Source organism: Sphingobacterium daejeonense, from assembly GCF_901472535.1.
Classification (GTDB): Bacteria; Bacteroidota; Bacteroidia; order Sphingobacteriales; family Sphingobacteriaceae; genus Sphingobacterium; species Sphingobacterium daejeonense.
On record NZ_LR590470.1, the window covers coordinates 1,151,489 to 1,209,159 of the forward strand.

The following is a 57,671-nucleotide window of genomic DNA, read 5'->3' on the forward strand; positions in this document are numbered from 1 at the left end:
AGCCCAACATATGTTGAGCTTAAATAATGAAACCGAAAGTCTCGACAAGATATTCTTCCGGAGCAGTAAAAACCTCAAATTCCAACCAGCAGATTATCAGGTGGAAATACAGCATTTCACCAACGATGAAGACCAGGCATTGTCAGACCACCTGGCTGTATCAATGAAGCTTGACTGGACTTGGGAAGATTAAATTAATTCCTCGATTAACCACAACATGTATATAATAGTAATAAGCTGAGAATTAAACACTCAGCTTTTTTTATCGGAAATTTTACTAAAAATTTTAGTAAAATATTCTAAAAATTCCTAATCTTGCAAATATGTTTTTGAATTGCAAGACCTGGTTCAGTTTCCATTATGGAACATTTCCTACTAAGGAATTGGTGGAACGTGCTCAATTATTAGGACTGAAATCCATGGCTTTGACCAATATCAACAGCACAGCTGATTGCTGGGATTTTGTGCTGAAGTGCCAGGAAGCAAACATAAAACCCATTTTAGGCGTCGAAATACGCAATGAAAATGAACTTTGCTATATCCTTCTCGCAAAAAACAACGCCGGTCTATTGGCAATACAAAGCTTCCTGTCTTTTTATAAACAGCGAAAATTAAACTTCCCCAAAAAACCGCCATTTGAATCAGAGGATATATGGGTGATCTATACCTATGAAAATCATCCCGAAATTCAGCAGTTGGGAAATCAAGAACTCATTGGATTGAGAAGGGAAGACCTCACCAAACTCAGTTGGCAAGAACATATCCATGCAGACTGTTGGGTAATATTGCACCCTGTCACTTATCAGGACAAAACAGCCTACGATCTACACCGTATTTTGCGCGCAATTGCAAAAAATACCCTCTTGTCAAAACTGACCAAGCAAGATTTTGCAAAACCGAATGAAACATTGGTAGATGAAGAAACATTAGTATCTGCATTTGCCAGATTTCCAGGAGTCATCAGTAAAACTATGCAGGTCGTGAAAAGTTGTTCCATTGAAATGGAATTCCACGTCGATAAGAATAAGAAATATTTCACAGCTTCCATGGAAGGAGACCATGAGCTCCTGAGGAAACTTGCAATAGAAGGCTGTAAAATCCGGTACGGAGCCAAAAATAAAAAAGCCATGGAACGCGTGGAGAAAGAACTGACAATTATCAAGCAGTCCGAATTCAATTCTTATTTCTTGATCGTCTGGGATATGCTTCGATATGCCAATGAGCAGGGCTTTTATCATGTGGGGCGAGGGAGTGGAGCAAACTCCGTAGTGGCTTATTGCCTCCGGATCACCGATGTGGACCCCATGAAACTCGACCTTTATTTTGAAAGGTTTCTAAACCCTAATCGAACATCTCCACCCGATTTTGATATCGACTTCAGTTGGAAAGACCGTGATTCTATTTTTGAATATCTATTCATGAGGTATGGTCGACAGAATGTCTCGCTTTTAGGGATGTATACCACCTTTCAGCGCCGGGCGATCGTGAGGGAATTGGGAAAGGTATTTGGTCTGCCAAAAGAGGAAATTGACGAGCTTGTGCACAAAAGAGAATGGTCCGCAGAAGATAAAATCCAACGCTGGATTCAAAAATACGGAGCGATGCTGGTTGATTTCCCCAGCAATGTCAGTGTTCATGCCGCAGGGGTGCTCATCAGTGAAAAACCATTGAATCAATACGGTGTGCTGGAACTGCCACCAAAAGGATTCTTGACCCTGCACATGGATATGTTTGAAGCCGATCGAATCGGGCTCTTCAAATTCGATATCCTCAGCCAACGGGGTCTGGGACATATCAAAGATGCCCTAGAGCTAGTTCTCAAGAATAAAGGCAAGCATATCGATATCCATCAAGTCGATCGTTTCCTGGAAGATCCAAAATTGGCTCAAATGATCCAAAAAGCCGATACTATCGGTTGCTTTTATATTGAGAGTCCTGCAATGCGACAGCTTTTGGGAAAACTAAAATGTTCCGATTATATCACTTTGGTAGCCGCAAGTTCAATTATTAGACCTGGTGTAGCTCAATCAGGAATGATGAAGCAATATATCGAACGATACCATGACCGCGACAAGATCGAATATCTCCACCCAAAGATGAAGGAACTCTTGGAAGAAACATTCGGAGTAATGGTCTATCAGGAAGATGTAATCAAAGTCGCACACCATTTTGGCGGTATTTCTCTAGAGGAAGCAGACATCCTGAGAAGAGCAATGAGTGGTAAATACCGATCAGAGAATAAATTTGAACTGATGCGGGAAAAATTCTTTGCAAACTGTAAGTTAAAAGGATATGAAGATTCTGTAACAGCAGAAGTCTGGAGACAAATGGAAAGCTTTGGAGGGTATTCTTTTGCAAAAGGTCACTCCGCTTCATTTGCCGTAGAAAGTTATCAAAGTCTCTATCTAAAAACGTATTTCCCCTGTGAATTCTACGTCGCAGTAATCAATAATTTTGGAGGCTTCTATCGGACCGAGTTTTATTTTCATGAACTAAGAAGAAATGGAGGTATAATCGAGCTACCCTGCATGAACAACAGTGATTATTTGACCAATATAAATGGTTTACAAGTTTATGTCGGCTTGATTCACCTGCAAGGATTGGAACAGGAATTTGCCCATCAAATCGTGGAGGAAAGACAAAAAAATGGACCCTATAAAAATCTGAACGATATCTTGCAACGCCTCCATCCAGCTCCTGAACAATTGAATATTCTCATCCGTATCGGTGCATTGAGGTTTACAGGGCTCGACAAAAAGACACTGCTCTGGGAAGCAAACTTCAGAAACAAACGAACAGAAAAAGACGATCCTATAACACTCTTTGAAACCGAAGAAGTGAAGTTCTCATTGCCAGAGTTCGAGAAGAATAGGATGGAAGACCTGAGGGATGAACTTGATCTCCTAGGGTTTGTGGTCGGCGACTTCTATGAACTCCTCAACAAAGAACATCTCAACGGAAGTATCTTGGTGAAACAGTTGCCCAATCTTTTAGGCCAACAGATTAAGGTAATCGGCAGAATGGTAACCCTCAAAGAAACACGAACCATAAAAAATGAACGCATGTGCTTCGGAACATTTCTGGATGTCGAAGGGGAATGGCTCGATACCGTGCATTTCCCGCCAGTACTCAGACAGTACCCTTTCCAAGGAAGTGGATTCTATGAACTCCACGGAAGGGTAATGGAAGAATTCGGAGTGTACAGTGTAGAAGTAACAGCAATGAGAAAATTGGGATATAATTTATAAAAGGTTGTCCTTAGACAACCTTATCAATTACTTTTCATCTTCATCTTTCTTCTTGAATTCATCCTGTGGTAAATCCTCATAAGGCAACTCTTCAGACTCATTGATTTCCTTATAAGTCACATCTGTTTTGGGCTCTTCACCAGGATTATCAACATGAACGTTCACATCAACCTCAACTTTTTTCTTGTTCTTAGGAGTCCTTACAATACCCCATTTCATCAATAGTTCCTGTGTGGAATTCCGTTTGAGATGGAGCTTCTCAGGTTCGCCAATCAGAAACCCGAAGGCTTCCATATTTGGATTTGAATCAAAAATAACTTTTAAGGTAGCGATAAATGGAAGTGCAATAATCAAACCGGCAAGACCAAACAACATACCGCCCAATAAGATGCCGATAATAGCCATCAAGGGGTTGATGCTGACTTTCGAACCAACAATATTTGGCGTAATAATATTTCCTTCCAAAAATTGAACCACCTGAAACCAAGCCACAACTCCCAAAGCATATAGCGCGCTGTCTTTTGTAGCAAGTGCAAATAAAGCTGGCAAAATAGAACCAATCGCAATACCGATATAAGGCAACAACATTAATAATGAAGCCAGCGATCCAAAGAAACCAGGCGTAGTCAATTCCCATCGCCATCAGACCTACAGTATTTAATACGGCCACGATACCCATAACGGTAATCAAACCAACCAAATAACTCTGTACAACATCGTATATCTTGTTCAATACCTCATTAACTTTGCTCTGTGGTGAGGATTTAAACGCTTTAAAGAAAAATTCACGGAAAAAATCACGGTAATACAGTAAAAAGAAACTTAGCAAAGGAACTAAAATGGCACTCGCCAAAATATTTCCGATAGAAGCCAAATGTTGAAGAAAGCATTCCGCCGGCATTGCCCATTGCTTTTTCTCCTTGCTCTCGCAATTTCTCCATAACCTCGGTCCGCTCAATACCAAACTGGGTTTCCAACCATTTCTGTCCACCCTCAAAAACCGATAATACCTTATCCGTAATGGCTGAAGCATCTTTCCCGATCAAGATACTTTCATAAACTATAAACCACGACAAACCTGCAATGACAGCAATAGCAACGATTACCGCTAGAATCGCCGAAAATGCCTTCCCCAAACGTAAACCGTTCAAATAATCTAGCTAATGGATATAATGAAATCGAAATTAATATCGAGAAAATTAAAGGCAACAATACACCTTGAGTGACATACATAAGTCCAAGGATTAGGACCGTAGCCAATAGTGTAGAGGCTAACTCAAAGGAGTAGGGTCTTTTGGTCTGATTTTTTTCCATATGATTGCTATAACAGGTTTTTATTTTTTTTGTTTTTAGAATTCCAATATATCACATAAATAAATGCCAAAAATATCACTAAGGCATTTCCATAAAAGATATAAGGAATTCTCAATATTTCGTCGTGATAAATATACCCCGCAAATAATGCGCCACCACCGATACCAGCTTCAAGAGCAATATACATGGTTGCCATCGCTTTGCCTCGATATTGTGGCAAAGAAAGGTCAATGGTCCATGCGTTCACGGCAGGAGAAAAGATACCTGTACCTATCCCGTACAAACATGCTCCAATAACTAACTGAGCGATATTGTCCCCAAATCCAAGGTACATAATAGAGATCGCAATAACGACCAAGCCAACTTTCATCACTGAAATTCGACCATAACGATCCGCAACTTTCCCTGAAACAAACCGAATTCCTATCGAAGCAAGGGTATATGCCGTGAAAAATAAACCCTTATTGGCAATTCCCAAATGCTCACTCCAATCCGGAATCAACGTAAGAATAACACCATAAGCCGTATAAGACAATAAAGTCACGATAGCCGCGGGAATAACTCTGACCTCAATTATATCACGACGTGAAATCTTCAACATTTTTGGAGAAAAACGAGTCTTGTCTTTCAACGTTTCTTTCATGTTCATAACGATGATGATGGAAAGAAAAGCAAATGCTGATGAACTATAGAACATAGTGTTCAGATCATAAGCCTGCGCTATGTAGCTGCCAATCGCAGGACCAACAGCACCTCCAATGCTAAAACATAAGCCGTGCATACCCAATGCTTCACCCCAACGATTTGAAGGAATAATGTCTGCAATATAGGCCGAGGTGGCAGTAGGTTTAAATCCAGTCGAAAATCCATGGATCAACCTCAAAAGAAAGAATCCAGAAACACTGCTTAGAATAGGATATAGAAATCCACATAATACACAGACCGTGGAACCAATCGCCATAACTGGAACACGACCCCACTTATCTGTCAATCGACCACTAAATGGACGCGAAATACCGGCAGTCAGAGTAAACAATGCAATGATCAATCCCTTATGGGCTGCCCCGCCCAAGGAAGAAAGGTAATTCGGCAATTCTGGAATTATCATATTGAAACTCGCAGAAAACAAAAGTGAGCTCAAACAGAGCAATCCAAACTGAAGGGTATATAATGGTTGTTCTTCGTTCTCTATGTTATCCATTTTTCTTCTCCATATTTTGTCTAGTTAATTCTGAACAAAATATTGTTGTTGCAACAGCAACGTTCAGAGACTCGGCTTGACCAACCCTGGGTATGGTAACAGCCTTGTCAACTTGCGATATTAAACTCTTACGAATCCCATTCCCTTCATTGCCCATCATTATAAAACCTTCCTTGCCAAAATCAGTTTCATAAATCGACGAACCATCTAATAATGCACCATAAACAGGAAGCTGTTTCTTCTCGATAAATTCTTCTAGTTCGACATAATGTAACTTAATTCTCGATAACGAACCCATAGTCGCTTGTACAACTTTGGGATTGTAAGCATCAACAGTACCTATCGAGCAAATAATATTTTCTATCCCAAACCATTCTGCTGTTCTAATAATCGTACCCAAATTACCTGGGTCCTGAATATCATCTAAAATCAAACTATGCTTACCCTGAAAATCGTCAAAGTTAAGCTGCAGGCCTTGGGGAATTTCAACCAATGCCAACGCTCCCTGTGGAGTCTTTAAGCTACTTATTTTACTAAACTCATGCTCTGATACCTCCTCAAGTTTTATTATTTGAGGTATTTTGCCCAATTTTGCAATGCCTTCTACCGTCGCAAATATTTTATTTATCTTGTAGGCCGAATTGACAAATTCAAGGACTGATTTTATGCCCTCAACTACAAATAAACTGTGCTGCGTGCGAAACTTTTTATGCTGCAATGACGTAATTAAACTGATTTGAGCTTTTGACAACATGGTATTAATGACTATAAAAAGAAGTTTTTTATTTTTTGCAAGTATAACGTTTTTGTTGCTAATTGTTGCGTCTTGCCGTTCAGCGAAATATCTAGACGATCACCAATATCTAGTAACCGATGTAGATGTAAATGGTGTCGATCCTGAACTAAAAGAAGCAGCAGGATTATATATTGCCAATGAAATCCGCCCTAATTCACCATTATATCTAACTATTTACAACATCTTCAATACCAGAGACGGTAGATATAAAACCGAAAAAATTAAAAATGTTGGCGAAGCCCCTAGAATACTCGACTCAGCAGTTGTAGAACTATCTGCAAACCAAATAGAAAGATTTCTGCAAACAAAAGGATTCTTCAATGCAAAAGTCCAACCACAGATAGAGTTCAACAAGAAAAAAGCAAAAATCGACTTCAACGCCAATATGGGAAATCCATATATGGTGAGAAATATTGACAGAAGGGTAGAAGATCCTCAGGTAGATTCCATTTACCATGAAAAAGTAGTGCCAATCAGTGCTTTAAAATCCGGAAAAAGATACGATGCAGCTGATCTTTATTTAGAACGTGAAAGGCTATACACACAAATGCGAGAATCAGGTTATTATGATTATCTGAGACAGTATATGAGGACCGGAGTGGATACCATAGGATTGCAAAATCAAGCCGATTTACTTGTTCAGGTGTCAAATAGAGAGGATTCTACTAAACATAAGATTTATTATATTGACAGTGTGTATTTTACGGTAGAAGCCGCAGAACCAGAACTCAAAAAGAATTCACAAGGCCGTTATGATACCTTGACAAAAATCCATTACACTGATCAAACCGATAAATTTAAGTTGAGACCTTTGGCTAGATATGCATTTCTAAGGTCTGGACATAAATTTAACAGTAGAAACGAAGAACTAGCCTATGACAGGCTTTATGAAATGAACGGCTTTCGTTCAGTTAAAATAAATTACCAGACAAAGGACTCGAACAAATTAGATGTATTTTATAACGTAGTCCCCCGTTCGGCAATGAGTAACCAGATCGAAGGTGAATTTACTTTTAGTTCGGGAATGAGCGGTTTCAATGTCGGTAATACATTCTCTCATCGAAACGTATTTGGTGGGTCGGAGACTATTGAGGTAAAAATGAGGTATGGAGTGTTGTTTGACTCTAGGCTCCCAGGAAATTTAACTGATAAAATATTCAACAACGACTTTCAAGTCGGAGTAAATCTGTCATTCCCCCGTTTGTTAACACCATTTCGTGTTCGCAGTGTCGGGATATATGGACTCCCAAGGACAACATTCTCATCCAGCCTACAACTCTTTTTCCAAGATCAAACATACGCTAATAGATATTGGATAAATAGCTTAAATTATACCTGGTACGAAGCGGTTAATAAAATACATAGCTTAACTCCCGTTGTGATCGAATATAGACATGGACAGTTGAATGAACAATTCAAGCAGAGCCTGATAGACCAAGGATATGGTCTATACGTTCGAAGTAATGACAGAAAATATTTTGGACTTGGTGCCCAATATGCATATACGTATAATTCAACAAAGCTGACTAGCAAAGAAAATTTCAGTTATTTCAGAGGTGCGCTGGATGTCAGTGGGAATTTGTTGGGATTGTTGGGGAATGTGATGAAGTTCAAAACAAAATGCAGATGGAGAAAAGCTGATTTTCGGAGTACCGTACCTTCAATATGTCAAAGGTGAAATAGATTATAGATGGTATAGGCACTTAGGTGGAAATAAGCAATTTGTATTCCGTATCAATTCTGGTGTTGCGGTCCCTTATGGAAACAATTCATCCCTGAATATGATCTTTGAAAAAAGTTTCTTTGCCGGAGGTATGAATGGTATCCGTGCTTGGCAAGCACGCACACTCGGACCCGGAGGGTACAACAGGTCATCAATGAACCCTGACTTCCGTGTTAACCTCAGAAATTTAGATCAATTGGGTGAGATTAAACTAGAATCAAATGCTGAATTCAGGTTTAGAATGTTGAATAATTTCTTCGGAGCAAAACTGAACGGGGCAACTTTCTTGGATGCAGGAAACATCTGGAGAATCAGACAGGATATTATAAATCCAGACGGGGAATTCAAAGGAGATAAGTTCCTCTCGCAAATTGCATTGGGAACAGGCTTCGGACTAAGAGTAGATTTAGATTATTTTATTATACGCCTGGATGCAGGATTAAAACTAAAAGATCCTCAATTCAGCGGTTCGAAACAATGGTAATCAAAGAGTTCTTCAATTCTAAACAGTTCAAACAAGAATATTCCGAAACCAATTGGCCAGACAGATATAGTTTTATTCAATATAATTTTGGAGTAGGGATGCTTTCTAGAAGAGATCTTTTAAGCTCATAATCGAACTCTCAATCAATTGACGGACATCCAACCCTTTACTGTGATTTAAATAGAAATAAACTGCTGCAAGGACTAATAACGTAATTAAGAAACGCTTGAATTTATAGGCAATATAAAGATCAAGAGCGGGATTATGATCAACAGAAAACCGCTGATCTTTATAGGGAGTAATTCCTTTGTCCGTAACTCTCAAAAAAAAGAGCTTCCCAATATCTGAACCAGCAAACTTATGTTTGAAGAATACAAAGGTTGATGACTCGATGGGGTTGCTTGTAACAGCCACACCGTCGCTGAATCTTAGATCTTGTTGAAAACCATTAATGGTAAAACTATAATTCCCGTTCACGGTATTGTCAGTTTTTTTCAGCAGTGTCAATCGCAATTATTGCTAATTTTCCGTTCTGAGAAAGATTTTCTTTGACCGTAAAGTCCTTTGATCGTTGCACTTTGTGCTACCGATAAACTCGGCCATAAAGTACATGATACTAAGGAATAAGAAAAGAATCCAGCTGTTTTTCATGATGCAATGATACAAAATTGCAAGGATTCTAAAAATGCTTCTCCTTAAATTCGAGTTTATTAATTGCAGAGGTCTTCTTATCTTTGCTCACATTACAAATAAAAAGCATAATTATATGTTGCAATTAAATTACATCCGTGAAAATCGGGACCATGTAGTTGAAAGACTTGGAATCAAGAACTTCAACGAAGTAGAATTGGTCGATCAGATCATTGCTTTAGACGAACAACGTCGCAAAACACAAAATCAATCTGACTCTATTGCAGCTGAGGCTAATTCGTCCGCTAAGCAAATTGGAGAATTGATGCGTCAAGGAAAAAAAGAGGAAGCTGAAGCAATCAAATCGCGATCCGCATCATATAAAGAGCAAATCAAAGAACTTACTGAAGCATTGGATAAAATTGAAAAAGAATTGCATGACAAATTAATTCAATTACCCAATCTTCCAAATAAATTGGTACCAAAAGGTATTGCCGCTGAAGACAATGAGGTATGCTAGAAAAATGGTACTGTACCGCAATTGCCAGCTGGAGCATTGCCCCACTGGGAATTAGCAGCAAAATATGACATTATTGATTTTGAATTAGGAACAAAGATCACTGGTGCAGGATTCCCTGTGTACAAAGGAAAGGGTGCCAGACTTCAACGTGGACTAATCAATTTCTTCTTGGACGAAGCCGCTAAGATGGGATACAAAGAAGTTCAGGTCCCAATCGTAGTAAATGAGGATTCTGCATATGCAACTGGTCAATTGCCCGATAAGAAGGACAGATGTACCATGTAGTCAATGATGATTTCTACTTGATCCCTACAGCTGAGGTGCCAATCACGAATATTTATCGAGACACAATCGTCAAAAGTGAAGATTTCCCAATCAAACACTGTGGATATACTCCTTGTTTCAGAAGAGAAGCTGGATCTTATGGCGCACATGTTCCGTGGATTAAATAGATTGCATCAGTTTTGATAAAGTTGAGCTGGTACAGATTGTAAATCCTGAAAAATCATATAAAACACTGGAAGAAATGAGCTCCTATGTGCAATCATTATTGCAAAAACTGGGACTGCCTTATCGTGTTCTTAGATTATGCGGTGGAGACATGAGCTTTACTTCAGCAATGACCTATGATATGGAAACTTATTCCGCAGCTCAGGAAAGATGGCTAGAAGTATCTTCAGTATCTAACTTCGAAACTTACCAAGCAAACAGACTAAAAGTTCGTTTCAAAGGCGAAGATGGAAAAACACAATTGGCTCATACCTTAAATGGTTCGGCACTTGCATTACCGAGGATAGTAGCTACATTATTAGAAAACAATCAAACTGAAAACGGAATCAAGATCCCTGAATTCCTTGTTCCATATGTAGGATTTGAATATATCGACTAATAATCGAAAACCCCATAAAACAAAATCCCCGGAAGCCAAAACTTCCGGGGATTTTCTATATCCTAATATCCCACATCCCACATCCCACATCTCACATCACACATCTCACATCTCACATCCCACATCCCACATCTCACATCTCCCTCGGCTCCATCCGTACCAAATATTGGTCATTATCATCTTCAAAAAGCACCTGTACCACCCAATTCTCTTCGTGAGCTATTTTGATTAAGGTTTGTTGATCGATATATAGCCATTGGAAGGGCTGACCCATATTGCCTTTATATTCATATTGAAAATTGATCTCTCCAAAATAATGGTCTGGCCTTTGGATGCGATATTCATCATATAAATAAGAAATATTTGAACTGTCGAATAAAAGCTGGCCTCTTTCCGTAAGTAATTCTTTGGAATGAATAAGGAGTTTTCGGAATCCTTCTATTGTGCCAGAGATCCCAATCCCATTCATCAGGAATAGGAGCGTGTCATATTTCTTTTCTTTGAATTTAAAGAAATCAGCATGGATAACATTTTTGACACCTCTTTTTTCCATGATTTTACAGGCTGTCTCGGAGATTTCCATGGCATCCACGTCAAATCCTTTCGCTTGTAAATATAATGCGTGCACACCAGCACCTGCTCCAACATCTAATACTTTGCCATCACAGAGTGAAAGAGCAATGTATTCCAATTCTGGAATATCATCTTCTTCCCTAAAAAAAACCTCAACAGGCATTTCCTCAATGTCACCATAGCTGCTATGAAGTAGGAGAGGTTCTTTTAGTTCTCCTAATTCTTGGAAATCATAGAGAGCTTCTCCGTAAACATCTCTATTCATGCTCAGGAATATTTAAGAATCGTTTTGCCATTTTTATTTCTTCAGGATCTCCTGTATGTTTTTTTAGGTTCATCCGATAATTTAATAACTGGAGTCCATTCCCCTTCATCAGGATAGGCTTCTGTCATCTTGAGAACGATATTCATACGGTCTAGTCCAACATCATTCGTGAAATCGGTGCCGATACCGAAAGAATGGCCGATCTTGTCTTTGCTGAAGTTGACAATCTTCACAACCTTCTCATAATCCAATCCATCTGAAAAAATAATCGTTTTGTTCATTGGATTGATACCTTTACTCTGATAGTGGTCAATAGTCATTTGAGCGAATTCAATAGGATCACCACTATCATGTCGTACACCGTCGAATAATTTGCTCAACTTTTTGTCAAATTGCTTAAAGAATACTTTGGTGGTATAGGTGTCGGATAGGGCAATTCCTAAATCACCACGGTATACGTCAGACCAGTTTTCCAAACCAAGTAAATTCGCCATTTTGTACCCATATTTTGCAGCATGGAACATGAACCATTCATGCGCATGTGTGCCAATAGGTTTAGTATGATATTTCATCGCAAAATGAACATTGCTAGTGCCGATGAATGTCTTTGATGGATGTTCTTTCAAGGCTTTGATAACCAAATCATGAACCGCATACGAATGTCTACGCCTAGTGCCAAAATCAGCAATGGTGATATTAAGTTTATCATATTTGTCCATTTTGTCATTGACAATCTTCATGACCTCAACATCGTCTACACGCTTTTGTCCAGTCATTTCATAATAGGTCTCGCAGATTAAAGCCATCAATGGAACTTCCCACAAAATAGTCCTGTACCAATAGCCTTCAACTTTTACTGTAAGGTCCGAACCATTTTGAGTAATCTTTACCTCTTCTGGATCATAGTGGTAGCCTTGAAGAAAATCAAAATAAGTAGGATCGATATATGGGCAGGTTTTTGCAAAGAATGTTTTTTCAGCGGACGTCAGCTTGAGGTTAGCCATTTGGTTGACGGCCTCTTTCAGCTGTGCTGCAAATCCTTCTGGAAATTGATGTTGCCCTCGGTTGATAAATTGATACCGTGCTTTAGCCTTTGGAAAAAGTTTTACAACAGCATACTGCATTGTAAACTTATAAAAATCATTATCTAAAATGGAGGTAAGTTTTGCCATTCTTTATTATTTATGCTAGTGCTTTCATTGAAGTTAACAAAAAGCAAACACAAAAATGCCTTTTATACACAACAAAACAAAAGCGGGATGAATAAAATTCACCCCGCTTTATCGATTTGTTTCAACTAAATAAAAAATCTATCCTCTATTTCCTCTGCCGTTACCACGCTCAGCGCGTTGACTTGATTGTGGGCGAGCTGACGACCTAGACTCATTTCTTGAACTGCGCTGTACAGATGAACGGTTGTTTTGCGGACGTTCTGTACTGCGAGCTTGGAATACTCTATTTTGCGACCTAGATTGTTGCTCCATCCTAGGTTGACGTTGTTGTCTTTGTGGTGCCGATTGTCTTTGTTGACCACGATTCATTGACTCGTTTCTAGAAGGTCTAGAGCTACGGTTCATCGACTCATTCCTAGTCGGTCTAGAACTACGGTTCATCGATTCGTTTCTAGTCGGTCTAGAACTGCGGTTCATAGACTCGTTTCTGGATGAGCGATCCATAGAAACACGGCCTCTTGACTCTGGTTGGCGACCAACATTTGATCTATTATTAGGAGTAGAAGTTCTGTTCGAGTTACCACGATCTACACGGGTGTTGCCTCTGTTGGCTTCTCCACGGTTGGATTCTCTATTACTTCTATTAGAGTTTCCATTGCCAATGTGCATTTCGCGTTGTCCCTTAGAATTTCTGGTAATTGTATAATCACCATTGCTTCTGCTGCTACGACCGGAGTTTCTACCATTTTCAACTCGGTTAGCAGGTTGTCTGCTGCTGTTGCGTGAGTTTCCTCTGTTTTCCAGACGATCGTTTCCTCTGCCACTGTTGCTTCTGTTAGATATAGCACTATTATTTCTGCTGTTTCTGTCAGGACGGTACATGGAAACCGTACTTCTGCTAACACGTGATGCACCGCGTCTATTGTCAAAATTCACATTCCTTACATCTACACGGCGGCCTATTGATCTTTCGATGTCTCGACGGCCAGGACCTCCGTAATAACGATTGTTGTTTACAATGTAAGTGTTTTTGATAATCGTAGTTCTGTTGTAGATGTTACGATGACCATATGAATAATGTCTGTGCATATAACGGTCATAGATATGGCCGGTAGGAATAAATACCCAAAAATCTAATGGTAATCCAATGTTAACATTGATGCTTACACCTGGCCTCATAGGAGCCCAACCGTAATAACCACCACCTGATCTCCAATCAACCCAAGCTGGTCCCCACTCATAACCCGGTACCCAAGCCCATCCTCTATGTGAACGGTGTACCCAACGTCCATAGTGGAATGGCGCCCAACCCCAGTCGTAATTAGAAAACCCATGTGTTGCCATATTCTGTCATAGTCCAGTATCCATTCGTACTATAAGGCCTAAAATCACGACCCTCGTTTGGATACCAAACATTGCCATATTCATCATCATAATCCCAATCACCATAAGGATCAAGTTCTTCATGGAAAACATCGTAATCAACATCCTCATACCCTTGGGCTGAAGCTGAAGTTACGCTGAACAATCCTACGAACATTAAAACTAATGCCGTGAATATTGTGGATGTTTTCAAGTTTTTCATATGTTAATTCTCTTAATGTTTACACCATAATTTGTACGTATGACCATGACTATTAAGGAAAGGTTTAATTGTATAATTATTTTGTCAAACTTTTTTGTGTTAATAAATGTTTCTGCTAATATTGGGTGCTGATTCGGATTGGATATTAAGAAATTTTGTACATTTGCCTCGAAATATTCCGGATTTAATACTTGGAAAAATACGTTAATACACACAGTTAATGGCTAAGAAAATTGAGTCTTTATTACTAGAATTTGCGAAGATACACCGCTTTCTAATGCGTTTCTTTCGCGAAGTGGTAAGTCCCCCATATGAGTTTAAAGAGATCATTAGACAGTGTTATGAAATCGGTTGGAAATCATTTCCACTGATCAGTTTAACCGGATTTATTGTAGGATTTGTTTTTACAAAACAATCTAGACCATCCTTAGAAGAGTTTGGTGCAGCATCTTGGTTACCAGCATTGATTTCAATAGCAATTGTACGTGCATTAGCGCCATTGGTAACAGCCTTAATTGCTTCAGGAAAGGTAGGATCACAAATTGGAGCAGAGCTCAGCTCAATGAATGTAACCGAGCAGATCGATGCCATGGAAGTCTCAGGTACAAATCCATTCAAATTCTTAATCGTGAGTAGAATTCTTGCTACAACTTTTATGATTCCCGTACTATGTTTTTATGTCGCAGGAATAGGTTTGGCAGGTGGGTATTTAAGTATTATTTCCAAAGACCAGTTGAGTATACTTAGCTTTATAACTCAAGTATTTGAGGCAATAGCTCCTAAAGATATTTTTGCAATGGTATTCCGTGCCATTGTGTTTGGATTTACAATTGGATTTGTCAGTACATATGTAGGGTATTATTCAACGAAAGGTACGGAAGGAGTCGGAAAAGCGGCAAACAGTGCGGTAGTAGCTTCAATGTTTATTGTATTCATTGAGGAGCTTTTAATTGTTCAGGTTTTAGCATTAATGGGATAATCGATTATGGAACAGAAAAAGCCAGTTAATATAAATTACGACGATATTGTCATCGATGTTGAAGGTGTAAGTAAGTCCTTTGGGGATTTACATGTACTCCGAAATGTTGATCTTGACCTCTATAACGGAGAAAACTTGGTCGTATTAGGAAGATCAGGTACTGGTAAATCCGTATTGATCAAACTTATATCAGGACTCCTAAAGCCAGATTCTGGAAATATAACAGTTCTTGGAGAAGTTGTAAATCAACTTAATGAAAAAGAATTGCGCGCTCTGAGATTGAAAATTGGCTTCTCTTTCCAAAATAGTGCACTATATGATAGTATGACCGTTCGAGAAAACCTCGAGTTTCCACTAGTCAGAAATAAAAGAAACTTAACAAGAGCAGAGATTGATCATGAAGTAGAAGATGTGCTGGACGGAGTAGGACTGTTGAGAACAATCAATCAGATGCCATCTGAATTGTCAGGTGGACAAAGAAAAAGAATAGGTATTGCTAGAACATTAATCTTGAGACCCGATATCATGATGTATGATGAGCCAACAGCAGGTTTGGATCCCATAACTTGTCTCGATATAAACTCCTTGATCAATGAAGTACAAGAAAGATATAAAACATCATCTATTATTATTACCCATGACTTGGCGTGCGCTAAAATGGTAGGGGATAGGGTAGCAATGCTATTGGATGGTAAATTTGAACGTGTAGGTAAATTCTCGGAAATTTTCGATACTGATGATACGAGAGTGAAACCTTTTTATGATTATAATTTTATAGTATAGCAAAATATATGGCAGCATCAGAAAGAAAACGATCAATCATAGTGGGATTGTTTACCTTCATTGGGTTAATCATTTTGGTTGCAGGGATTTTGGTAATTGGTACTCAGCAAAACAAATTCTCTAAAAACCTTACGGTAACCACGTATTTCAAAGACGTTAAAGGATTGAAGGTAGGCAACAACGTTTGGTTTTCAGGAGTAAAAGTCGGTATTATTAAAGAAATTGGCTTTGAAAGCGTAGAAAATGTACGTGTAGTTATGAATGTCGAAGAAAAATCGAGCAAATTCATACGAAAAGACGTTATCGCAACATTAAGTTCTGATGGATTGATTGGAAATGCAATTATCAGCTTAGTAGGTGGAACGGAAACATTTCCACAAATTCAGGACGGCGATGAAATTAAGTCAGGTGTTTCTGGCGGTATGGATGCTATGTTAGCAACGTTGCAAGTCAATAACGAGAACCTTGTCGAAATAACAAAGAATTTTGCAGCACTTTCTAAGAGTATGTTGGAAGGTAAGGGTGCGGTAGGCGCATTAATGACGGATGAAACAATTGCAAATAATTTGAAGCAATCCGTGAATACATTGAATGGAACTATGTCCCAAGCTAACCAAGCTGTAAATAACCTCGTTACTTTGACCAATAAATTAAATAGCAATCAAGGGTTGATTCATGAATTGTCTACAGACACAGCCGTGTTTGCAAGTTTAAGAGAGTCAGCAGCGCAGTTACAAGGAGTAACTCAAACAGCGTCTGCTTTGATGTCTAATTTAAACCAAACTACAGCTAGGTTGAATGATAAGGACAATGCAATTGGTGTATTGACTAATGATCCTGCAGCAGCAGATGAAATCAGACAAATACTTAAAAACCTTAATCTAAGCACTGAAAAATTAGATCAAAATATGGAAGCACTACAAAGTAACTTCCTCTTGAGAGGTTTTTTCAAGAAAAAAGCAAAAGAAGAAGCAGAAGCAACTCAAGACTCAATTAAGTAATTTGCTTGAACTTCTAAAGAATTAATATTAGGAAGCGTCTGCAAAGGACGCTTTTTTTATAAGCAATATGAATATTACAGACAAGGATGTTCTTTACGAGGACAATCATTTTATAGCAATCAACAAACGTGGTGGAGATATCGTACAAGTGGATGTATCTGGCGATACTTCTATGGAGGATATGGTCAAAGACTACGTTGCCAAAAAATACAATAAGCCAAATGCCGCATTTATTGGTGTTATACATAGGTTGGATAGACCTGTAAGCGGTATGATATTATTTGCTAAAACTAGCAAAGGATTAGATCGCATGAATAGGTTGTTTCACGATAGAAAAGTGCAAAAAACATATTTGGCACTCGTGCGTGAAAAACCACCACAAATGAAAGGAACCCTTAAAAATTGGTTGTTGAGGGATCGAAAAAAAATGATCACTAAAGCCTATGATCGTGAAGTCAAGAATGGAAGCTTCGCCGAATTATCCTATGAGGTGGTAGGACAATTAGAAGGTTACTACTTGTTAAAGGTAAACCCTGTCACCGGACGTACACATCAAATCAGAAGTCAATTGGCATTTATGGGATGCCCAATCGTCGGTGATAATAAATATGGCTATCAACGAGGTAGTCACAGAAGAACAATATGTCTGCATTCTAGGTCTTTGAGCTTTGTCCATCCCATCAAAGATGAACCAATGAACATCAAAGCCCCGCTCCCTGAGGATGGATTCTGGGAAAAATTTAACGTATTGCTCAAAGGAGATATTTAGAATTTAAGTTAAATTACTTTAACTTTGTCCTATGAGTTTCATTCAAAAATTGAAATTAAGTCTGTTGGCTACGGTGTTGAGTATAACATTGTTGTCAGTGCCTAATGATTCCGTAGCACAATGTGCTATGTGTACATTGAATGCTGAAAACAGTACACAGGAAGGTAACACACAAGGAAAAGGCTTAAACGATGGTATTCTTTTTCTATTGGCAATGCCGTTTATGATAGCTGCTGGTGTAGGATTTCTGTGGTACAAAAAGTTCAGAAACACAGAAAATACCAATTCGCTCAAAATTGCAAAACAGACTGAAGAATAGTTATGATATCAAAATTACAGGCTGTATTTCAAAGTAAATGTCCAAAATGCAGAACTGGAAACATGTATTCAGGGTCAGCATATGGCCTATCAAGACAAAAAATGCATGAATTCTGTCCCCACTGCAATTTTAAGTTCGAAATTGAACCCGGATATTTTTATGCTGCAATGTATGTCAGTTACGCCTTTTCAGTGGCTGAAGTCCTAACATTGGCCCTAGCAACAGCATTTATTACCCACAGCGAGTCTCCTTGGTTGTATATAGCGGTATTATTTATCGCGATTGTCATCTTTGCGCCTTTCAACTACCGCTATTCAAGACTCGTATTATTACATTACCTTTCACCTAAAGTGTCATTTGACCCTAGATTATATGGTGAAAGAAAAAATAGTGCTGACCTAAAAGGCTAATTATGGGGGATGTATTGCATAATGCTATCAAAAAGAAAAGCCTTCTCGACATGATGCAATGTGATATATTCCTGAAGTTTTTGAATAATGCCATCCTTAACCCTCTCAATTTCTTCCTCGCTATTAACAACAGTCTGAAGACAGTATGTCTGTCCTTCATGTGGAGAATGCATCATTTTTAATAGTTTTATGGAATAATCTGGATTTTCGTTCAGCAAATCTTTCGTCCATTGAACAATTTCCTGATGAACCGAATCCTCGATAATGATTGAAACATTGTATAGATACATATTTATTGATGCTTGAATTAAGCTGTAAAATTAAGGTTGCAAAAGGAACTTTACAGTATTTTTTTTTAATATTTGATAAGTGACTAAAAAAATAGAATGAATTTAAAAAACTTGTTCTCGGTTCTGTTAGTGTTGTTGGTAATTCTTTCGTGTAAGCAAGAACAGAATAGTCAGGAGACTATACCTATTGAGGATTTCTTTGTTAAACCTGAACGGACTTCTTTTCGGTTGTCTCCTGATGGAAGCAAAGTTGCCTATTTAGGAATTCATGATCACTGCAAAAACATCTTTATTTTAGACCTCAAACAACCCGATTCATCAAAACAACTTACCTATCAGGTGAATTTGAATGTGCAAAATTTCTTCTGGTTGAATGACAAAAAAATTATCTTCTCAAATACCCAATCTGCATCCGATAGTTTAAGGATGTTCCAGATTGATGTAGAAACAGAAAATAGAAAACCATTGTTCGCGCCTGAAAAATCAAGGCTGAGATGGGTGTATCCTATTGTAGAAAAGAATGGAAGCCTTTTGGTGGGAATGAACAAAAGAGATTCATCCTTGTTTGATTTATATCGGGTGTTCTTGGATGGAAGAAAACCTGAAATGATACACCAAAACCCGGGAAATGTAATGAATTGGGTAGGAGCACCAGATGGTGTAGTCAGAATTGCACTCACAAGTGACAGTGTCCAGGAATCCCTTCTTTACAGGAAAAATGATGGACTCCCGTTTAAAGAAGTTATGAAAAATGATTTTGAAACCATCTTCGTGCCATTGGGATTTGTCAAAAACTCAGACAAAAATGTGTATGCTTTGTCAAATCAAAACAGAGATAAAATGGCGCTCGTCGAATTTGACGCTGAAAATGGAAAAGAAATCAGAAGCATCTATGAAAATAAAATGGGGGATTTAGGTGTAGAAGGATATTCAGCAGATCTACAAGAAATGCTGTACACCACCTCTTTTATCGATAAATATCAAAAGAAAATTTTCAATGCCTCATATGAGCAGGTTTATCAAAAACTCAAAAAGAAATTTGCTGATTCAGAAATTGGTTTCTTAGATAGCGATACCAGTTTAAACGGCTTTGTCGTTCGCATTTACAGTGATATACATCCTGGTGAAACATATTATTACAATAAATCCGAAGACAAACTAGAATTGCTGAATGAGGAAAATCCTAAACTGAAAAATTTGGAATTTAACCAAATGGAAGAGGTGAATTTTCTTTCTAGAGACAATAAAGACATTCACGCTTACATCACCTATCCTAAAGGAAAGCGAAAAAACAGTCCTGTAGTAGTTTTGGTTCATGATGGTCCAAATAGGCGTGCAGAATGGGGCTTTGATCCTGAAGTACAATTCTTGGCAAACAGAGGATATACTGTCTTTCAAGTTAATTATAGAGGGTCAATTGGGTATGGTAAAGAATTTTGGACAGCGGGGTTCAAGGAATGGGGTGGAAAGATACAATCTGATATCACGGATGGTGTTGCTTGGTTGATCCATCAAGGAATCGCCGACAAAGATAAAATCGCTATTATGGGAACCGGGTTTGGAGGTTATTCCGCTTTATATGCCGCAGCTTTCGACCCATCATTGTACAAATGTGCTATCTCATCATCAGGATATAGCAACCTGTTTACCTATTTCAGAGAAATTCCGCCACACCTCAAACATTATGTGCAACTTTTCTATAGAATAATTGGTAATCCAGAAAAAGAACCCGAGCTTTTTCAAGCAATTTCTCCTATATTCCATGCAGATAAAGTTCGAATCCCTGTTTTATTCTTCCAAGGGGGCAAGGATAAATACAGCTCTGTAACTGATGCAAACCAGTTTGTAGGAAAACTGAAAAGCAACGAGATTCCAGTGCGGTATATTTTCAAGAAAGAGGAAGGAAAGAGATTCAGAAATGAAGAAAATGTAGTCGAATATTATCAGGAAATCGATAAGTTCTTGGCGCAATACCTGAAATAATAGAATGGTTAAAAAAGCAAGCAAATACAGGAAAAACATAGGCCTATTGGTGGCCTTTTTGGCTTTTTTGACAGTTTTATACATCATCTCTGTCTTCCTGGCAAGGACCATGATGTCAAACTTCGTGGAGTCTGAATTCTATAATAGAAAAGTTGACGTCTTTGACGCAACATTAAAACCTTTCAATAGTTTTTTCAATAATGATATCGCCGAAGTTTCCAATTATCAAGGATATTTAGATTCTGTACATGCAGTAAGCTATTCGGAAAAAATCCTCCGAAAAAACCCTTTTGTGGATGAGGTGGTGTTTTATGACGTCTTGTTTACCAATCAAAATCCAGCCGTTCGTGGGGTAAGGTTTCAAAATTTGCTGATCTATCCTCGATCTATTTTCTCTTTTAAGCTAAATGAAGAAAATAAATTGGTGCGCGAAAGCGTGTCTGCCATTGACAACAGGCCAACCTCGGATGATTTCAATAATATGGCCATTAAAATGGTGAACTTCCTTGATGTATTGGACGATTCAACATCATTGAGCGAAAATGATATTTATAGAATTTTCTATAATACGGTCCCTGGAAAGATTACGTACCTGAATATCCCGAGAGTAAATACCCTAAGGGCATATAAATCCCTGATGGATGATACCGCTTCTATGGCAGCCCCTGTAGCGTTTGACCAGGATTTGTTCGTATATAAAGTGAACCCGCAGAAAATAAAAATCGTTAACAATCAGCAAAGACTCTATGAAAACATAAGAATTAAAGCGATAGCGGATCCTAATGTAATGGAAGAAAAAGCATTTTTATCAACAGATATGCCCCTGCCAGGTGCATTGTCTGAATATAAATTGCAGTTTGATTCCTCCGAACAATTCCTTAGAGGTGAAATTAATAGAAGATTTTTTCCAGTTGTGTTGGGAGTATCATTATTATATTTAATTTTATTATTGATAATTTATTTGATTTATAGGAATATTTCAATCAATAGTAGGCTGTTTCAATTGCAATATGATTTTATCAATAACCTTACTCATGAGTTCAAAACTCCGGTCAGTGTGATAAAAATCGCAGGAAATAATATCAGAAGTGCAGAAAATCTGAGCGATCAAGAAAGAACAATGTATGGTAAGATACTAGATCAAGAAGCAGATAAGTTAAATAATTTAATGAATAAGTTGCTGTCTTTCACGCAAATAGAAAATAAATCATTAAAATTTAAAGGAGAATACATTGATTTGAACAGTTTTTGCGAGGAGATATTTGAAGGTACACGAATTAAGTATCCGGATTTAGAGCTGACCTATGACATCGATGTCAATAGCAAAATGCATACAGATCCAGTTTTATTGAATTCCGTGTTTCAGAATTTAATAGATAATGCTTATAAATATTCAGAAGTTTCGAGAAAATTTATTGATATTAGTGTACAACAATCGAAAAAACACTTCATCATGAAGTTTAGTGATAAAGGGATTGGAATTAACAAAAACGAACTTAAAAATATTTTTAAGAAGTTTTACAGAGTAAAGAATCAATTTAATCAAGGCGGAAGCGTAGGGCTTGGATTAGCGTTTTGTAAAGAGATTACTGAATTTATGGGGGGAGAAATTAAAGTAAACAGTGTCGAAGGCGAAGGCACCACTTTTACGCTAGTTTTTCCTAAATAATGTATAGAATACTATGAACAAAGATATAACTATTGCCGTTGTAGAAGATGATGACAACCTAAGGTTTTTGGTCAGCCATCGTCTCCAAACTGAAAATTTTCAAGTAATTCAATGCAGTGATGGTTTAGAAGCCGAAAAAATCATTCTGGACCAAAAACCAGATATTGTACTTCTTGATTGGATGTTGCCAGGAAAAGAAGGAATAGATGTATGTGAGTCAGTGAGAAAAGCAGGATTTGAAAATATCATCATTATGATGACTGCAAAATCCCAAGATATCGATAAAATTGACGCATATAGCTATGGAGTAACAGATTATATCACTAAACCTTTCAATATGGATGTTTTAGTCGCTATGATCGAAAATAAAGTAAGGTTTTTCGTGCCTAAAACACAAAATGAAGTCTATCATTTTGGCGATACTGAACACCATCCCAATGTACATTCCTTGGTAAGGGACGGTAAAAAAATCGAACTTACTATACTCGAGAACAGGATACTCCTACATTTCTTGCAAAATAAAGGTAGAGATATCACGCGTGAAGAATTGATGGAAGTAGTATGGGGATACAGCTCCAATGTAAATACCAGAACATTGGACATGCACGTCGTGCGTTTAAGAAAGAAAATTGAAACAAATCCAGACAAACCACATTACCTCCAAACGGTCCGTGGACTGGGATACAGATTCATAAATGAAGAAAATGAGGATGTAAGTTAGAAATTTGGTTTATTGAATTAAATTATATAACTTCGTCAGAAGAGCAAGACCATGTTGTCCTATTAGTGGATAGTGTGGTCTTGTCTTTTTTTTTGTTAATTAATTAAATTAGAAAACTATAAAAGAGGGTAAAAGGTTAAGATTATGGCAGAAGTAACTTATTACACAGAAGAAGGTTTAACAAAGCTAAAAGAAGAGCTACAATACCTAAAAACAGAAGGACGTGCGAACATTGCTAAAGCAATTGCAGAGGCAAGAGATAAAGGTGATCTTTCTGAAAATGCTGAATATGATGCAGCAAAAGAAGCTCAAGGTCTTCATGAAGCTAAAATCGCAAAATTAGAAGAGGTTTTGGCAACAGCTAGAATAATCGATGAGTCAAACTTGGATACATCTAAAGTGTTGGCATTATCGTATGTGAAAATCAAGAACAAAAAGAATGGCGCAGTAATGTCTTATCAGTTGGTATCGGAAACGGAAGCTGATTTGAAGGCAGGAAAGATATCCGTAAAATCACCGATTGCCCAGGGTCTTCTGGGATTGCAGGTAGGAGATGTCGCGACCGTAGAAGTGCCTGCAGGACAATTAGAGCTAGAAGTTTTAGAAATCTCAAGATAACAATATAAAGGTTATGTGCGGTATGCCATAACCGCACTTATCTTAAGAAATACAGCCCTCAAAAAGGGGCTTTTTTGTTAAATAATAATTAACTTTCGTTGGCTTAATGTAATAAAAATCGTTGTAAACCGCTTTTTTGAGTCAGCCAACCCGAATGCTATCCATTTTCCTGTTCATATCTGCGCAAATTTATTATCTTTGTTACTCACGAAATTGAACTATAGTTTATGTCAACCATATTCTCTAAAATTGTCGCGGGAGAGATACCTGCTTATAAAGTTGCCGAAAGCAATGATTATTTAGCTTTTTTAGATGTAAATCCACTAACTGAAGGTCACGTCCTGGTAATTCCAAAGAAAGAAACCGACTATATATTTGATATCAATGATGATGAATATATGGGAATGTGGGTGTTCGCTAAAATAGTAGCGCAAGGCATCAAACAAGCATTTCCATGTAAGAAAGTAGGGGTTGCTGTGGTAGGACTGGAAGTAGCCCACGCACATATTCATTTGATTCCTCTCAACCATGTCAATGACATGAACTTTGAGAAACCAAAACTGACACTTTCTGAGGAAACAATGACAACAATCGCGGATACAATCCGTGATGCTATTTCAACAATAACAAACCCAGCTTAATTCGAATAAGCGGGAAATATAAATTACTATGCAAGAATACTTGTTGTCTTTTCAACAATTGCTAGATGCTGAATATCTCTTAAGTCACGGTGGATTTTACATCGTATGCCTAATTGTTTTTGCCGAAACCGGCCTCTTCTTCGGATTTTTCCTCCCGGGTGATTACTTATTATTTTTAGCAGGACTCTTCTGTGCCCTTAACAAAATCGATGTGGACATTGTTACATTGTATTTCGGTATTCTTGGCGCAGGAATAGCAGGCAATTTTGCCGGATACTGGTTCGGGAATCGAACCGGCCCAATGCTGTTTAAACGGAAGGATTCCATACTTTTCAAAAGAAAATATGTAATCATGGCCGAAGAGTTTTTCCAGAAATATGGAGGAACAGCATTAATAATTGGACGATTTGTACCCATAATTCGTACATTTGCACCCATATTCGCAGGTGTAGTACAGCTGAATTTCAAGAAGTTCGTCATGTATAACATCCTAGGTGCATTATTGTGGGTGTCTTTATTGACACTGACTGGGTATTATTTAGGAGTCAAATTCCCATGGATAATCGATTATGTAGAATATATAATCGTGGGATTGATAGTCATTGCATTCCTACCGATAGCAATTGCACTGCTTAAAAAGTGGTTGAAAAATAGAAAAACGAAAAACGAAATAAACAAACAGTAATTATTTAATGAGTACACAACATCCTTGGCATCAAGTGTCTCCTGGTGAGGACTTGCCTAACTCCGTAAATGCCATTATCGAAATTCCTAAGGGTTCTAAAGCAAAATACGAAATCGACAAAGACAGTGGACTAATCAAATTAGACCGTGTATTGTTCTCATCTGTAATGTATCCAGCTAACTATGGATTCATTCCTCAAACTTATTGCGACGATAAAGATCCTTTGGATATCTTAGTTTTATGCTCAGTTGATGTTTACCCAATGTGTATGATCGAAGCCAAAGTGGTAGGTGTCATGCATATGATCGATAATGGGAACAAGACGACAAAATTATTGCAGTGGCGAAGAATGATATGTCTGTGAATTATATCAACGACCTATCTGAACTTCCTCCTCACACTATGAAAGAAATTGTTCGTTTCTTCCAAGATTATAAAGCTCTTGAAGGTAAGAATGTGACTATCGAAAACCTTTATGGTCGCGCTTATGCTCAGAACATCATCATGGAAAGTATCGAACTTTACGATAAAGAAATAAGGAACAAATAAACCTTATCATGAACCGCTCATTTTTTCTTTCTCTAGCCTTGCTGTTTTCTAGCCTTATTGGACTAGCTCAAGATAAACACCCTTGGCATCAAGTGTCACCAGGTAAGGATATTCCGGAAACTGTTACAGCAGTGATAGAGATTCCAAAAGGAACTAGAGGAAAATATGAGGTAGATAAGACAACGGGATTGATCAAATTAGATCGGGTGATCCAAACATCAATGGTTTATCCAGCTAATTATGGATTTATTCCTCAAAGTTATTGTGGCGATAAAGATCCACTGGATATTCTTGTGATATGTTCAGTGGATCTTGAGCCTTTATCCCTTGTGGATGCTAAAGTAATAGGAGTTATGAGCATGACCGATTCTGGTGAGCAAGATGACAAGATAATTGCTGTGGCTAAGAATGATATGGAGTATAACCATATCCATGATATCTCCGAATTACCACCTCATACCATGAAGGAAATCGTGCATTTTTTTCAAGAATATAAAGGTCTTGAAGAAAAAAAAGTTATTATTAACAAAATTAGTGGAAGAGCTATCGCTCAAAATGTTATATTAGAGAGTTTAGAATTATACAAGAAAGAATTCGCTAATAAAAACCTAAATCATGGCAATTGATATTTTTTGGACTATCTTTTTAGTGCTGGCAAATGGTTTTTTCGTTGCAGCTGAATTTGCTATTGTAAAAGTCCGTGCTTCTCAAATCGAACTACAAGCCAAATCGGGAAGCAAAGTAGCCAAAATCGCAAAAAGTATTACAGACCATCTCGATGGCTATCTCGCTGCAACACAGTTGGGAATTACATTGGCATCCCTAGCCCTGGGTTGGGTAGGTGAGGCCGTAATGACGCAAATTGTACATCAAATCTTCGGATTATTCAACGTCGAACTTACCGGTAAATTAGCTACAAACCTAGGACATGTCCTAGCATTCAGTATCATTACCTTCTTACATATCGTATTTGGTGAATTGGCACCAAAGTCCATCGCTATCCAAAAACCGGTAGCTACAACAATGAAAATAGCACTGCCACTGCAGTTTTTCTATTATATATTCAGACCGATTATTTGGTTGCTAAATGGTTTCGCAAACTTCCTGTTGAGATTGATAGGAATACAAGTAAGCGCGCATGAAGCAAGCCACTCATCCGAAGAACTCCAGTACTTGTTGGAAAAAGGAAAAGAAAGTGGTGCATTGAACAATGCTGAACACGAACTCATAAAAAATGTGTTCGATTTTAATGAAAGGATCGTAAAGAACATTATGGTCCCTCGGACCAAAATTGTTGCAGTAGATAAAGATGATACTGCAGAAGAATTTATTAATACCGTTACGGAAGAAGGGTACTCCCGTATTCCAATCTACGATGACAACATCGATCAGATTATTGGTGTAGTACATACGAAAGATATCCTACCTCTTATCGTCAAGGGTAAACCTGTGATATTGAAAAATATCATGCGTAAACCATATTTTATCCCTGAAACCAAGAAAATCAATGATTTGATGACTGAGTTTCAGCAAAAGAGAATACAGATTGCATTCGTACTCGATGAATTTGGTGGAACCGCAGGGATGGTTACTCTGGAAGATATTGTAGAAGAATTGGTGGGAGAAATCCAAGATGAATACGATGAAGAAACTCCAGTGGTAGAGCAAATTTCTGAATCAGAGTTTATGGTCGATGCTGGTGCTTCGGTACATGATGCAAATGGATATCTTCCGTTAGAATTGCCTGAGAGTTCAGATTATGATACCGTTGCCGGTTTGGTTTCTCATTTATTTGAGAAAATTCCAGATGTGGGCGATAGTACTGAAGAGTTGGGATATAGATTTACCATTATCAAGAAAACTCAACAGAATATTGAATTTGTAAAATTAGACCTCATCGAAACACCAAACGATGATGATGATGAATAAACTTTGATAAAGTGGCATTTATTTTACACAGCTGATTTAAATCCCGGACAATCTTCCTTTCAGCTTTCTGAAGAAGAAAGTAAACATGCAGTTCGTGTTCTGAGATTGAACGTCGGTGACAAGGTCCATTTGATTGATGGAATTGGCGGTTTCTACCAAGCTGAAATCGCTGATGCTCATCCTAAAAGAACTCAGCTGAAAATCATTTCACATATTCCAGAATACCAAAAATCAAGATCTTACTTGCATATTGCTGTTGCACCAACAAAAAATATCGACCGTATAGAATGGTTTCTTGAAAAAGCCACAGAAATTGGAATCCAAGAAATCACCCCAATTATCAGCGAACATTCAGAGCGTAAGGAGGTCAAAACCGAACGATTGAACAAAGTCATCATCTCAGCAATGAAACAGTCTCTAAAAGCTTATTTGCCGGTGTTGAATGAAGCTGTGACGTTGGATGCCTTCTTGAAAAGTATAGAAGCCGAGACTGACCTCAATAAAGCAATAGCTCACTGTGAAGAAGATCAAGACAAGAAATATCTAAATCAAATATTTGAAACCAATAAAAGATACTTGATTTTAATAGGACCGGAAGGGGATTTCTCACCTTCGGAAATAGAAAAAGCCATTTCTGCAGGATTTATACCAGTTTCCTTGGGGGAAGCTAGACTGCGTACAGAAACGGCTGCTCTTTATGCGTGTACCGAAATTGCGCTCTTGAACCGTTAATTGATCAACTCTGCATCTACAATCTGAATCTCAGCATTTCCTTTCAATGGTTCAGGATTGAATTTCATCTTCCCTTTAATCTTGATAGGTTCGTCCGTGAATTTCACAGTCCCTTTTTTCATGAAAATCTCAACCATTGGCGGAATGCCATTCGTACCACAAAAACTGACATTGTGTGATCGGCAATACCGATAACATATAAGTGCTGTGGTTTCTGCCACTGACCAAAGGAACCATATAGCCCGGAAGCTCAACAACTGTGTTCTCTAATTTCTTTAATGGAGCAGGATAGGATGGAGTATAAACTTTTTTGTTGCCTACCGTGGAAACCTTATACATCATCTTGTCAATAGCTTCCCAGGTGCTGTTCATCATAGGCGTATGATCAGGAACCTGAGCCTCATTATAATTACCAATCTGAGCCTTTGAAAAGCTCACTGTCATCATTAAAATAAATACCGTAAATAATATCTTCTTCATCGTTACTTGTTACCTAAAATGGTAGAAATTGTTGTATTATATGCTTTAACTGCCGGAATTAATGATGCGATTACACCGATTAAACAAGCGGTCAACAAAATTAACCATTCTTTACTATAAATATGGAATGCTTGAATAAAGTCAGCACTCTCACTGGTCTGCGTACTGATCAAATACAATCCAATATGACCGATAACTAACCCTAATATCCCACCAATGAATGTTATCACCAAACCTTCGACAATTAACATCGTGAAAAGTTTAATCTTGCTTGCACCTAGTGTCCTCATAATAGCAAGGTCATATTTTCTGTCCTTTAGGGCATTATAAAGACTTATGAATACACTTAAACCAGCAATGATCATAATAACGTAGGCCAAAATTTCAAGAGAATCAATACCTACACCCATTAAGGAAAATAAACGCGCAGTTTCTAATGCAGGCGATGCAGCTTGCATACTTGTAGACTGGTTAACCAGTTTGGGAACAACACCAATTGCTGCAGGACTGCTGAATTTAACTAATAACGCTGTAATCTCTAGACCCTTGTCCTGAACAATATCATCAGCAATACTTTTTACAAAGACATCCCCTCTTGGTCGTTCCGTAACCAATGAATCTTCAGTGGTCTTTTGTGGGACAGCTGATTGATTCTCATGCGCATGATCGTGGTCATGGTCGTGGTCGTGGTCGTGGTCGTGATCGTCATGATTGTGTGCGGTAGAGGCTGCTGCTTCATGGTCATGGTCATGTTCATCGTGATTATGCTCTGCGTGGTCATGATCACCTTCATGTTCATGATCATGATCCTCATGGCCGATTCCATGAATATCCCAAACGCTCTCCAAATTCGATAACAACAGGTTATCTACAATAGAACCAGAAGGTTTTAAAATACCTACAATGGTAAATGGATGATCTTCATGAACATGAGCATTCTCTGCCAAACCATGTGCGCCATGAACTTGATCACCAATTTTTAGTTTATTCTTCCTGGCGGTTTCACTCCCTATTACAACTTCATAGCTCTTGTCCCATAAACGGCCGTCTGCCAATTGCAAATCATACAAACTAATAAAACTAGTGTCTGTACCTAGGATCCGATGACCCTTGAAATTATCCCCCAAAGAAATTGGAACCGCTTTTTCAATAAATGGGTTATCCATCAATTTCTCTGCCTCAGCCAATTTTATATTTCCTGTAGGATTGTCAACATGATAAAGTGAACTCAAAATCAATTGTAACGGACTACCTTTTGCGCCTACAACCAAATCAACCTGTTTACTGTTGCTGTCCAATTGTTTTTCAAAAGTATCGCTCGTGATATAGATACTCACTAAAATAGCAACGCCAAATGCCGTCAGGATAATACTTAATAAGGTAGATCCCCACTGTTGCGAAATGTTTTTCCAAACTAACTGTAGTGTATTCATCTTATTGAGCAGCTAAAATATAATTGTTTGTGAATTCGTCCTTTAACCTTTTGTCATGAGTAGATATCAATAAGGTACTGCCTTGATCTTTCGCCAGCTCTTTTAATAATTCCACTACCAGAAAGGTGTTCTTGTCATCCAGTGCTGCCGTAGGTTCATCGGCAACCAATAAGGAAGGCTTATTAATTAATGCTCTTGCAATCGCGACCCTTTGAACTTGGCCTCGGCTTAATTCATTTGGTTTCCGGTTTTCAAAACCACCCAACTGCAATTTTTCCAATAATGATTTGACAGCATCAGCATCAACAGAGAGACCTGCAAGGCTTTGCGCAAGTTTTATATTCTCCGAAACCGTGAGATTCCTCAATAAATGCGCCTCTTGAAATATAAAACCCAAATGCTGAGCCCTGAATTTATCAAGCTCACTCCCTGAAAGTGAATACAAGTTTTGACCATTGATAATTACTTCGCCACTCGTAGGAGAAGAAAAACCAGCTATTAAATTTAAAAGTGTGGATTTCCCAGAACCTGAATCACCTAAAACTAAAGTGTGCTGCTGATCGGAAAGTAATAAATCCTGAAAAGATAATCTCGATCCCTTCGGATATTGATATGATAAATTGGAGGTCTTTAGTACAAAATCGCTCATAACATTTCTTTGGCGCAAATTAACACTATTAGTTGGCTTTAACCAATGCAAATGGTAACAATTTGACCCTTAGATGTCTTAACAATTAATTAACCAGAGACTAATATTAACATAATCGAGTCTTAATATTAACGTAACAATCCGATTATACTTTTGCAACATAATATTAACATTGTATGAATTGTATTAAAAAAGTATTTTCATTGGTTGTTCTATGCTTTAGCATCATTATGACGTATGCTCAGCAGGCACCATTTGGGGTAAAAGGTACGGTAGTAGATGTAGAATCTTACCAACCTTTGGCAGGAGTAACTGTTACAATTGCTAATCTCAGTTGGGTACGACTACAAATGACAAAGGTGAATTCTATATTCCTTTGCCAAGCGACAAATCAGCAGAATACCTTATTCGCGCATCGCTGATGGGGTACGATGCCCAAGAACTCAACTTTACCCTCCAAGCAAACGATACCGAATTCGTGTCTTTCGCACTTAAAAACGCTGACGCAGTAATCGAGGAAGTCGTAATTACTAGAAGACGCGAAAAATTCTCCGAACTCGCGCTATTGGAAGAAAGGAAAAAATCAAACCTCATGATTGAATCCATAGGTGCTCAAGAACTTTCCAGAAAAGGAGTTAGTGATGCAAGGGCAGCACTAGTTAAAATGGCTGGTGTTTCCAGACAAGAGGGAGCGAAAAATGTATTTGTACGTGGTTTGGGTGACCGTTATAACTCATCTACACTAAATGGATTACCATTGCCTTCTGAAGATCCGCTATTCAAAAACATATCATTGGATTTCTTTAGCTCGGATATTATCCAAAGCATTAACGTTAATAAAACATTCAATGCTCAAATCCATGGTGACGTGGCTGGAGCAAATATAGATATCCATACAAAAGAAGCAACTGGTAATAGTTTTGAAATAAATGTAGGTGGTGGAGTTAATAGTCAAACTATTGGAAAAGACAATTTCAAAAGAATTGATGGAACCAATTACTTTGGAACATTGGCAGGTGCTAAACCTGGAATTACAAGCTTAGAGAACTATAACTTTAAAAACAACTGGAACCCAAATGTTCAAAATAATTTGTTCAACACAAATTTTCGATTATTAGGAAATAAAAGATTTATGGTTGGAAACAACCCTTTAAGTCTATTCTTTGTTGCCGGAATGGATTCTAAATATAGATATGCAGATGGAAAAATCCAGAATGCAACCAATATTGGTGAAATATATCTGGATCAAGATTTTGTGAAAAAATGAATATACGGTATCACAAAATGCAATGCTGAACCTAAGATATGTTTGGGGACAGAATTCGATAAGTTTCAACTCTCTGTACATCCATGACCAAAAACAAGATTTTACCGAATTTTTTGGTAAAGGTGATAATGAAGAAGAAGGAGATAAAGAATTCTCACGACGCCAACAGGTAAATGACAACCATTTATTCGTTAACCAAATCCTAACGAATCTTAAAATCAATGAAAGATTAGGAGCTAATTTATCAGCAGGATTTAATTATATCATTGGAAATGAACCTGACAGAAGAATTAACAACTTCCTATTCAGAAATAATGTAATGACATTCTCTACAAATTCACCAGGTGAAAACGAAAGATTTTTCTCCGACATGAAAGAAAAGGGATTTGTCGCAAAAGGAATATTAACCTATAAACTAGATGATTCCCAAGAACTAGAGCGTAAAATAGACTTTGGTTATAACGGGAATTTCGTCACCAGAAACTTCTACAATACAGTATTTAATCACCGTTTGATAGGAACAATGCCATCATCGATTGATATTGAAAATGTAGACCAATATTTTAACCAAGCAAACTTAGGTAGCTTGTTTGAATTGGAAACTCAAAATGGTAGAACTGATAGAGCATTGGATGAATTCTATTACACGGGTAAAAAGAATATCCATTCTGGACTTGCTGCAGCCACTTATCAATTTAATCAAGATTTTACAGCGGTATTGGGATTGAGGTTTGATAATATCTATCAAGATGTAGTCTATTATTTCAATTTGTCAAGTACAGCAACCGACGGACCTTCTACGATTAAGAAAAACTACTTCCTTCCTAGCTTGAACTTGAAATATGTACTGAATGACAAAATGATTTTAAGAGCATCGGGAAGTAAGTCCTATGTATTGCCTCAGTTCATTGAGTTAGCACGTATGCAATATGCAGGTATTAACCAAACTATTGAAGGTAACCCAAAACTAGTACCTGCTCAAGTTTATAATGCAGACTTAAAATGGGAATTGTACCCAACTTCTAGCGAACTGATTTCTGCTGGGGTGTTCTACAAAACTATTGAAAATCCGATTTCAAGAGTGTATTCAACTGGTGCTGGTAATTTGATGACGTTTATTAATACAGGAAGCAACGCAACTGTATTAGGGGCTGAAGTAGAAATCAAAAAAGAATTATTAAGACATTCTAATGCCTATGGTGATAATGTCCTAGCAGCAGGAGCAAATGTTTCGTACCTTTTCTCAAAACAAAAACTGGAAGATCCAACTCCGCAATTTACAAACACTGAAGATCAATTAGAAGGAGCATCCCCATGGATCGTAAATGCAGATATATCTTACAAAGCGAACTTCTCCAATTTTGAGCTAATGCCAACTCTTGTATTTAACTACTTCTCGGATAGAATCTATACCCTAGGTAGTAGAGGATTTCAAAACCTGATGGAAAAAGGGGTCCCAACTTTGGATTTTAACATGTCAAGTACTATCAAAAGGAAATTTGGAATTAACCTGAAGGTTGAAAACATATTAAATCCAGATAGAGAATACTATAGAGAATTCCAGGATCAAGCAAATCCTTTGTTGATTGAAAGCTATAAAAGAGGTGTCGATTTTAGCTTAGGATTATCTTATAAATTTAACAATAAATTAATATATAACTAACATTTAGGTTATTCGTTAACGATTACTTTGTGTGTAGAAATTAAAAGATTATGAAAACAAAATTATTTTCAATTTTAGCTGCTAGTGCTCTAGCGTTTACTGCTTGTTCTGACGAAAACACTCCAGGACCAATCGAGAAAGGTGAAAAAGACCTTATTGGTAATATCGAAGCCAATACAACTTTGGATGCAAACATTGAGTATACTATGACAGGTACTGTACTTGTAAAAAGTGGTGCTACTTTAACTATTCCTGCAGGAACTACAATCAAAGCTACAGCAGGTGGTACTAACGTTTACTTGCTAGTAGAAAAAGGTGGTAAATTAATCGCAGATGGTACTGCTGATAAACCAGTTATTTTTACTTCTGCAGCTTCTGCTCCTAAAGCAGGTGACTGGGGTGGTATTCTTTTAAATGGTAATGCTCCTCTTTCTAGAGCTGAAGGTGCTAAAAGTGATGCTGCAACTGAAATCAGTACTAATATTAGATTTGGTGGTGATGATGTAGCTGACAATTCAGGAAAATTAAACTTCGTAAGAATTGAATATACTGGTGCACGTATCAACAATGATGCTGAACACAATGGGTTGACTTTGAATGGTGTAGGTAACGGAACTGTACTTTCTAACATAGTTCTTTCTCACGGTGATGACGATGCAATCGAATTTTTCGGTGGAACTGTAAATGCAAGTAACATTTTAGTAATCAACTGTACTGATGATATGTTTGACTTCTCTCAAGGATACAGAGGAACAGTGAAAAATGTATACGGTATCAGAGAAGCTGGATATACTGCTGTAACTGCGGATCCTAGAGGTATTGAAGCTGATGGTAACTTAGATGGTAAAACTCCAACTGATATCAACCAATCTGATTTCACAGTAGACGGAATTACAATCGTTAACAATGCGCCAGGTAAAGATGCTAACCTAACTATGCACGACGTTTTCAAAATCCGTAGAGGTGCTAAAGCAACAATCAAAAATGCTTTCGCTAAATTCGGTGCAGGAACTACTGCAGTTGACTTGATCGACTTCTCTGATGACAGAGGTGCAGGTGATGCAGCTTCTACTATTGAATACACTATCGATCCTGCTAACGGCCTAGGTGATGCTAAAATCAAAAACCCAGGAAATGCTAAAATCGAGAAAAAAGACGGTCTTAAAGGTGCTGATGTGTCAGCGTTCTCTTGGACTGGATATAAATTCTAAGAATAATATTTAAATAGTTTATCAGATAAAAAGACCGCCAACTGGCGGTCTTTTTTTTATCCCTGAATTTCTAAACTAATCAGAATAAAGCAGGATTAACAGGATCAGCAGGATTTGCAGAATAGACAGAATGAAGCATGACTAATCAGAATTTGGAGAATTTACAAAATAGACAGAATTAATCCCAGTGTAATAAAAAGACCTCCATGAATCCTTTTTCATGGAGGTCTTACTATATATATTATTCCAAAATAAAAAAATGCTCCTGCAATTAATTTCTCTTATCCTGCTTAATCTTCCTGAATCCTGTTAATCCTGTTCAATCCTACTGAATTCTGTTAATTCTGTTAATTCTGTAAATCCTGGTCAATTCTGTTAATTCTGTAAATCCTGGTCAATTCTGTTAATCCTGCAAATCCTGTTAATTCTGATTAATTCTGTTCATGCTTATGTCTAAACAACACTGCAAACAATATTGCGATTATCAATGTATAAACTGCAAATGCGATCCAGATATGGTGCCAGTCTTTGAGGTGGATGACTTGGTCAAAGACCCCTTCACTGCTTGTCACGCCTCGTGAGGCAATAAACGACTGCAGGTTACCATTGTCAGGGGTTGTGTTCAGAAATTGCGCTAGAGAGCTGCTGTTATTGAATGAGAGCGTATAGAACTTGTCAATAACCCAGCCTGACACCCAGGAACCCAATACAGCTCCAAAACCATTGGTCATCATCATAAACAATCCCTGCGCTGAGGAACGGATTTTATTGTTGGTATTGGTCTCAACGAATAGAGAACCTGAGATATTGAAAAAGTCAAAGGCCATTCCATAAACGATACAGGAAAGGATAATCATCCAAAGGCCTGAAGAGGGGTTGCCATAGGCAAATAGACCAAATCTCAGAACCCATGCGACCATAGCAATCAACATAACCTGCTTTATCCCGAATTTTTTCAAAAAGAATGGAATAGCAAGGATAAATAAAGTCTCCGATATCTGCGAAATAGACATAATAATGGTTGAATATTTCACGACAAAGGAGTCTACATATTGAGGGTAGAACTTAAATTCATCCAAAAACACATCACCATAAGCATTTGTAAGTTGCAGTGCTGCTCCCAAGAACATGGAGAATATAAAGAACATCGCCATTTTAAAGTTCCCAAAAAGCTTGAACGCCTCTAGTCCCAGCATCTGCCCAAAACTTGCCTTTTCGTTGATGTGTCTTTGTGGAGGACACTTTGGAAGGAAAACAATCGAATATAAGCCCAAAAGGATTGATCCTCCTGCGGCAATATAAAACTGTCCTTCTGTGGCTTTGCTTCCGCTCAGGTTTGTAATCCACATAGCAGCGATAAAACCAACAGTTCCCCAAACTCGAATAGGAGGGAAGCTCTTGATCAGATCGTAGTTTCCTTGGTTAAGAGCTGTGTAGGCAATAGAATTCGACAAGGCCAAGGTCGGCATATAACAGCACATGCTCAATAGCATAACTGTAAAGAAAGATCCTGGATCCTGAACCTGTGCTAGGTAAATTAAGCAGCCCGCATATAAAAGATGAAGACCGGCGTATAGTTTTTCTGCATTGACCCAGCGGTCTGCGATAATACCCATCAGGGTAGGCATAAATAATGATGCAATACCCATGGTCGAGAAAATGGCGCCAAACTCGGTGCCACCCCAGTTCTTTGTCCCAAACCAATAGTTCGCAATTGTAATCAACCATGCTCCCCAAACGAAGAATTGTAGGAAGTTCATGATCGTTAACCTCAGTTTAATAGGCATGGTAATATTTGCTATTAGATGTAATAGGTAGAAATTAAGATTTTCGCTTTTCTATTTCATCCCTGATTTTGGCAGCTGTCTCGTACTGTTCGTTCTCAATAGCCTTTTCCAGGGTTTTTTCAAGTTGTTCAAGTGTTAACGAAGCATACGGAGATGGTTTGTTCTTTTCAGGCTCCTTTTCAACAGGTTCCTGTTCTTTCTCTTCAGGCGAAGACTCCGATTGCTTATAGCTGCCTACGTTTTCAATATTTTCAAGAAAGGCAAAATCATTGCCCTCGATCACGATACCTGCGGTATTCATGATGAAGTCATAGGTATAGATAGGACATTCAAATCTAACCGCCAATGCAACAGCATCAGATGTGCGCGCATCGATCTCGGAGGTTTGAGTGCCATCTGTACAGATCAATTTGGCAAAGAAAATGCCGTCTACTAGATTATAGATCAGGACTTCCTCTAATTTTATCTTGAAGGTCTCAGCAAAAGATTTGAATAAATCATGCGTTAGGGGCCGGCTGGGAGTCATCTTCTCAATCTCAACAGCTATAGATTGAGCTTCAAATCCGCCAATGATTACTGGAAGTCTTCGGTTACCTCCTACCTCTCCGAGAACTAGTGCATATGCTCCAGACTGCGTCTGGCTATATGACAAGCCTACTATATCTAACTTGATTTTCTTCATTGATAACGCGTTAACGTGAATACAAAGATGGGAATATTAAAAGCAAAAAAAAAGTGACCCTGCGTTTTTTTAGGCAAGGCCACTCGTTCATTGTTTAGTTACTCCTAGTTGTTTTTAATCTTTTTGATCGCTTCTGTCAACTTCGGAACGATATCAAAGGCATCTCCAACGATACCATAATCCGCAACCTTAAAGAATGGTGCTTCCGGATCTTTGTTGATTACAACGATGGTTTTTGAAGAACTTACTCCTGCTAAATGCTGGATAGCTCCTGAAATACCAATCGCGATATATAAATTCGGGCTAACAACGATACCTGTCTGTCCCACGTGCTCAGAATGTGGACGCCAACCAGCGTCAGATACCGGTTTTGAACAAGCTGTAGCAGCTCCCAGAACATCCGCCAATTCCTCAACCATGCCCCAGTTCTCAGGTCCTTTTAATCCTCGTCCTGCTGAAACAACAATCTCCGCCTCTGGCAATGAAACCTTGTCAGTAGCTCGAACAATCTCTTTAACCATGACGTTGAAATCCTGGTCCTGTAAGTCTGGTGTGAAATCAACGACCTCGGCCGATCCACCAACTTCTTTAACCTCAAACGCATTTGGGTTAACAGCAATAACCTTAACCGCTGAATTGATAACTTCGGTCGCAAATGCCTTGTTTGAGAAAGCCGTTTTCTTGATGTCCATACTGTCACCATTGAAAGTAGGAAGGTTGATGGCGCCATCAGCAAATCCCGCATCCAATTTTGCAGCTACTCGAGGTCCTAAACCTTTTCCACTGAAGGAATTCGAAAGAACGACAACTTTTGAATCTTCTTGTTTCGCTGCAGAAGCTATGATCGATGCATAGGCCTTATTTACAAAACTTTTTAATTTGTCTTGATTGGCATCCAATACTTTGGAAACACCATATTTGCCCAACTTTTCTAATTCTGATTTATCCACATTTCCAATGGATAATGCAGTGACAGAATCACTTAATTGATCAGCGATAGCTTTTGCATAAGATGCCGCTTCAAAGGCTGATTTCTTTAATGTCCCGTCTGTATTTTCTATATAAACTAAAATTGCCATGATAATTTCTTAACGTTAAATGAATTAAATAACTTTTGCTTCGCTGTGTAATAACTGAACCAGCTGATCCACATCATCCACTAATTTTACAGCACTGCGAGGTGCGGGAGATTCGTAACGTGAAATGCTGGATAATTCATTAACATCAATGGGTTCAACAACCTGTAATGGCTTCGTCCTTGCACCCATAATGCCGCGCATATTCGGAATCTTTGGTTCTGCAACGCCCTCAGCAGTACCCACAACAACAGGCAATGAAACTGTCAACACCTCTTTACCACCTTCGATCTCACGATCGATCGTAGCTTCAGTACCCTGAATATCCAATTTCTTAGCGATAGAAACAGACGGAAGGTTCAATAACTCGCCTAAAAGAGCTGCGACCTGAGCGCCATTATAATCAATCGATTCACGACCCGTCAAAATCAAATCAAAATTCTGGTCCTTTGCATAGTGAGCAATTTGATTCGCTACAAACCAAGCGTCACGTGGTTGAGCATTGATGCGGACTGCATCATCAGCACCAATAGCTAAGGCTTTACGAATGGTTGGCTCTGTACTTGCCTCGCCAACATTGATAACCGTAACTGTGCCTTGACCGCCTTCTGATAACTCAACTGCTTTTGATAATGCAATCTCATCATAAGGATTAATGATATACTGGATGCCAGTACTGTTAAAAACTGTATTATCGTTGCTGAATGTTATTTTAGAAGTGGTGTCTGGGACATTACTTATACATACTAATATTCTCATAATTCTAGCGTTTTACACAAACCTACATTAATTAAGGAGCATTTCAAAGCCATAAAATAGCATTTTTGTCCTTAACTCAAATAATTTATTAATATAAAAATTTTAATAAAACCACGTTATTGTTGTTGAATTTTAAAAATAAGCACGTTTAAATTGTATAAAATTTTAAATCGTTCAACAAAACTGTCTAAAAACCAATAGTCATAGATTTGTCATTTTCTATGCTAGCATAGTAATTTCTTTTCTATATTGCATTCACATCCATTCCCAAATAATATTTAATTTTGGGCATGGAAAGTAGATTGGAACAATTACAAAACTTTTTAAAGGAAAGCCCACATGATCCTTTTTTAAAATATGCGCTCACCATGGAGCATGTCAAACTGGAGAATAAGGATGATGCTCGAAATGGATTCGAAGAATTGGTTGAAATTCATCCAGATTATATAGGTACGTACTATCATTTTGGAAAATTCTTGGAGTCAGAAGGTGAGAAAGACCAAGCAATAGAAATCTATGAAAAAGGAATTTTAATTGCGCAACAAAAAAGAAATTTCCATGCATTGGGAGAACTCAAAAATGCATTAATGATGGCAAATGGACTCTTCGATGAAGATGAATAATGTTAAATTTCATTAAAATTTAATTTGTGGTATTTTTTTTGTGTTTTGCTTAGTATAAAGAAATATTATGCGTGCCTTAACACTAATTTTAATTGGATTCATCATGTTGACTTTCGGGTTTAGTTGTATAAATAACAAATCCAATGTTAATCAACTTGTTGCGTCCGAAGATAATGCAGTGAAAGGTACAGCCATAGTAGGAACCTATGAAGGTAAACTTCCGTGCGCAGATTGTACAACAATAGCAACAGTACTAAGTTTAGACAACAATAAAAATTATTCCATGAGATACGAATATGTCGGTAAAAGTGCCGAAATATTTGAAAGTACCGGAAAATGGAAAATAGATAAAGATATATTGAGTTTAGAAAACATTGATTACAGCTTTAAGATCTCCAAAAATCAGCTGAATCAACTCGATCTTTCAGGTAAGGAAATTAAAGGCGATCTCGCCGAAAAATATGTCCTCCTAAAAATAAAATAGAAACCTGCTAATCAGCAGGTTTTTTTATTCAATTTATTGAAGCATAATAAGTAAAAAGAAAAAAATACCTAGCATTAGGTATTGATTACTTATTACTTGCGCTTTATTTTTGAATAGCACTAATTATTAACATACTAATTATCAACAATGAAGACCAGACTATCTTTTATGGTTCTTCCTATCTTGCTGTTGCTCGTAGGGAGTACTGGTGGACTATTCAAAATTTTGATCGAGAATAGTGTGGATGCGGTTGATTCAACAACCCTAATTGGCAAATGGACTGCATATGAATATTATGACAATAATATCCATCCTAAAGGCTTAAATCAAAACCTAGATTTCAGTAAAGTAAACCAGATTTCCAATTTAATAGAATATGAATCGCAAGAAGATCCTTGTCCTTCTAAAATAAGTGAAGTAGAACAAAAAATGGAGTATTTCAAGATTAAGTTTATGGAGAATGGAAAAGCGGAGATATTGGAAAAATTGTACTATAAAATGAACTCCTATAACTCTAAATGTCAAAACGCGGTATATGATGAAAGTTATGACCAAGTGTTAATCGCAAATTGGGATCTTGACCTTAAAAATGCTACGTTAAACTTAAGAGATTCACTTTCTGATTCACAGAATAATTTCAAAATATATTATCTGGACAAAAGAGAAATGCATTTAGCATTGAAAAAGGATCAGGATTTTATTTTTGTAAAACTTCAAAAACAATAGTATAATTAATAATATTGTGTTTTATAGTTAAATTTTCTTTATAAATACCTAAACTTAGGTATTTACTTGAAAAGTTAAACAATTTATTTTTGTTTAACTTAAGTAAAGAAATTATGAAAACTAAATTATTACTGATCTTCCCAATATTGATGATGATGTTGGTAGGATGCGAAGGATTGCTGGATGAAATCGATGAAGGGGATGGCAAAGACCCTATTGAAGATCCAGAATTGTTTATTGGTAACTGGATCGCGTATGAAATATATGCTAGTTCAATAGAACAAAACGGAATCACAAATCCAATTGATTTCTCAAATGTTAATTTGATCGAGCAATCAATAAAATTTGACTCATACGAAGCACCTTGCACAACTAAAGTGTCTAAAGTAGAATTGAAATTTAACTCGCTATCTCTTGAATTGAAAGCTGATAAATCCGCAATCTTAAAACAAAATGTATTAACAAAAATCAATGGATATGATGAAAATTGCAATTCTAAAGTTTACGATAAAAGCGCAGAAACCGTAAGCAACCAAACTTGGAAAGAAAATGATGTAAAAAGAACATTAACATTGACGCACAAGGAATCAGGTGATACGGAGTTTAAAGTATTGAGCATTTCTAGCAATACCTTAGAACTTGAAATCAATGACGGTGATGATGAAAAAATAAAAATAATTCTGAAAAAATAAAAAAGATAAGAACTAGTCACGCAAATAGAACTAAGATTTCATTTTATTAATAATTATTCGGTTCAATTAATTCTAAAAAGTAAATCTGGAAGGAGGTCTCATACCTCCTTTTTTATTGTATAATTATTCGATAATTAAATTAACTAATAAATATACCTAAGATTCGGTATTTACCAATGTTTCTGAACTGTTTATCTTTGGTTAACCAAATTAATTTATTAACCATGAAGACTAAATTAACCTTATTAATTTTTCCAGTAATTATCATGATGATAATTAGCTGTAAAGGACTTTTAGATGATCTGCTCGATGAGGGCGATGATGACATGCCAGAAGAAATAGCTGATGAAGAATTGCTCTATGGAAAATGGCAAGCCTATGAATTTTATGACGACTCGTTTAAACCTTTGGGAGTCAATAATCCTAAATCTTATACGGATGTAAACCAATTGAAAGAATTGACGAAATACGAATCGTATGAAGGGCCTTGTACAACAAAGGTGAGTGTGTGGGAAAAGAAATTGGAGATGTTTGAAATTGAAATCTTGAACAACTTTACCTATTCTTTTAAATATAAGGATATCAACAAAGTAAATAGTTTTGATGATAAATGTAATCCTAAACTATATGACTTTAGCACAAATTCAAACGGAAATCTTCCTTGGAGCTATGATAGAGATTATAGAGTATTAATGCTTGATTTTGGCAAAAACGGAGAGATGCATTTTCAAATTTTAGAATTGAATGAAAAAGAAATGGCTTTGAACTATAGTGATGGTTATATGGTGATCAAGTTCAAGAAAGTTAAATAATGAAAAAGGGGTATTTTATGAATACCCCTTTTATTTAAATTGTTAATAAAATTCTATTTATGATTGCAGATTTCTTTTAATGTCTCTACAACAAAATCAATCTCTTCTTTGGTGTTGTATTTACAGAAAGAAAATCTTACCGAAGGTCTAGTGGCATCTGCACAGATACCTTTTAAAACATGAGAGCCAATGTCTGAACCAGAACTACAAGCGCTACCTCCAGATGCAGAAACACCTTTGATATCAAGATTGAACAATAACATATCGCCCATATTAGTGCATGGCAATGAAACGTTCAACACGGTGTACAATGATTTATCGGCATCAATTTCGCCATTGAATCTAACATCAGGAATAGCTTCAACTAATTTTTCCCTCATGTAATCCTTAAGTGATTGAATGTGCTCTTGATGTTCTTTCATCTCGGCGTAAGCAATTTCAAGGGCTTTGGCTAAACCAACGATCCCGTAAACATTTTCTGTACCTCCGCGCATGTTGCGCTCTTGAGCACCACCGTAAATCAAAGGCTTGATCTTGTTGCGTCCATTGATGTAAAGAAAACCAACTCCTTTAGGACCATGGAATTTATGAGCTGCACCAGTGATAAAGTCAATCTTAAGATCACCTAAATCATGTGCATAATGGCCCATCGTCTGAACAGTGTCAGAATGGAATATGGCATTATACTGCTCACACAATTCACTCACCCTTTTCAAATCCGTCAAATTTCCGATCTCATTGTTGGCATGCATCAAAGAAACGAATGTTTTTGGATTGATGGATAGCAATTCTTCCAAATGGGTTAAATCAACATTACCCTTAGAGTCAACTCGTAGTAGATCAAGATGGATCTTGCCAGCTTTCTCCAATTCCTCCAAGGTGTGAAGTACAGCATGGTGCTCCAATGGTGAACTGATCGCATGGGTAATATTATAAGCCTCAATGGCACGTACGATAGCCATATTGTCCGCCTCTGTACCTCCTGAAGTAAAGAAAATCTCCGATGGTGAAGCGTTCAATAATTTGGCAACGGATCTTCGGGCCTTCTCTACGATGGTCTTCATCTCACGTCCATGGGCATGAATTGACGAGGGATTTCCAAAATTCTCGTTCAACATTTGTACCATAACCTCGATAACTTCTTTATCTAAGGCTGTGGTAGCGGCATTATCAAAATAAACTTGCATGGCGGCAAATATAAAGATTCACAAGGAAAAATTGGAACAAATTATTTTTTTCTGACAATCATTAAGCCTATTGATAGTAAGCTCGTTACGAACGATAAATAGACTATTAAATCACTATATTTTGTATAGAAAGTCAAGTCCTCATTCAGGTTGATTTCCTGTGACAAAGCTTTAGGAACCCACCATGAACTCTTCTGCACAATGTCACCACGTTGGTTTATAAAGCCAGAAATGCCTGTATTCGCTGATCTGACCACCCAACGACGGTTCTCAATAGCACGTAATTTTGCATATTGCAGATGCTGGTCCTTTCCTGAAGTATCTCCCCACCAGCCATCATTCGTGATTACAGCAATAAATTGAGCACCTTTTTTTATGTATTGTGCCACGTAATTCCCCCAAATCGATTCATAACAAATAACAGGTGCAGCACCAATCCCACTGGCCGAGTAAAATACGGAAGGTTCTGCCTGACTGCCATAACCGCCCGTGGTGCCTCCAAAATGTTTGAATAATGGAGTCAATACCGACAGAGCCTTCCCAAATGGCATCTTCTCAACTCCCGGAACCAACTTCGATTTATGGTAAAATTGTAGTTTACTGCTTCCGTCAATTAAAACTCCAGCATTAAAACTGTCATAAAATACATTTCCAATGGCCCGGGCAGTCAGAGTTTTTTGATCATCATAGATCACATAACTCTCAATGCCCGAAAGGACATTCCCATTGTGATAAGGCTCCAGAAAATTCAAGACTTCCCTGTACTGAGAATATTCCCTGAATTCATCCTCGTTGATGCCATTATCACCTGAAATTGCAGTCTCCGGCCAAATGAAAAACTCCGTGTTCAGCTTCGCAACCTTCTGAGATAAGTCAGTTAATATTTTCAGCTGCTCCTCGGGTGTAATGGTTCCCCACTTCTGGAATGGGTCAATATTGGGCTGGACTGTCACAATCTCGGATGGATTGACATGTTCCTCGTAGGTGCTATAGATAATCAAGGAGCTTATAGCAGGAATAATAAGCCAAGCAGAAAGTATACCTAAAATAATCTTTTGACTGTAAACCTCAACCTTTTCTTTTCTTTGCCAATACCATAAAAATATAAGAACATTGGATATCCAAATCCATAATGTACCACCATAAACTCCCGTGATGCTGTACCATTGAACCAATTGATGGAAATTGGCAAAGCCATTGCCCAATGTCATCCATGGAAAAGAAAGTTCCCAAGATTGATGCAAAAATTCATAAGCTATCCAAAAGGAGATAAGTCCCATAAAACTTAGCAGAATATTGTTTCTCTTCCTCATCTGATAGTAAAGTCGGAAAGCTAATGCCATTAACAGAGGCGCCAAAGTAAATGGAATCAATGCGATCATCAGGGATGTAAATGCATCTAAATAAGCATGCATGGCATTGTAGACCCAGTAGATAGATCCCGTGTTCCAGACAACTCCGGTAAGGAAAGCTAAACCAAAAATCTTTCTGCCTTTTTTCTTGTAATCTCCACGGATTACATTCTCTACTGCAATCAGCAAAGGTACAAACCCTATAAACAATAAAATGCTCGTATAAGGAATAGGAGGCCATGCCAACCACAATAAAAATGCACTCAGGAAAGCTAATAAATAGTTGTTCTTCATGCTTTACAGTTGGCTTAAGATCTCTGCCTTTTTGGTCTCATACTCAGCTTGAGTGATCAGTTGTTTGTCGTATAAACCTTTTAACTTTTTAAGCTTCAACGTAATTTCATCTTCTTCCTCAACTTTGTTGTCCGAAGGAGTGTTGACTGTTGGAGATGGGCTAGGGGCTGATGATTGAAAACCTTGTGGTTCCTGCCTTGAAGTATTTGATTGAAAATTCTGATTGGCAAAAGTTGAATTTAAACTCGGCCTTTCCTCAAACCTCGGTCTTTCTTCAACTTTTGGAAGCTCAGGTGTTTTCGCTACTGGATTCTCAGGTTCAATTGTTTTAATAGGCTCTGGTTTTTCAATAGCTGGACTAGGAGTATTGAAAGCAGGTTTGTTCTCAATCACTATTTTAGTGTCTTTAGCCTCTTTTTTCTGATTCTGAAGATTGGCCAAAGCATCTTTGATCAATTGATATAATTTCCTGGCTTGTGTCTTAGGAATATAATCAATCGTCAAATTCTCTCCTGTAAATGGAATAACAGTAACTTTAGAGCCAAATATTTCCTCCTTAAAGGCGATATCCTTAATGTCTTGCCAAGGAAAAATCTCAAAATTAGTAGCCAAGCCCAACTTGGTAAACTCACATAAGAAAATTCGTTTGTTGCTCACGGTAATACTGTCAGGCAACAAATTTACTGCAGGTTTTTTCTGCAATGCTATATAATTAATGGATTCACCCGGAGTCAGCATATCTAAGATCTTGCCATGGATTTTCTCAACCACTTTGGCGTCTTGTCCGTCTTGAACGTATTTGTCAATTTGATAATTTTCCATCGATATGGTATTTACTTCTTAAATTCTTGTTTTAATTATTCATGTCCCCCTACACAGAAAACAAATTCTCCCTTCACAGGATTCGTCTCAAAATGTGTCTTGATGTCTGTCAATGTCCCTCGAACAGTCTCCTCATACATCTTGCTGATCTCTCTTGAAATAGAGGCCGGCCTGTCTGCACCAAATATCTGGATGAACTCATCTATTGTTTTCAGGATTCGGTGTGGTGACTCATAAAATATCATCGTTCTCTTTTCATCTGCCAAAGATTTTAACCGCGTCTGACGCCCTTTTTTAACAGGAAGAAATCCTTCAAAACAAAATCTGTCATTCGGCAATCCGGAATTTACCAAAGCAGGTACAAAGGCTGTCGCACCCGGCAAACATTGGACATCCAATCCTTCTTTGATGGCTTCTCTGACCAATAAAAACCCCGGATCAGAGATCGCTGGAGTGCCTGCATCAGAGATAAGTGCAATCTGATTCCCTTCCTTCAACAATCGAATGATTTCTTGAACTGCCTTGTGCTCGTTGTGCTGGTGATGGGCAAAGACTTTTTTGTCGATGCCAAAATGCTTCAATAATGGAGCACTGGTACGAGTGTCTTCGGCAAGAATGATGTCAACCGATTTCAAGACAGTGATTGCCCTGAAGGTCATGTCCTCAAGATTGCCAATAGGAGTGGGAACAATATATAACATAGCCCAAAGATAACGATAAACTAAGAATCTATCTCAGTATAATCCTCAGACTTCGGAATTTTATAAATTATCTCCTTCCAATCATCAGGAATACTGGTCAGTTTACGCTCTATAATATTCATCCAAGCTCCATCAACGACTACAATCGCAGCCTTCACCCCATTCTCTTTGTATATGACATGACGGAATGAAAACCTGGAGTTTTGAGTGTTGTATTTCGTGATTTCCACGCTCACCTTGATCTTCTCATCCAAACCAATTTCACGCAGGTAATTCAGCTCTTCCCGAAACAATATCGGACCAATTTTATTCTTGTTGAATTCTTGCAATGATAAACCGAGTTGATTCAGCATGTTGCTACGGGCCTGGGCGCAAAAATCAGCATACGCTGAATGACGTAAATGAACATTGGCATCAATCTGTGACCAAAGAACCTGGCCCTCATAAAAAATATTCTCTTCCATGTATAATGATATTCTAGCTTAAAAATATAAAAAATTAAAATTCAAAAAGAACCAATAACTAAACGATAACGATTTATTAATTCATTAAGATTATATAATATCTATTTAATAATAGGATAAAAAATAACTTAATAAATATTCTTAGGTTAAAATTTTATCAATTATTTGTTGATTTATAATAAATATTTCGGTGTGTTAACAAATTGATAATATTGGGTTAATAATGCAGTTAAGTGCTATACATACTTTTGCCAGCAATAAATTATTAACTCCATGAGAATTTTTTTACTTTTTTTATTCAATTTAATTTGCTGCATTTCCTTTGCTCAAACAACAGTTTTGAAAGGGAAAATTATGGACAGCAATGACCATTTCTCCTTGCCAGGCGCAACCCTGAAAATACAAGGAACTAACAAATTTACCGTATCCGATGCAAATGGTAACTTTGAATTCTTAAATCTACCTGCGGGTACTTACACGATAGACGTGGATTACCTAGGTTACAAACATTACTCCAATCAAATCAAAACAACTGAGGACGCCGTAGAAATCTTTTTAGATCCTTCAGCAAATGTGTTGGATGAAATCCAAGTAATAGGTGATATTGCCAAAGGACAAGCCAAAGCCCTAAACCAACAAAAAAACAACAGTAATATTTCTAATATTATTTCTTCAGATCAAGTTGGCCGTTTCCCGGATCAAAATATTGGTGATGCCTTGAAACGTGTACCGGGAATAACCATGCAAAATGACCAAGGGGAAGCTCGAAACATCATCGTACGTGGTCTTTCGCCAGAACTGAACTCCGTTACTTTGAATGGAGACCGTATTCCTTCCGCTGAAGGTGACAACAGGAATGTTCAAATGGACCTTATCCCTTCGGATATGATCTCATCTATCGAGGTGAATAAAACATTAACGCCTGATATGGACGCAGATGCAATCGGTGGTAGTGTAAACTTAATTACACGTGCAGTACCAAATAAACAACGTATCTCGGCAACTGTTAGTGGTGGTTATTCGCCAGTCAGAGAGAAAGCAATCTACAATGGTGCATTTATTTATGGTAACCGTTTTATGGACAATAAGATGGGCTTAGTATTGAGCGGAACCATGCAGACTAATGACTTCGGTTCTAATAATATCGAAGCGGAATGGGACGAAAAGGATGGTGATGTATCATTAAAAGAACTTCAAATCCGTAAATATGATGTAACACGTGTTCGTAGAAGTGTGTCAGCAGCTTGGGATTATGATTTCAATGCGAGAAACAGAATCGCTTTAAACGCCATGTACAACTGGCGTGATGATAGAGAAAACAGATTCGCAACAACCTATAAAGATCTTGAATATAATGAGGAAACCAATAGTTATTCTGGTGAATTGATCCGTGAAACTAAAGGTGGTGTGGATAACAACCGTAATAAAGGTCGTCGTCTTGAACGCCAATCGGTCATGAACTTCTCCTTACATGGTGAACACATCCTTTCACCATTCTTAGACATGGACTGGGCAGCATCATATTCCAAAGCTACCGAATGGAGACCTAACGAAAGATATATTTCTTATATACAAAAAGGTGCTCCCTTAAATGTGGATATTTCTGATCCGTATTTGCCATTCGTAAGTGCAACAGGAGATGACCTTTCTAAGTTCAAGCTCGATGAGCTTACAGAAAATGAAAATAATACCCACGAAGATGAAATCGGAGCCAAAGTTAACTTCCGACTTCCATTAACCGTGATAGATGGACAAAAAGGAAGAATCCGTTTCGGTGGTAGAATGAGATTGAAATCCAAAGAAAGAGACAACATCTTGTTCGAATACAAACCAACTTCAGGATTTGACGATATGAGCGCATTGCCATTAGTTAATTGGGATGCAAAAGGATGGGATCAAGGTGAAAAATTTGCGCCAGGCAGCTTTGTCGACAAAAACTACCTGGGAGGCTTGAATTTCAAAGACAACGCTAAGTTTGAAGAAGAAAAAGCACCTAAAGAATATTTAGCTGAAAACTATAGAGCAAAAGAACAAATTTTTGCCGGTTATGTTCGTTGGGATCAAAATATTACCGATCAAACAGCCCTAATCCTGGGTGCACGTATAGAACATACGAAAATTGATTATACAGGTAACAGTGTGAAAGATGAAGAGGAATTCGAAGGTGAAATCAATAACAAGAACAGCTATACAAATATCCTTCCTGGTATTACATTAAAACATAATTTCGACGACAATTTTATCCTTCGTGCTGCGGTAACCACAAGCTTGGCGCGCCCTAATTATTATGCTTTAGCTCCATTTGTTAACTCCGTGTTGGACGACAGGGAATTGAAAGCAGGTAACCCTAATTTGAAGGCTACTTATGCAACAAATTATGACTTGATGGTAGAACGTTACTTCAGAAATGTAGGTATTGTTTCTGGTGGTTTGTTTTACAAAAACCTGAAAAATTTCATATATACCTATAATGATATCAATTTTACTGCTGATCGTTTCGAGGAACTTTTCCCTAACACGCCAAACCCTATCGAAGCAGGAGAAACTTTTGAATTTGCGCAGCCAAGAAATGGTGACAAAGTAAATGTATATGGATTTGAATTCGCATTCCAAAGACAATTGGATTTCCTTCCCGGAAAATTCCTTCAGGGTTTTGCAGTCTATGCTAACTACACTTTCACAAAATCTAAAGCTGAAGGTATTACCAATGAAGACGGTGTCGCTCGTGAAGGCCTAGGACTTCCTAGAACTGCTCCTCACATGTTGAACGGATCCCTGTCTTGGGAAAATAATAAGTTCTCAGCTCGTGTGTCTGCAAATTACACTGCAGCTTATTTGGATGAAATCGGAAAAAATGAATTCACTGATGCTTATTATGACAAGCAATTCTTCCTTGATGCAAATGCGTCTTATAAGTTTACAAAATCTCTTCGTATTTTTGCTGAAGCAAATAATTTAACTAACCAGCCATTGCGCTATTACCAAGGTGAAGTGCAGCGCATGCGTCAATTGGAATATTACAAACCACGTTATACACTAGGTCTAAAATTTGACCTTTAATCTAAAATTAAAATGAACAAACAATTTATTATACTAGGTTTAGCTTTAGCGGTGCTTTCTTCATGTGGAGATAAATTGGCACCAGTTGCAGAAAATGCCTTAAAACCAACAGTTACAACGGAAGTTGTACCAAACGATACGGATGATCCTGCAATTTGGGTCAACCCAGCAGATAGCACTCAGGTAATAGTAATTGGTACCGACAAACATGAGAAAACAGGTGGTCTGTATGCCTATGATATGGATGGTAAAATCATCAATAAAGTTGTGCCTCTAGACCGTCCTAACAATGTGGATATTGCTTATGGGTTGAACCTTGCTGGAAAGAAGGTTGATGTAGCAGTTGTCACAGAACGCGGAACTAACAAAATCAGAGTATTCAGTCTCCCAGAATTAAAACCTCTAGACAACGGCGGAATTCCCGTTTTCGAAGGTGAAACTGAAAAATCACCGATGGGAATTGCATTATATACACAAGCTGATTCCGCAGGAAATAAAATATATGCCGTGGTAGGCAGAAAAACAGGACCAACAGGTAGGTATCTTTTCCAGTATGAACTTCAGGATAAAGACGGTGTAGTAGTGGGAAATAAAGTGCGTGAATTCGGTAGTTTCCTTGGTGGAAAAGAAATCGAAGCAATTGCAGTAGATAATGAATTAGGATATGTTTATTATTCTGATGAAGGCCACGGAATCCATAAATATTATGCAGATCCTGCAAAAGGAAATGAAGAACTTGCTGTTTTTGGTCTTAAAGATTTCAAAGAAGATCATGAAGGAATTGCAATTTATAAAACCTCAGATACGACAGGTTATATCGTAGCGTCAAACCAACAAAACAACTCATTCAATATCTACCCGAGAGAGGGAGATAAAGGTAATCCAAACCAATATACTCGCATTGCTGAGGTACCTGTTTCTGCTATTGAATGTGATGGCGCAGATGCTATAGCAATGCCGATTGGCTCAAAATTCCCTAAAGGAATGTTGGTGGCGATGAGTAATGGAATGGTCTTCCATTATTATGATTGGCAAATGTTCCAAGATATTATCGACGGAAAAAAATAAGACTGTTATTAATTCAACAGATTGGGGCTGTCTAAAAAGGTCTCTTAAAAAAATAACCCCGTCATTAAAAAATGGCGGGGTTTTTCTGTTTTTTGTCCTCAAGATTTTGTATCTTAAGGTGCACCCAAAAAACAATATGGCAAACATACAATTCAAAGCTCTTCCATCCAATAGTCCGAGTCTTTTTCCTGAGAATATTTTAGACCGTATCCCCTTGAACCATCCGGTTCGTTTGGTGAGTCAGGTTGTTGACCAGTTGGATCTGGAACATATCATCCGTCAGTATAAAGGCGGAGGCACGACCAGTTTCCATCCCAGGATGCTCATCAAGGTACTGTTCTACGCGTATCTGAGCAATATCTATTCTTGCCGCAAGATCGAGCGCGCCCTGCACGAGAACATCCATTTCATGTGGCTTTCGGGCAACAGTACGCCGGATTACCGTACGATCAATTATTTCAGGGGAAAGCGTCTTAAGGGACAGATACAGGAGCTGTTTGCCAGTATCGTTCGGATGCTGCATGACATGGAGTATGTCAGCCTGAAAGTCCAGTATGTAGATGGTACCAAGATCGAATCGGCCGCCGGTCGCTATACCTTCGTTTGGAAGAGATCGATCGAGAAGAACAAGGTAAAGCTGGAGGCGAACATCGCTTCGGTCCTTTCGGATATCGATGCACAGATCAGCCAGGACCAATCTTCATTAGGGGATCAGCAAGTCAGCAAGGCCATCGATAGTGCCCAGCTGAAGGAAAAGATCAGAGCGATCAATGCCAAGCTCAAAGGAGTGGATAGATCCACCGATAGGCAGCTGAGGAAGCTTGAAGACGACTATCTGCCCCGATTGCAGAAATATGAGGAGCAACTGGAAGTACTGGGAGATCGCAACAGTTATAGCAAGACCGATACCGATGCCGTGTTTATGCGGATGAAAGAGGACCACATGAAAAATGGCCAGCTTAAACCGGCCTACAATACCCAGATCAGCACCGAAGACCAGTTCATCACCCATTATAGCATCCATCAAACGGCCGCAGATACCACAACCCTGCCCGAACACCTGGAAGGCTTTGAGTCCCATTACGGAAAACAGAGTGAATCCATCGTCGCAGATGCCGGATATGGTAGCGAGCAGAACTACGAGCTGATGGAAGGACAGGGTATAACCGCTTTTGTGAAGTACAATTACTTCCATATGGAACAGAAGCGCAAGCATAAACAGGATCCTTTCTCGGTACAGAACCTATATTACAACCAGCAGGATGACTATTATGTATGTCCGGCCGGACAGAAGCTCAGCTTTATCGGTCATGCAACCAGAGTCAGTGCCAACGGATACACTGCCCGGGTCAGCTGTTACCAGGCTCGGCGATGCGAAGGCTGCCCGATGCGGAGTGGGTGCCATAAAGCTACAGGCGATCGGCTCATTGAAGTGAACCACAGGCTCAATAAGCTCAAGGCTAAAGCCCGGGAAAGACTGCTGTCGGAAGAGGGAATGTACCATCGGAGCAAGCGACCCATAGAAGTGGAAGCCGTTTTCGGCCAGATGAAAAGCAACAACAGGTTTACCCGGTTCACAATGAAAGGTCTGGAGAAGGTCGCTGTGGAATTCGGTTTGATGGCCATTGCCCATAACCTCAGAAAATGGGCAAAAAAGTGGAAAGACAAAGCTTTTATCGGTAAACCAGGTGGCAAAAACTCCCTGTTTGCGATAAATCAAGCCATCAACATGCTGAAAAGTACAAAACATCGACTTGCAGCCTAATATTGCTCATGAAATTATAATGGAGCTCCAGAAAGCTATAAAACAGAAGAAGGTGCCTTTTTAGACACCTTCTCATAATTATGAAAAAGATACTACAAACTGATTATTTAAAACTTATAGGTAATCCCTGCATTCAAAACAGACACACCATATCCTAATTCTGCAAAGGCGCCAAATTGTTGACTAAAAAACCATCTTCCTCCTAAAAACCCTGAGAATCCTAGTCCGCTGGCATAATTGTTTACAAAGGAATTGTCCTGATTATCTGAGCTATATTTAACGATATTGTAGCCTAACATCATCCCTGCGTAAGCATCCAGCTGCGGTGCTTTAAAGCCATTATAATGGTATGCTCCTCTAACCCCAATTGTTGTATAATTCCATTTTGCCGTATACCCTAGGTCAGCGTACTTATACCCTGTATTGCCTACATAACCTCCTAAACTAATTACCCCTGGTCCGCCAATATCCCACATCTCATAATCCAGAGCGATTGAAATTGCTGGTCTAGCTTTGCCTAGACTTCCTAGTGCTGTTCCTAAACCAATACCAAGATTAGCTGAACTTGATCCTACTTGAAACTGTTGCGAATAAGCAGAAAGACTGAAACTTATCGCAAGGAAAATAATAATTGCTTTTTTCATTGTTTTATATTTAAAAAAATAATTAGCGAGCTGAGTATAGAATGTTCGTTCCCTGTTGCCATGAAGGACTTGGCCCATATGCATTTCTAAATCCTGTCCAGTCGCCCTTGGTAGGCGCTGTAGCATTCCCGTCTGCATTAGTATCTCCTCCATTTGCATCGTCTTTATAAGAAGTGAGGATAGCTGAGGAATTCAGATTGATATTCTGTGGAGCATTTCTCTGTAGTCCTGCACTTGTGCTCATGAATTTTACAACTACATTTGGACCGATATTGATCGTCGCAGAATTATAAACTTGATAGTATTGGTTTACCACATAAGGTACTTCCTTTATATTCCAGCTGACGGTTTTATCCTGGACAGTTCCGAATAAATAAATACCATTGTGTTTATTTTTCATAGTTGGTTCGTCCGGGTTATGAAAAACATTACTTGGATCTAAAGTGTAAAATGCATTGAAATAAATAGGCTTTCCATTGTCGTACAATGCGTTGTTGGTAAAGCGGCTTATGTTGGCATCTATCATAGAAGAACTGCCATAAAATGCTTGGGAATCATACCTAGAGCCATCCAACGTGTGTGCTATTCTACAATGATCAAAAGTAAAGGCAGCTGATTGGGTCCAACCTATATCGACAGCACGATTTGTTCCGCCGCTGTTTTGACCTGCATAGAATATATCGACATATTTGAATACAGAACCTACTGATCCACTAAGATCCAATGAAACCCAATCTCCTTTTTCAGGCTTACTTGCCATAATGTCGTTATTCGTGTCGCCACAGTAACGGTCATCAGCCAATGAGGTGAAAACAATACGTTTATCTGCTGTTCCTTCAGCTAATATTTTACCATTTTCATAAATACCAATTCCTGCATTCTTAATTTTTACAACCACACCAGGCTTGATAGTTAAAATAGATTCTACTCTTAAATCTGAGCCTTCAATCACATAAACAAATCCTGGCTCCCAAACAGTAGGTTTGTCAATTTTCCCCGATACAATGATAACATCACAGGAAGTTACTTGAGGAATGGGTTCGGCATCATCACTTTTCGAACAGCTTATAAATACTGTTACTGTAATTAACATCATCCAAGTCATTCTGATGTTTGTTAAAATCTTTGCTTTCATTTCATTAATTTTTATCGTTTATAATTTTATTTTTCAATTGATCTCGGCAAGCATTGCCTTTCATTTAATTTGATAAAGCAAAGTTATCCTCGATAAATTTCCGTTTATACCCCCTAAAGGGGGAAAAACACAAAAGCGATAAAACCTTGATTTTAAGAATCTTCTTATCTTTGTTTATATTTGAATGAACCAATAGTACATTGACCAAATTTCCTGATACCCCCTAAAGGGGGTTTTAATCAAGAGAGCCCACAACTACCTTTGTCAAATAAATATTTGAATAAAACCCACTAATCAAATAATATCATGGAAAGATTTATAATTAGAGGTGTACCGCAGTATATAATTCTATCGTTCAGTTTTATTTTTCTGGTACTGAGCATGAATGCATCGGGGCAACAGCCAATTGTTGATTCTTTAAAACTTGAACTTGAGAAGAAAAATATATCAGTAGATAGACAGTTGGAGTTATATGATGCACTTGTGTATAATTTTTGGGAACAGGATGCTGAAAAGGGAATTGAATATGGTAAAAAAGGTATTGCTCTTGCAAAAAAACATGACAATAAAAAATGGTTATCTATATTATATAGCCATACGGCAATGTCATTTTTCTACCTTTCACAATATGATTCAGCACATTATTATCAAGACCTAGCATTTGAGCCCGCATCTGAGTTAACGGGCTTTAAAGAGTTGGCCAGTGCACATATGAACAAAGGTTCTATCTATAAAATGCAAGACAACCATCCTGAAGCTATAAAGGAATACCTTAAATCATTACAACTATTTGAAAAGGAAGGTCATGATCAAGGTAGGGGAATGGCACTAGGAAACATAGCCCATGTATACCTTCAACTCAGAAATTTCAAACAAGCAGAGAAATATCTGAAACAATCTGAAGATCTGGCCATAAAAAGTAATAATAAAGAGAGTCTAGGATCAGTTGCTATCGCCTTGACAAATATCTACCAAGAAACCGACATGCCAAAAGCCATTGATTATGCAAAGCGCGCTGTCGATATCTATAATCAATTAGGTAATAAATACAGCGAAGCAGTTGCCCTTTCGGTATTGGGTAGATGTTATCAAGAAACTGGAGATTATAAGCAGGCGGAGCTATTTACTGAAAGAGGTCTTGCTTTAGCTGAAGAGGTAAACTACCCAAATTTGCTTGCCCAGCTCTTAATTAACTTATCAAATGTGCGCTATTATCAAGGTAATTATCATGAGAGCGATCAGCTTGCAAGTGAAGCCAGAAAGTTAGATTCTTCTAATATTGAGATCAAACACAATGTACTATACAATCATATTAGAAATAATATGTATCTCGGCAACTTAAAAACGGTGGAAGACTATATTGATGAATATTCTGAATCTATACAGCAATTTGCTACTGATGGTTATCAGGAATCTATATCAGATTTGGAAGTAAAATACGAAACAGAGAAAAAAGAATTACAAATAACAGCATTGGAAAAACAACGACAATTATATATTTGGCTAGGCATCGCCATAGGAGGGATTTTGCTTATTGCTTTAGCTTTCGCGTTTGTGCGATATCGATTGGCAGTAAATAAACGTAAATTGGCAGAGCAAGAAAGCAGACGTTTAGAACAGGAAAAACAGTTGGTGGCTGTTCAAGCAACCCTTGATGGTGAAGCCGCAGAAAGAACCCGACTTGCAAAAGATCTGCATGATGGACTAGGAGGGATGTTGTCTGCTGTAAAATTAAATCTACCGCAAGTGAATGGAGATGCTTTATTAGAAGCAATGGATGTGACGCGTTTTCAGACCGCCTTGGGTATGTTGGACGATTCCATCCAAGAGCTTCGCCGTGTGGCACATCATATGATGCCAGAATCATTGCTGCGATATGGACTCAAAGTGTCTTTGGCAGATTTCTGTGCTGCAATTCCAACAGCAGATTTCCATTATTTCGGAGACGAAGGTCGACTACCTAGCAAAATGGAGATCATGGTTTATCGCTGTATCCATGAACTTGTAAACAATGCGCTCAAACATGCCGATGCAAATCATATTAACGTTCAGCTGGTGCAAGAGTCAAATCGAGTGTCTTTCACGGTTCAAGATAATGGTAAGGGCTTTGATCAACAGACAACTTCTGAAGGAATGGGGCTCCGCAATATCCGTCAAAGAGTAGAAGCTTTTCAGGGAGAAATGGATGTTTTATCCTCTTCACAAGGAACTGAAATACATGTTGAACTGGAATTGAAAAAGAACAAAAGTTATGATTAATGTTGCAATCGTTGATGACCATAAAATCCTGACTGAAGGATTACAGAGTTTAATTGAAGGTTCAGGAATTGCCAAGGTTGCTGGGGTAGCTTATAGTG

Annotated in this window: 56 protein-coding genes and 4 pseudogenes (2 of these 60 running past the window's edge); 34 read left to right on the forward strand and 26 right to left on the reverse strand. The window is 38.0% G+C overall.

Going from position 1 to position 57,671, the window contains the following annotated elements:
• Positions 1-193 carry the 3' end of an endonuclease/exonuclease/phosphatase family protein gene (locus FGL31_RS05485; protein ID WP_138089980.1) on the forward strand. 737 nt of this gene lie to the left of the window's left edge, so the window shows 193 of its 930 coding nt (coding positions 738-930); the start codon falls outside the window, past its left edge; its stop codon occupies positions 191-193.
• A 130-nt stretch (positions 194-323) separates the two neighbouring features.
• Positions 324-3,248, forward strand: coding sequence for a DNA polymerase III subunit alpha (locus tag FGL31_RS05490; protein WP_099372423.1), 2,925 nt, complete (start codon positions 324-326; stop codon positions 3,246-3,248).
• A 27-nt stretch (positions 3,249-3,275) separates the two neighbouring features.
• Here the strand turns inward: FGL31_RS05490 and FGL31_RS24635 are convergent, their stop codons facing one another.
• From FGL31_RS24635 to FGL31_RS05505, 5 genes and pseudogenes are all read right to left on the reverse strand, one after another.
• On the reverse strand, positions 3,276-3,878 hold the full coding sequence (locus FGL31_RS24635; protein WP_232046296.1) for an AI-2E family transporter: 603 nt from the start codon (positions 3,876-3,878) through the stop codon (positions 3,276-3,278).
• 10 nt (positions 3,879-3,888) lie between these two features.
• Positions 3,889-4,149 (reverse strand): annotated as a pseudogene (locus FGL31_RS24640) (AI-2E family transporter); the annotation flags it as partial.
• Positions 4,046-4,399 (reverse strand): hypothetical protein, encoded by a 354-nt coding sequence (locus tag FGL31_RS24645; RefSeq protein ID WP_232046297.1) that lies wholly within the window; start codon positions 4,397-4,399, stop codon positions 4,046-4,048. The gene FGL31_RS24645 and the pseudogene FGL31_RS24640, both read right to left, overlap by 104 nt.
• Before the next feature lie 170 nt (positions 4,400-4,569).
• Positions 4,570-5,763: an MFS transporter gene (locus tag FGL31_RS05500; RefSeq protein ID WP_138089981.1), complete on the reverse strand. Its 1,194-nt coding sequence runs from the start codon at positions 5,761-5,763 to the stop codon at positions 4,570-4,572.
• A complete protein-coding gene (locus FGL31_RS05505) occupies positions 5,756-6,517 on the reverse strand; it encodes a TrmH family RNA methyltransferase (RefSeq protein WP_138089982.1) in 762 nt (253 codons plus the stop codon). The genes FGL31_RS05500 and FGL31_RS05505 overlap by 8 nt, the downstream gene beginning before the upstream one ends.
• Before the next feature lie 55 nt (positions 6,518-6,572).
• Here FGL31_RS05505 and FGL31_RS05510 point away from each other — a divergent pair, with 55 nt between their 5' ends.
• Positions 6,573-8,237 carry a POTRA domain-containing protein gene (locus tag FGL31_RS05510; protein WP_232046298.1) on the forward strand — a complete coding sequence of 555 codons (1,665 nt, stop codon included), beginning with the start codon at positions 6,573-6,575 and terminating at the stop codon, positions 8,235-8,237.
• Between the two features lies 1 nt (position 8,238).
• Entirely contained in the window at positions 8,239-8,766 is a 528-nt protein-coding gene (locus tag FGL31_RS24650; RefSeq protein WP_232047131.1) for a BamA/TamA family outer membrane protein, read from the forward strand.
• A 105-nt stretch (positions 8,767-8,871) separates the two neighbouring features.
• On the opposite strand, the gene FGL31_RS05515 is transcribed toward FGL31_RS24650, so the two are convergent.
• Positions 8,872-9,279, reverse strand: a complete 408-nt coding sequence (locus FGL31_RS05515) for a hypothetical protein (protein WP_197734107.1) — start codon at positions 9,277-9,279, stop codon at positions 8,872-8,874.
• A 253-nt stretch (positions 9,280-9,532) separates the two neighbouring features.
• On the opposite strand from FGL31_RS05515, the pseudogene serS reads away from it, so the two are divergent.
• Positions 9,533-10,805: pseudogene (gene serS / locus FGL31_RS05520) on the forward strand (serine--tRNA ligase).
• A 133-nt stretch (positions 10,806-10,938) separates the two neighbouring features.
• Here serS and FGL31_RS05525 read toward each other — a convergent pair.
• From FGL31_RS05525 to FGL31_RS05540, 4 genes are all read right to left on the reverse strand, one after another.
• A complete protein-coding gene (locus tag FGL31_RS05525) occupies positions 10,939-11,643 on the reverse strand; it encodes a class I SAM-dependent methyltransferase (RefSeq protein ID WP_138089983.1) in 705 nt (234 codons plus the stop codon).
• A 41-nt stretch (positions 11,644-11,684) separates the two neighbouring features.
• Positions 11,685-12,815 carry a nicotinate phosphoribosyltransferase gene (gene pncB / locus FGL31_RS05530; RefSeq protein WP_317130968.1) on the reverse strand — a complete coding sequence of 377 codons (1,131 nt, stop codon included), beginning with the start codon at positions 12,813-12,815 and terminating at the stop codon, positions 11,685-11,687.
• Between the two features lie 138 nt (positions 12,816-12,953).
• Positions 12,954-14,159: a DUF6600 domain-containing protein gene (locus FGL31_RS05535; RefSeq protein WP_138089984.1), complete on the reverse strand. Its 1,206-nt coding sequence runs from the start codon at positions 14,157-14,159 to the stop codon at positions 12,954-12,956.
• Positions 14,137-14,400 carry a DUF6600 domain-containing protein gene (locus FGL31_RS05540; RefSeq protein WP_138089985.1) on the reverse strand — a complete coding sequence of 88 codons (264 nt, stop codon included), beginning with the start codon at positions 14,398-14,400 and terminating at the stop codon, positions 14,137-14,139. The genes FGL31_RS05535 and FGL31_RS05540 overlap by 23 nt, the downstream gene beginning before the upstream one ends.
• Before the next feature lie 220 nt (positions 14,401-14,620).
• Between FGL31_RS05540 and FGL31_RS05545 the strand changes: the two genes are divergently transcribed.
• From FGL31_RS05545 to FGL31_RS05570, 6 genes are all read left to right on the forward strand, one after another.
• A complete protein-coding gene (locus FGL31_RS05545) occupies positions 14,621-15,379 on the forward strand; it encodes an MlaE family ABC transporter permease (RefSeq protein ID WP_099372432.1) in 759 nt (252 codons plus the stop codon).
• Between the two features lie 6 nt (positions 15,380-15,385).
• Positions 15,386-16,162: an ABC transporter ATP-binding protein gene (locus tag FGL31_RS05550; RefSeq protein WP_138089986.1), complete on the forward strand. Its 777-nt coding sequence runs from the start codon at positions 15,386-15,388 to the stop codon at positions 16,160-16,162.
• 8 nt (positions 16,163-16,170) lie between these two features.
• Positions 16,171-17,163 carry an MlaD family protein gene (locus FGL31_RS05555; protein ID WP_099372434.1) on the forward strand — a complete coding sequence of 331 codons (993 nt, stop codon included), beginning with the start codon at positions 16,171-16,173 and terminating at the stop codon, positions 17,161-17,163.
• A 67-nt stretch (positions 17,164-17,230) separates the two neighbouring features.
• Complete coding sequence (locus FGL31_RS05560) at positions 17,231-17,932, forward strand: RluA family pseudouridine synthase (RefSeq protein WP_138089987.1); 702 nt, start codon at positions 17,231-17,233, stop codon at positions 17,930-17,932.
• Between the two features lie 31 nt (positions 17,933-17,963).
• Positions 17,964-18,251, forward strand: coding sequence for a CAMCR motif-containing small membrane protein (locus FGL31_RS05565; protein ID WP_232046299.1), 288 nt, complete (start codon positions 17,964-17,966; stop codon positions 18,249-18,251).
• A 62-nt stretch (positions 18,252-18,313) separates the two neighbouring features.
• Complete coding sequence (locus FGL31_RS05570; RefSeq protein ID WP_232046300.1) at positions 18,314-18,661, forward strand: DUF983 domain-containing protein; 348 nt, start codon at positions 18,314-18,316, stop codon at positions 18,659-18,661.
• Here the strand turns inward: FGL31_RS05570 and FGL31_RS05575 are convergent.
• Positions 18,658-18,951, reverse strand: a complete 294-nt coding sequence (locus FGL31_RS05575) for a DUF4286 family protein (protein ID WP_138089988.1) — start codon at positions 18,949-18,951, stop codon at positions 18,658-18,660. The genes FGL31_RS05570 and FGL31_RS05575 overlap by 4 nt on opposite strands.
• 96 nt (positions 18,952-19,047) lie before the next feature.
• On the opposite strand from FGL31_RS05575, the gene FGL31_RS05580 reads away from it, so the two are divergent.
• The 10 genes and pseudogenes from FGL31_RS05580 to FGL31_RS05625 all read left to right on the forward strand — a co-directional run bounded on the left by FGL31_RS05580 (position 19,048) and on the right by FGL31_RS05625 (position 28,478).
• Positions 19,048-20,934, forward strand: coding sequence for a S9 family peptidase (locus FGL31_RS05580; protein ID WP_138089989.1), 1,887 nt, complete (start codon positions 19,048-19,050; stop codon positions 20,932-20,934).
• Positions 20,935-20,938: 4 nt separating this feature from the next.
• Complete coding sequence (locus tag FGL31_RS05585; protein ID WP_138089990.1) at positions 20,939-22,603, forward strand: sensor histidine kinase; 1,665 nt, start codon at positions 20,939-20,941, stop codon at positions 22,601-22,603.
• A 13-nt stretch (positions 22,604-22,616) separates the two neighbouring features.
• Positions 22,617-23,324: a response regulator transcription factor gene (locus FGL31_RS05590; RefSeq protein WP_099372440.1), complete on the forward strand. Its 708-nt coding sequence runs from the start codon at positions 22,617-22,619 to the stop codon at positions 23,322-23,324.
• Between the two features lie 144 nt (positions 23,325-23,468).
• The gene (gene greA, locus FGL31_RS05595; protein ID WP_099372441.1) at positions 23,469-23,942 is read left to right on the forward strand and encodes a transcription elongation factor GreA; all 474 of its coding nucleotides are present in this window, start codon (positions 23,469-23,471) and stop codon (positions 23,940-23,942) included.
• 227 nt (positions 23,943-24,169) lie between these two features.
• Complete coding sequence (locus FGL31_RS05600) at positions 24,170-24,583, forward strand: HIT family protein (protein ID WP_099372444.1); 414 nt, start codon at positions 24,170-24,172, stop codon at positions 24,581-24,583.
• A 28-nt stretch (positions 24,584-24,611) separates the two neighbouring features.
• The gene (locus FGL31_RS05605; RefSeq protein WP_099372445.1) at positions 24,612-25,268 is read left to right on the forward strand and encodes a DedA family protein; all 657 of its coding nucleotides are present in this window, start codon (positions 24,612-24,614) and stop codon (positions 25,266-25,268) included.
• Between the two features lie 7 nt (positions 25,269-25,275).
• Positions 25,276-25,817: pseudogene (locus FGL31_RS05610) on the forward strand (inorganic diphosphatase).
• An 8-nt stretch (positions 25,818-25,825) separates the two neighbouring features.
• Positions 25,826-26,443 carry an inorganic diphosphatase gene (locus FGL31_RS05615; protein ID WP_138089991.1) on the forward strand — a complete coding sequence of 206 codons (618 nt, stop codon included), beginning with the start codon at positions 25,826-25,828 and terminating at the stop codon, positions 26,441-26,443.
• Complete coding sequence (locus FGL31_RS05620) at positions 26,433-27,746, forward strand: hemolysin family protein (RefSeq protein ID WP_099372448.1); 1,314 nt, start codon at positions 26,433-26,435, stop codon at positions 27,744-27,746. The genes FGL31_RS05615 and FGL31_RS05620 overlap by 11 nt, the downstream gene beginning before the upstream one ends.
• A 3-nt stretch (positions 27,747-27,749) precedes the next feature.
• A complete protein-coding gene (locus tag FGL31_RS05625) occupies positions 27,750-28,478 on the forward strand; it encodes a 16S rRNA (uracil(1498)-N(3))-methyltransferase (protein WP_232046301.1) in 729 nt (242 codons plus the stop codon).
• Here the strand turns inward: FGL31_RS05625 and FGL31_RS27565 are convergent.
• Genes FGL31_RS27565 through FGL31_RS05640 form a run of 4 tightly spaced genes read right to left on the reverse strand, consistent with a single transcriptional unit; the run spans position 28,475 to position 31,040 of the window.
• Positions 28,475-28,600: a hypothetical protein gene (locus FGL31_RS27565; RefSeq protein WP_262709048.1), complete on the reverse strand. Its 126-nt coding sequence runs from the start codon at positions 28,598-28,600 to the stop codon at positions 28,475-28,477. The genes FGL31_RS05625 and FGL31_RS27565 overlap by 4 nt on opposite strands.
• 7 nt (positions 28,601-28,607) lie before the next feature.
• Complete coding sequence (locus tag FGL31_RS05630; RefSeq protein ID WP_232046302.1) at positions 28,608-28,958, reverse strand: hypothetical protein; 351 nt, start codon at positions 28,956-28,958, stop codon at positions 28,608-28,610.
• A gap of 2 nt (positions 28,959-28,960) precedes the next feature.
• Complete coding sequence (locus FGL31_RS05635) at positions 28,961-30,391, reverse strand: ABC transporter permease (protein ID WP_138089992.1); 1,431 nt, start codon at positions 30,389-30,391, stop codon at positions 28,961-28,963.
• A 1-nt stretch (position 30,392) separates the two neighbouring features.
• Positions 30,393-31,040 (reverse strand): ABC transporter ATP-binding protein, encoded by a 648-nt coding sequence (locus FGL31_RS05640; RefSeq protein ID WP_138089993.1) that lies wholly within the window; start codon positions 31,038-31,040, stop codon positions 30,393-30,395.
• 334 nt (positions 31,041-31,374) lie between these two features.
• On the opposite strand from FGL31_RS05640, the gene FGL31_RS05645 reads away from it, so the two are divergent.
• Genes FGL31_RS05645 through FGL31_RS05655 form a run of 3 tightly spaced genes read left to right on the forward strand, consistent with a single transcriptional unit; the run spans position 31,375 to position 35,181 of the window.
• Positions 31,375-32,307 carry a TonB-dependent receptor plug domain-containing protein gene (locus FGL31_RS05645; protein WP_138089994.1) on the forward strand — a complete coding sequence of 311 codons (933 nt, stop codon included), beginning with the start codon at positions 31,375-31,377 and terminating at the stop codon, positions 32,305-32,307.
• 22 nt (positions 32,308-32,329) lie between these two features.
• Positions 32,330-33,970 carry a TonB-dependent receptor domain-containing protein gene (locus FGL31_RS05650; protein WP_138089995.1) on the forward strand — a complete coding sequence of 547 codons (1,641 nt, stop codon included), beginning with the start codon at positions 32,330-32,332 and terminating at the stop codon, positions 33,968-33,970.
• Between the two features lie 50 nt (positions 33,971-34,020).
• Entirely contained in the window at positions 34,021-35,181 is a 1,161-nt protein-coding gene (locus FGL31_RS05655; protein ID WP_138089996.1) for a beta-helix domain-containing protein, read from the forward strand.
• 431 nt (positions 35,182-35,612) lie between these two features.
• Here the strand turns inward: FGL31_RS05655 and FGL31_RS05660 are convergent, their stop codons facing one another.
• The 4 genes from FGL31_RS05660 to FGL31_RS05675 form a co-directional block, all read right to left on the reverse strand.
• Complete coding sequence (locus FGL31_RS05660; protein ID WP_138089997.1) at positions 35,613-36,968, reverse strand: nucleoside permease; 1,356 nt, start codon at positions 36,966-36,968, stop codon at positions 35,613-35,615.
• Positions 36,969-37,002: 34 nt separating this feature from the next.
• Positions 37,003-37,650: a bifunctional nuclease family protein gene (locus FGL31_RS05665; RefSeq protein ID WP_099372456.1), complete on the reverse strand. Its 648-nt coding sequence runs from the start codon at positions 37,648-37,650 to the stop codon at positions 37,003-37,005.
• 104 nt (positions 37,651-37,754) lie between these two features.
• Entirely contained in the window at positions 37,755-38,729 is a 975-nt protein-coding gene (locus FGL31_RS05670; RefSeq protein WP_138089998.1) for an electron transfer flavoprotein subunit alpha/FixB family protein, read from the reverse strand.
• A 24-nt stretch (positions 38,730-38,753) separates the two neighbouring features.
• Positions 38,754-39,485, reverse strand: a complete 732-nt coding sequence (locus tag FGL31_RS05675; RefSeq protein ID WP_138089999.1) for an electron transfer flavoprotein subunit beta/FixA family protein — start codon at positions 39,483-39,485, stop codon at positions 38,754-38,756.
• A 290-nt stretch (positions 39,486-39,775) separates the two neighbouring features.
• On the opposite strand from FGL31_RS05675, the gene FGL31_RS05680 reads away from it, so the two are divergent.
• The 5 genes from FGL31_RS05680 (at position 39,776) to FGL31_RS05700 (ending at position 42,822) form a co-directional block, all read left to right on the forward strand.
• Positions 39,776-40,108: a tetratricopeptide repeat protein gene (locus FGL31_RS05680; RefSeq protein WP_138090000.1), complete on the forward strand. Its 333-nt coding sequence runs from the start codon at positions 39,776-39,778 to the stop codon at positions 40,106-40,108.
• 67 nt (positions 40,109-40,175) lie between these two features.
• Complete coding sequence (locus FGL31_RS05685; protein ID WP_138090001.1) at positions 40,176-40,592, forward strand: copper resistance protein NlpE; 417 nt, start codon at positions 40,176-40,178, stop codon at positions 40,590-40,592.
• Positions 40,593-40,739: 147 nt separating this feature from the next.
• Entirely contained in the window at positions 40,740-41,318 is a 579-nt protein-coding gene (locus FGL31_RS05690; RefSeq protein ID WP_138090002.1) for a hypothetical protein, read from the forward strand.
• Between the two features lie 113 nt (positions 41,319-41,431).
• The gene (locus FGL31_RS05695; RefSeq protein ID WP_138090003.1) at positions 41,432-42,010 is read left to right on the forward strand and encodes a hypothetical protein; all 579 of its coding nucleotides are present in this window, start codon (positions 41,432-41,434) and stop codon (positions 42,008-42,010) included.
• A gap of 224 nt (positions 42,011-42,234) precedes the next feature.
• The gene (locus FGL31_RS05700; RefSeq protein WP_099372463.1) at positions 42,235-42,822 is read left to right on the forward strand and encodes a hypothetical protein; all 588 of its coding nucleotides are present in this window, start codon (positions 42,235-42,237) and stop codon (positions 42,820-42,822) included.
• A gap of 53 nt (positions 42,823-42,875) precedes the next feature.
• Here the strand turns inward: FGL31_RS05700 and FGL31_RS05705 are convergent, their stop codons facing one another.
• From FGL31_RS05705 to FGL31_RS05725, 5 genes are read right to left on the reverse strand one after another with little or no spacing between them, the layout of a single operon-like run.
• Positions 42,876-44,009 carry a cysteine desulfurase family protein gene (locus FGL31_RS05705; RefSeq protein ID WP_099372464.1) on the reverse strand — a complete coding sequence of 378 codons (1,134 nt, stop codon included), beginning with the start codon at positions 44,007-44,009 and terminating at the stop codon, positions 42,876-42,878.
• A 41-nt stretch (positions 44,010-44,050) separates the two neighbouring features.
• On the reverse strand, positions 44,051-45,655 hold the full coding sequence (lnt, locus tag FGL31_RS05710) for an apolipoprotein N-acyltransferase (protein WP_138090004.1): 1,605 nt from the start codon (positions 45,653-45,655) through the stop codon (positions 44,051-44,053).
• Between the two features lie 3 nt (positions 45,656-45,658).
• Positions 45,659-46,477 carry a PH domain-containing protein gene (locus FGL31_RS05715; RefSeq protein WP_138090005.1) on the reverse strand — a complete coding sequence of 273 codons (819 nt, stop codon included), beginning with the start codon at positions 46,475-46,477 and terminating at the stop codon, positions 45,659-45,661.
• Positions 46,478-46,512: 35 nt separating this feature from the next.
• Positions 46,513-47,178, reverse strand: coding sequence for a 16S rRNA (cytidine(1402)-2'-O)-methyltransferase (rsmI, locus tag FGL31_RS05720; protein WP_138090006.1), 666 nt, complete (start codon positions 47,176-47,178; stop codon positions 46,513-46,515).
• A 20-nt stretch (positions 47,179-47,198) separates the two neighbouring features.
• Positions 47,199-47,642, reverse strand: coding sequence for an acyl-CoA thioesterase (locus FGL31_RS05725; RefSeq protein WP_099372468.1), 444 nt, complete (start codon positions 47,640-47,642; stop codon positions 47,199-47,201).
• Between the two features lie 339 nt (positions 47,643-47,981).
• On the opposite strand from FGL31_RS05725, the gene FGL31_RS05730 reads away from it, so the two are divergent.
• The 3 genes and pseudogenes from FGL31_RS05730 to FGL31_RS05740 all read left to right on the forward strand — a co-directional run.
• Positions 47,982-50,702: a TonB-dependent receptor gene (locus FGL31_RS05730; protein WP_232046303.1), complete on the forward strand. Its 2,721-nt coding sequence runs from the start codon at positions 47,982-47,984 to the stop codon at positions 50,700-50,702.
• 12 nt (positions 50,703-50,714) lie between these two features.
• Positions 50,715-51,770, forward strand: a complete 1,056-nt coding sequence (locus tag FGL31_RS05735; protein WP_138090008.1) for a phytase — start codon at positions 50,715-50,717, stop codon at positions 51,768-51,770.
• A gap of 136 nt (positions 51,771-51,906) precedes the next feature.
• A pseudogene (locus FGL31_RS05740) lies at positions 51,907-53,427 on the forward strand (IS1182 family transposase); the annotation flags it as partial.
• A 215-nt stretch (positions 53,428-53,642) separates the two neighbouring features.
• On the opposite strand, the gene FGL31_RS05745 reads toward FGL31_RS05740, so the two are convergent.
• Both FGL31_RS05745 and FGL31_RS05750 read right to left on the reverse strand, forming a co-directional pair.
• The gene (locus FGL31_RS05745) at positions 53,643-54,179 is read right to left on the reverse strand and encodes a hypothetical protein (protein ID WP_138090009.1); all 537 of its coding nucleotides are present in this window, start codon (positions 54,177-54,179) and stop codon (positions 53,643-53,645) included.
• A gap of 22 nt (positions 54,180-54,201) precedes the next feature.
• Positions 54,202-55,314, reverse strand: a complete 1,113-nt coding sequence (locus tag FGL31_RS05750) for a hypothetical protein (protein ID WP_138090010.1) — start codon at positions 55,312-55,314, stop codon at positions 54,202-54,204.
• 306 nt (positions 55,315-55,620) lie between these two features.
• On the opposite strand from FGL31_RS05750, the gene FGL31_RS05755 reads away from it, so the two are divergent.
• Both FGL31_RS05755 and FGL31_RS05760 read left to right on the forward strand, forming a co-directional pair.
• Entirely contained in the window at positions 55,621-57,573 is a 1,953-nt protein-coding gene (locus FGL31_RS05755; RefSeq protein WP_138090011.1) for an ATP-binding protein, read from the forward strand.
• On the forward strand, positions 57,566-57,671 hold the 5' portion of the coding sequence (locus tag FGL31_RS05760) for a response regulator (RefSeq protein WP_138090012.1). The gene runs 506 nt beyond the window's last position; 106 of the gene's 612 nt are visible here — the first part of the coding sequence; the start codon lies at positions 57,566-57,568; its stop codon lies beyond the right edge, outside the window. Before FGL31_RS05755 ends, FGL31_RS05760 begins: the two co-directional genes overlap by 8 nt.

What these genes read in the sequence shown, in the direction of transcription:
- FGL31_RS05665 (WP_099372456.1), bottom strand. Translation starts at nt 37,650, where the DNA reads ATGAAGAAAATCAAGTTAGATATAGTAGGCTTGTCATATAGCCAGACG.
- pncB (WP_317130968.1), bottom strand. Translation starts at nt 12,815, where the DNA reads ATGGCAAAACTTACCTCCATTTTAGATAATGATTTTTATAAGTTTACA.
- FGL31_RS05560 (WP_138089987.1), top strand. Translation starts at nt 17,231, where the DNA reads ATGAATATTACAGACAAGGATGTTCTTTACGAGGACAATCATTTTATA.
- FGL31_RS05655 (WP_138089996.1), top strand. Translation starts at nt 34,021, where the DNA reads ATGAAAACAAAATTATTTTCAATTTTAGCTGCTAGTGCTCTAGCGTTT.
- FGL31_RS05555 (WP_099372434.1), top strand. Translation starts at nt 16,171, where the DNA reads ATGGCAGCATCAGAAAGAAAACGATCAATCATAGTGGGATTGTTTACC.
- FGL31_RS05500 (WP_138089981.1), bottom strand. Translation starts at nt 5,763, where the DNA reads ATGGATAACATAGAGAACGAAGAACAACCATTATATACCCTTCAGTTT.
- FGL31_RS05725 (WP_099372468.1), bottom strand. Translation starts at nt 47,642, where the DNA reads ATGGAAGAGAATATTTTTTATGAGGGCCAGGTTCTTTGGTCACAGATT.
- FGL31_RS05755 (WP_138090011.1), top strand. Translation starts at nt 55,621, where the DNA reads ATGGAAAGATTTATAATTAGAGGTGTACCGCAGTATATAATTCTATCG.
- FGL31_RS05525 (WP_138089983.1), bottom strand. Translation starts at nt 11,643, where the DNA reads ATGAATAGAGATGTTTACGGAGAAGCTCTCTATGATTTCCAAGAATTA.
- FGL31_RS05675 (WP_138089999.1), bottom strand. Translation starts at nt 39,485, where the DNA reads ATGAGAATATTAGTATGTATAAGTAATGTCCCAGACACCACTTCTAAA.
- FGL31_RS05490 (WP_099372423.1), top strand. Translation starts at nt 324, where the DNA reads ATGTTTTTGAATTGCAAGACCTGGTTCAGTTTCCATTATGGAACATTT.
- FGL31_RS05630 (WP_232046302.1), bottom strand. Translation starts at nt 28,958, where the DNA reads ATGAAGAAGATATTATTTACGGTATTTATTTTAATGATGACAGTGAGC.
- rsmI (WP_138090006.1), bottom strand. Translation starts at nt 47,178, where the DNA reads ATGTTATATATTGTTCCCACTCCTATTGGCAATCTTGAGGACATGACC.
- FGL31_RS05660 (WP_138089997.1), bottom strand. Translation starts at nt 36,968, where the DNA reads ATGCCTATTAAACTGAGGTTAACGATCATGAACTTCCTACAATTCTTC.
- FGL31_RS05620 (WP_099372448.1), top strand. Translation starts at nt 26,433, where the DNA reads ATGGCAATTGATATTTTTTGGACTATCTTTTTAGTGCTGGCAAATGGT.
- FGL31_RS05585 (WP_138089990.1), top strand. Translation starts at nt 20,939, where the DNA reads ATGGTTAAAAAAGCAAGCAAATACAGGAAAAACATAGGCCTATTGGTG.
- FGL31_RS05600 (WP_099372444.1), top strand. Translation starts at nt 24,170, where the DNA reads ATGTCAACCATATTCTCTAAAATTGTCGCGGGAGAGATACCTGCTTAT.
- FGL31_RS05535 (WP_138089984.1), bottom strand. Translation starts at nt 14,159, where the DNA reads ATGGCAACACATGGGTTTTCTAATTACGACTGGGGTTGGGCGCCATTC.
- FGL31_RS05745 (WP_138090009.1), bottom strand. Translation starts at nt 54,179, where the DNA reads ATGAAAAAAGCAATTATTATTTTCCTTGCGATAAGTTTCAGTCTTTCT.
- FGL31_RS05670 (WP_138089998.1), bottom strand. Translation starts at nt 38,729, where the DNA reads ATGGCAATTTTAGTTTATATAGAAAATACAGACGGGACATTAAAGAAA.
- FGL31_RS05680 (WP_138090000.1), top strand. Translation starts at nt 39,776, where the DNA reads ATGGAAAGTAGATTGGAACAATTACAAAACTTTTTAAAGGAAAGCCCA.
- FGL31_RS05695 (WP_138090003.1), top strand. Translation starts at nt 41,432, where the DNA reads ATGAAAACTAAATTATTACTGATCTTCCCAATATTGATGATGATGTTG.
- FGL31_RS05690 (WP_138090002.1), top strand. Translation starts at nt 40,740, where the DNA reads ATGAAGACCAGACTATCTTTTATGGTTCTTCCTATCTTGCTGTTGCTC.
- FGL31_RS05650 (WP_138089995.1), top strand. Translation starts at nt 32,330, where the DNA reads ATGCTGAACCTAAGATATGTTTGGGGACAGAATTCGATAAGTTTCAAC.
- lnt (WP_138090004.1), bottom strand. Translation starts at nt 45,655, where the DNA reads ATGAAGAACAACTATTTATTAGCTTTCCTGAGTGCATTTTTATTGTGG.
- FGL31_RS05640 (WP_138089993.1), bottom strand. Translation starts at nt 31,040, where the DNA reads ATGAGCGATTTTGTACTAAAGACCTCCAATTTATCATATCAATATCCG.
- FGL31_RS05735 (WP_138090008.1), top strand. Translation starts at nt 50,715, where the DNA reads ATGAACAAACAATTTATTATACTAGGTTTAGCTTTAGCGGTGCTTTCT.
- FGL31_RS05615 (WP_138089991.1), top strand. Translation starts at nt 25,826, where the DNA reads ATGAACCGCTCATTTTTTCTTTCTCTAGCCTTGCTGTTTTCTAGCCTT.
- FGL31_RS05685 (WP_138090001.1), top strand. Translation starts at nt 40,176, where the DNA reads ATGCGTGCCTTAACACTAATTTTAATTGGATTCATCATGTTGACTTTC.
- FGL31_RS05570 (WP_232046300.1), top strand. Translation starts at nt 18,314, where the DNA reads ATGTATTCAGGGTCAGCATATGGCCTATCAAGACAAAAAATGCATGAA.
- FGL31_RS05580 (WP_138089989.1), top strand. Translation starts at nt 19,048, where the DNA reads ATGAATTTAAAAAACTTGTTCTCGGTTCTGTTAGTGTTGTTGGTAATT.
- FGL31_RS05575 (WP_138089988.1), bottom strand. Translation starts at nt 18,951, where the DNA reads ATGTATCTATACAATGTTTCAATCATTATCGAGGATTCGGTTCATCAG.
- FGL31_RS05715 (WP_138090005.1), bottom strand. Translation starts at nt 46,477, where the DNA reads ATGGAAAATTATCAAATTGACAAATACGTTCAAGACGGACAAGACGCC.
- greA (WP_099372441.1), top strand. Translation starts at nt 23,469, where the DNA reads ATGGCAGAAGTAACTTATTACACAGAAGAAGGTTTAACAAAGCTAAAA.
- FGL31_RS05750 (WP_138090010.1), bottom strand. Translation starts at nt 55,314, where the DNA reads ATGAAAGCAAAGATTTTAACAAACATCAGAATGACTTGGATGATGTTA.
- FGL31_RS05605 (WP_099372445.1), top strand. Translation starts at nt 24,612, where the DNA reads ATGCAAGAATACTTGTTGTCTTTTCAACAATTGCTAGATGCTGAATAT.
- FGL31_RS05705 (WP_099372464.1), bottom strand. Translation starts at nt 44,009, where the DNA reads ATGCAAGTTTATTTTGATAATGCCGCTACCACAGCCTTAGATAAAGAA.
- FGL31_RS27565 (WP_262709048.1), bottom strand. Translation starts at nt 28,600, where the DNA reads ATGAAAAAAGGGACTGTGAAATTCACGGACGAACCTATCAAGATTAAA.
- FGL31_RS05590 (WP_099372440.1), top strand. Translation starts at nt 22,617, where the DNA reads ATGAACAAAGATATAACTATTGCCGTTGTAGAAGATGATGACAACCTA.
- FGL31_RS05505 (WP_138089982.1), bottom strand. Translation starts at nt 6,517, where the DNA reads ATGTTGTCAAAAGCTCAAATCAGTTTAATTACGTCATTGCAGCATAAA.
- FGL31_RS05700 (WP_099372463.1), top strand. Translation starts at nt 42,235, where the DNA reads ATGAAGACTAAATTAACCTTATTAATTTTTCCAGTAATTATCATGATG.
- FGL31_RS05550 (WP_138089986.1), top strand. Translation starts at nt 15,386, where the DNA reads ATGGAACAGAAAAAGCCAGTTAATATAAATTACGACGATATTGTCATC.
- FGL31_RS05565 (WP_232046299.1), top strand. Translation starts at nt 17,964, where the DNA reads ATGAGTTTCATTCAAAAATTGAAATTAAGTCTGTTGGCTACGGTGTTG.
- FGL31_RS05545 (WP_099372432.1), top strand. Translation starts at nt 14,621, where the DNA reads ATGGCTAAGAAAATTGAGTCTTTATTACTAGAATTTGCGAAGATACAC.
- FGL31_RS05635 (WP_138089992.1), bottom strand. Translation starts at nt 30,391, where the DNA reads ATGAATACACTACAGTTAGTTTGGAAAAACATTTCGCAACAGTGGGGA.
- FGL31_RS05540 (WP_138089985.1), bottom strand. Translation starts at nt 14,400, where the DNA reads ATGAAAAACTTGAAAACATCCACAATATTCACGGCATTAGTTTTAATG.